Source organism: Paenibacillus sp. GYB006, assembly GCF_036577645.1.
In the GTDB taxonomy this organism is placed as follows: domain Bacteria; phylum Bacillota; class Bacilli; order Paenibacillales; family Paenibacillaceae; genus Paenibacillus.
Genome location: NZ_JARBDA010000011.1, coordinates 1 through 57,671 on the forward strand (window position 1 = coordinate 1; position 57,671 = coordinate 57,671).

The window sequence follows — 57,671 nt, forward strand, 5'->3', positions numbered from 1 at the left end:
CCTTTCACGGAGGTAACAGGGGTTCGAATCCCCTACGGGTCACTTTATATGGAGATTTAGCTCAGCTGGGAGAGCATCTGCCTTACAAGCAGAGGGTCGGGGGTTCGATCCCCTCAATCTCCACCATTCATTCTTTGAATGTGTATATAATGTATGTAAAATACAAATCATATAAGAATGTTGGGGATTAGCCAAGCGGTAAGGCAACGGACTTTGACTCCGTCATGCATAGGTTCAAATCCTATATCCCCAGCCATTTATATGAGCCATTAGCTCAGTTGGTAGAGCACCTGACTTTTAATCAGGGTGTCGAAGGTTCGAGCCCTTCATGGCTCACCATATAATCACATGCGCGTGTGGCGGAATTGGCAGACGCACTAGACTTAGGATCTAGCGTCCTTGACGTGGGGGTTCGAGTCCCTTCACGCGCATTGATTTTTGCGGACGTGGCTCAGCGGTAGAGCATCGCCTTGCCAAGGCGAGGGTCGCGGGTTCGATTCCCGTCGTCCGCTCCATATTTTGCGCCCTTAGCTCAGCTGGATAGAGCGTTTGACTACGAATCAAAAGGCCGGGAGTTCGAATCTCTCAGGGCGCGCCATTTAAATATCGGGATGTAGCTCAGCTTGGTAGAGCACCTGGTTTGGGACCAGGGGGTCGCATGTTCAAATCGTGTCATCCCGATACTTAATATGCGGGTGTAGTTCAATGGTAGAACTTCAGCCTTCCAAGCTGATAGCGTGGGTTCGATTCCCATCACCCGCTCCAATTATTTAACGTAAAGTCTGGTTCAGTAACTGGGCTTTTTTTTGTATATATAGATATAATTAAGGGATCATTAAGTGTATTACTGGATGTATGCTTGTTACTAGATTGTACTTGCTTTTATGCAATTGCAAATAAATATTGGATACATTGATTAACATATTGAAGCAATAAATCAGCTTATCCACTTGTTGAATTAATCAAGGAAATCTCTAGAAATACGACAAGAAAAGCAGTATTTTACATTAAAAGTTACAAAAAACCTGTATTTTCTATCACAAAACTAAAGATTTTCACTGATTTTTATTGTATTATGTTATGAAGGTGTCATTTTTTACGTAGAATTTGTAATTAGCTGGAGATAGGAGGATAAGCATGACAGAAATTATGGTAACCGCGAACAAAAGCAATTCTAACAACTTGTTGCGCCGGGATGTGCGGTTTCTTGGTAATATACTCGGGGAGGTTCTCGTTCATCAAGGAGGTAATGAACTTCTAGACGTGGTAGAAAAAATCCGTGAAACCAGTAAGGCTTTACGGGCGGAATATACGCCAGAGTTGTATCAAGAATTCCTTAGTATGATCAAGCAATTAGATTCTGAGAAGCGCCATCAAGTGATACGAGCTTTTGCAGTTTACTTTCAATTGGTGAACATTGCGGAACAGAACCACCGAATTCGTCGCAAACGTGACTACGAAAGATCTGCAGGAGAGACTGTGCAGCCAGGATCAATCGAAATGGCTGTTAAAACTTTGAAGGAAAAAGGGTTTGAATACAGTGATGTTGAAGAAATCCTAAGTTCTCTTTCACTTGAGCTTGTTATGACTGCGCATCCTACGGAAGCCATGCGTCGTGTTATTCTGGATATACATAAACGTATATCGGAAGATGTCATGCTATTAGATAATCCTATACTAACGCTCCGGGAACGTGAACAGCTGCGGGAGAAATTACTGAACGAAGTCATTACCCTGTGGCAAACGGACGAACTGAGAGATCGTAAACCTACTGTGCTTGATGAAGTAAGAAACGGAATGTACTATTTCCATGAAACACTATTCCATGTACTACCTGATGTTTATGAAGAACTAGAACGTTGCTTGCAAAAATATTACCCAGAAAATCGCTGGCATGTACCTACGTACTTGAGATTTGGCTCCTGGATTGGTGGAGACCGTGATGGAAATCCATCGGTAACTTCTGATGTGACTTGGGAGACACTCCGAGTGCAACGTAAGCTTGCTATACGCGAATATAAACGTATTCTAATTGAACTGATGGGAAATCTAAGTTTTAGCACTAATATCGTAAACGTATCGGAAGAATTAATGGCTTCTATTGAAGAGGATCGAAAACATGTTGTCATTAAGAAAGCAGACATATGGCGTAATGAGAAAGAACCTTACCGTATTAAACTTGCTTATATGATTACTAAACTAAGTAATATTCTGGATGAAAGCACATTGGGTCAGCCGGATCGGTATGACTCCCCAGAAGAATTAATTCGTGATTTGAAAGTGATCGATTGTAGCTTGCGTCATCATTATGCTGACTATGTTGCAGATACGTATATCAAGAAAACGATTCGCCAAGTAGAGCTTTTTGGATTCCACACTGCTACGTTAGATATTCGTCAGCACAGCCAAGAGCATGAAAATGCGATGACAGAAATTCTAGCTCATATGAATATTGTGGAAGATTATTCAGCGCTCAGCGAGGAAGAAAAGATTAATTTACTTGCTGATTTGCTCAATGATCCGCGTCCATTAACATCATCTCACTTTAAATACAGTGAGAATACACATGAATGTTTGGAAGTGTATCGTACCATCTACCGGGCTCAAAAAGAGTACGGAAAGAACTGCATAAATAGTTATCTGATTAGTATGACAAGAGGTGCAAGTGATCTGCTCGAAGTAATGGTCCTTGCTAAAGAAGTTGGGTTATACCGTATTGAACCTGACGGCACTGTTGTATGCTCAATTCAGTCGGTACCTTTATTTGAGACGATTGATGACTTACATGCTGCTCCGCAAATCATGAAACGACTATTTGATTTACCGGTATATCGCAGAAGTGTTCTAGCGAGAAATGACGTACAAGAAATCATGCTTGGATACTCCGACAGTAACAAAGATGGCGGGGTAGTTACAGCGAACTGGGAACTGCTTGTTGCGATGAATGATATTACGGCAATGAGTAAAGATTACGGAGTGAAGTTGAAATTCTTCCATGGACGCGGAGGAGCTCTTGGACGCGGAGGAATGACATTAAATCGTAGTATCCTGGCTCAGCCGTCTCATACCATTGGTGGAGGTATTAAAATTACTGAACAAGGAGAGGTTATCTCTTCTCGTTATTCACTTAAAGGTATTGCTTATCGCAGCCTAGAGCAAGCTACATCTGCACTATTAACATCAGCAACTGCTGCTCGTACAGAGAAAGTCGATGAAAAAGAAGCTGGGTGGAAAGAAATCATTAGAGAGATTTCCGAAGTTTCACTGGAAAAGTACCAAGATCTTATTTTCCGCGACAAAGATTTCTTCGCTTTCTTTAAAGAATCTACTCCTTTACCTGAGATTGGGGAATTAAACATCGGTTCTCGTCCATCTAAGCGTAAGAATAGTGACCGATTTGAGGACCTGCGTGCGATTCCATGGGTGTTTGCATGGACACAGAGCCGTTACCTCTTCCCGGCCTGGTACGCAGCTGGTACGGGCCTACAGAGTTTCTACCAAGGTAAGGAAGAGAATCTGAAGGTTCTACAAGATATGTATAATAACTATCCTTTCTTTAGTACCTTGATAGATACAGTACAAATGGCAGTAGCGAAAGCGGATATGAATATCTCAAAACAGTATACTTATATGGTTAAGGATGAAGAAGTACGTAATCGGATTGTGGGACTTATTAAAGAAGAATATAAGTTAACCAAAGATCTATTGCTTAAAGTAACGGGACAACAAGAAATTTTGGATAACGTACCCGTTATTCAAGAATCAATCCGTTTGCGGAATCCGTATGTTGATCCGTTAAGTTATCTCCAAGTACAACTGCTTGCAGAGCTACGTGAACTGCGTGAGCAAGACGGCGATGATGCGGAGCTGCTTCGTGAAGTGTTGTTAACCATCAATGGTATTGCTGCAGGACTACGAAATACAGGTTGATAAGTCGTTAAATACAAAACGAAATCATGACTATAGGTTTTTCAATTAACGGGGGATCTTGTAAAAGAGACCCCGTTTTTTTGTAATATTTTTAATGGATTCTTCGCTGAAATGGATTGCATTTTAGGTGTACATCGATTACGATTTGAATGATGTAGGTAAGCCAAATAGGGCGGTACGAAAGACCCATCAGCAAGTCTGGGGGAATAGATGGTGGACAATTTAGAAAAAAGGTTGGTCAAACTCATACTAAAGGGAGATCAGCGAGCTTTTGCTGAGCTTGTTGAGTTATACAAAGACAAATTATTTCATTTGGCTTATCGTATGCTCAATAATCGGCACGAAGCGGAAGATATTGTACAGGAAACTTTTTTACGGGTATATCGGAATATGGAGAAATATGATCCAGAACAGAAGTTTTCTACATGGATCTACCGTATTGCTACGAACTTGTGTATCGATAGGTTAAGAAGAAAGAAACCTTCGTATTCACTTGATGCGGAAATTGGTGAGCAGGAAGGCACAGATGGTTATGCCATGCTCCCAAGTGATGATCGGACTCCGGAAAGTGAAGCTCTGTTATCAGAGACACAACGGATTATCCGAGATGCTATTGAAACTTTGCCAGCAAAGTATAAATCCATTATGGTACTGCGCTATTTGCAGGATCTTTCTCTACAGGAGATTAGTGAAGTATTGGACATGCCGGTAACAACGATTAAGACAAGAGTACATAGGGGTCGTGAGTTTTTACGTAAAAAACTTGAATATAAGCTATAGGTTGTTTTGTTATTTTTAAATTTAATGAAACGATCTTGATCGTCACTGCGTATAACATGAAAACGAGTCTTATGTTTAATACGTAGTTACGCAAACAAGTTATGATAAACGTGAGACTTCATAGATCTTGAGGAAAGGATATGCTCATATGGATTGCAATGAAATCACCTCTTTAATGCATGAATATTTAGATGATGAACTTTCGACTTCCCAGAAAAAGGGGCTCGAGAATCATTTGTCGATGTGTCCTGACTGCCGCATGCTTTTTAAAGAGTTAGAACAGACGGATATGCTACTTTATGCTATGAAACATTATTCCCCGTCTGCTTCAGATGAGCTGACTGATCGGATCATGAGTGCTGTACCACAACCGAAGAAGCAGCAACCTTGGCTGAAATGGGTGAAACGACATCCTGCATTTACTGCTGCTGCTGTATTTTTGTTAGTCATGTTGTCCAGTACTCTTAGCTTCTGGGATCAGAGCGATCAGCTGATCGTTAAAGGCAGTGATCTGGATCAAATCGTAATTGAAGGGAATAATGTTATTATTCCAGAAGGTAAGTCTATAAACGGCGATTTAACCGTGGAAAACGGAACAGCTCAGATATACGGCAACGTAGAAGGGAATCTTACGGTTATTGATGGTTCTTACAATATGCAAGCTTCTACAGCACATGTTTCCGGGCAGATCAAGAGCATAGACCAGGCACTTGATTGGATTTGGTATAAGGTAACAAACATCATGTCTGTTGTAGCGTATCGCTAAGAAGGTATTTATTGGTATTCGTTAAGCTATATCTTATAAACATTACCAGGGCACCTCGACTGCGAGGGGCTCTTTTTTTCATAGAACAGGGCATATTTATAATAAATGGGTAATTTGATGGTTGCTCGCTTGCAAGTTGTACTTTAACGTTATAACCTAGATATAAAGAAGAACATACTATAACTACAACTTAAATAGCGCGTAGCGTTTACTCAACAAGGGGATAACGGGGGCAAAAGGATGAACTATTTTGCGGACTTAACATGGCAAGAGTCCATTAAAGACATTATAGATATATTAATTGTAGGCTACATTATATACCAAATCATCCTGCTTGTTCGGGGTACACGTGCTGTGCAATTGCTGAAGGGGATACTCTTACTTGTGGTGATTTGGGTTGTCAGTACCTGGTTTAATCTCTACACATTAAAGTGGCTCATGAACCAATTCTTTACGTTCAGTGTGGTTGGTCTATTCATCATCTTCCAACCTGAGCTCCGCCGTGCGCTTGAGCAGCTAGGACGAGGTAAATGGTTTAATCGGATCAGTGCAGATAATGAGGAATTTAGCAGGTTTACGAACGAATTAATTAAAGCCATCAACTACTGTTCTCGCCGAAAGATCGGAGCTTTAATTGTCTTTGAACGAGAAACGGGGCTCAATGAATACACGGAATCAGGTATTAAGATGAACTCTGTGTTAAGTTCGGAACTGCTCATTAATATATTCATTCCGAATACACCGCTACATGACGGGGCTGTTATTCTACAAGGGAAACAGATTGCGGCGGCAGCCTGTTATTTACCTTTATCAGAGAACCCTTTTATTAGTAAGGAACTTGGTACACGTCACAGGGCAGCCATCGGAGTCAGTGAAGTTGCCGATGCTGTTGCCATTGTCGTATCTGAAGAGACGGGTCAGATTTCACTTGCGATTAATGGTCAGGTGGTAAGAGATATTAAAGAAGAATCACTCATTTCCAAATTACATGAAGAACTTCGTCCATCTTCTACTCTTAAAGAGAAACGTAACCCGTTCTGGAAACGGAAGGGGGGACGTCAGTAATGGATAAATGGTTCAATAATAACAATTTTGCCAAAATATTGGCGCTCGCTGTCAGTCTTTTGTTGTGGGCTATGGTTCATTCGAACGATGTTACACCGACACCAACTACCAATACTTCCATAGAACCTCGTGCGATCGATAATGTCAAAATCGAAGCTTATGGAATTGATTCGTCTAAATATGTACTGACATCCATGAGTGAAACGGAAGTGGAAATGCAGGTTAGAGGTCAACGCTCAGTACTCACTTCTGTATTTACGGATGAATATAAAGTAAGACTGGATTTAAGCAATGTTGGTCCGGGCACTACGACGCTTCCTCTTAGTCATGTGGTTCCAAAAGGTGTGGAATTTGTGTCTATGGAACCTTCGAGTGTAACCGTTACGATTGAGGAATTATCGTCCCAAACTTTTGAAGTGAATGTGGTTACCACAGGAACACCGGCAGAGGGATATGCAGCAGGGACACCGGTTATTACGCCAAATGAACCTGTAAAAGTCACCTTACCGGATAGTCAACTTGCTGCTGTCGGGAAAGTTCAAGGCACGGTTAATATTGATGGGGCAACTGAAAATGTAACTGAGAAAAAAGTGAAGTTAGCAGCTTATGATCTGGAAGGAAAAGAGATAGAAGGAGCGGTTATTGAACCAGCTGCAGTCTCTGTTGATATTCCGATAACTGAGGAGTTTGCTAAAGTTCCTTTAAAAATTCAGTATGAAGGTCAGCTCCCCGAAGGGCTTACTTTAGCCAAAGTGGATTCCAATGTGAGTGAGGTAACGTTGTTTGGAAGCCAAGAAGCGCTAGTAGGGATAGAGTCCTATAGTGGAGTGACTTTGGACCTTAGCACACTAAAAGAGGCCGGTACAGAGACAATTAATGTGGACTTGACGCCGCCCTCTGGTTTTGAGAAAATCGAGCCGAGTTCCGTTGTACTTACGGTAACTGTTGTTGCATCGGAAGAATCGTCTGTTAGCGAAAAATTAATTCGTAACGTTCCCGTTACTCTTCAGGAACCTGGGGGCAGTTTCACTGCGACAATAACTCGTCCCCAGAGTGGAAATAAAGATATAACGGTTTCTGGTCCGAGTGATATGCTGGATAATGTTGATGCTAGTGATATTAAACTTGTTGCGGACGCGAGAAACCTCAAAGAAGGTAGCCATGTAGTTGCGTTACAGGTAGAAGCACCTGAGTACGTGACGGTTAAATCTTCTTCGGCGGATCTTAAAGTTTCCATACAAGTTAAGGATGATTCGAAAGAAACGTCTACAACTCCGGCTGAACCTGAAACGAAGCCGGATGAAGATAGCGGAACGGAAGCACCGGATAATCAAGAATCCGAAGAGAATTCAAATAATGGAACCTCTGACGGGAGCACTGATGAAAATACGGAAAGCGATTCAGAAGAAAACGATAGCTCAGCTGGAGCAAATTTTTCATCACCGTAATAGAAACACTGTATAAGCCATTATAATTTTTTCAAAAAAGTAGATATGAAAACGAATTTTTGATAAAGATGATATAAAAAAAGAGGGGTAAACAAACAATGGGGAAATATTTTGGTACCGATGGAGTTCGTGGAGTTGCCAATAAAGAATTAACAGCTGAAATGGCCTACAGTATTGGCCGCTGTGGAGGTTATGTATTAGCTGGAGGAGTAGAACGTCCAAAAGTTGTGATTGGTATGGATACTCGAATCTCTGGACTCATGCTGGAATCTGCTCTAATCGCTGGACTATTGTCCATTGGAGCAGATGTAATTCGTCTTGGTGTCGTTTCTACACCAGCAGTAGCGTATTTGACGCGAACTCTTAAAGCAGATGCGGGGGTAATGATCTCAGCTTCTCATAATCCGGTACAAGATAACGGCATCAAATTCTTTGGTGGCGATGGTTTTAAACTTTCTGATGAGACAGAGAATCGCATTGAAGAATTGATGGATGCTTATGAAGATGAACTCCCACGTCCAATCGGGGGTAATTTAGGTGCGCTTACCGTTAATGATCATGCGAAATTCGAATATCTTGATTTCTTGAAAACGACAGTTTCATCCCGTTTTGATGGTTTGAAAATTGTTCTAGACTGTGCACATGGTGCAGCTTATGAGCTTGCTCCTAAGCTGTTTGCAGATCTTGGGGCTGAAGTGATTACAATTGGTGCTGAACCAACAGGCCTTAATATCAATGATCACTGTGGATCTACACACCCTGAGAAATTAAAAGAAGAAGTTCTGCGTCATGGTGCAGATCTTGGACTTGCCTTTGATGGTGATGCAGACCGTCTGATTGCCATTGATGAAACTGGTGCAGAAGTAGACGGGGACTTTATTCTGTGTATTTGCGGCGATGCAATGAACCGTGCAGGCAAATTAAAAGACGGAACCATCGTATCCACAGTTATGAGTAATATTGGATTCTATAAGGCAACTGAGAAATTAGGACTTAAAACAGCCAAAACAGCTGTCGGCGACCGTTACGTGATGGAAGAAATGCGCCGCGGGGGATATAACCTGGGCGGAGAACAATCCGGACATGTAATCTTCCTCGATTACAATACGACTGGTGATGGTATGCTGACAGGTATTCAGTTAGTAAATACACTTAAAGAGTCTGGCAAAAAACTCAGTGAGCTTAAATCGATCATGAAACAATATCCTCAGGTTCTTGTGAATGTTCGTGTAGAAGACAAGAGTAAGTTTGAAGGAAATAAAGGCATTGAAGAAGCTATTGTTGCAGTAGAGAACAAGCTCGGCGATAACGGGCGTGTCCTAGTACGTGCATCTGGAACCGAGTCATTAATTCGTGTTATGGCAGAAGGTCCAGACCGTGACGAATTGGAACAATTTGTGGAGCAAATTGCAGTTGTCGTGAAAAAAGAGCTTTCTGTATAAACTAATAAGCTGTAAAAATGAGCCTGCGAGACTAATAATTGTTTCCCAGGCTCTCTTTTCTGGGTATAAATGATGAAAATTGATGTAAGGTATAAAGCGCCATTGCAAAACGCACATGAGATGCATATAATGAGTTGTGTGATTCAGATACAGAAAGTGAGGATCGTGAGGTTACAACGTTTTAAAAGCGCCAGAACTTGTGCCAGCGTACGGAACCAGTTGTTGTCATAACAATTGGACGGATGGGCAAGTTGACGAGGTGGAGGTGTTCGGATTGTTCGGCGGGGACCTCCCGGTATTCCACCATACCGCTAATTCGAGTACGGAAAAGAAACAGGTGACTGTTTTTACAACGAATCGATAGGTGATTAACTAAAATACAAAATTAGAACATGCACGAGGAGAGCATCTTTGCTTAATACTACATGAGGTTGATATGCATTCATCGTGACATGAAACACTATAAAAAATACGGATTAGCTAAAGTAGCTAGGTGCTATGATTTCAGGACATGGTCTTATGAAAAGCTGTGAAATTTACCGTAAAGGGTTTGTCACCCGCATATCAGACAACTATTTCCTCATGCTTATTTTTGCAAAGTATGCATCCATCTCCTTCGCATGATTCAAAATCGGAGGAATTTACCTATGTGTGGAATCGTTGGATATATCGGAACTAAAAATACGCAAAATGTATTAGTAGAAGGTTTGAAGAAATTGGAGTACCGTGGTTATGATTCTGCGGGAATCGCTGTTTTTACTCCAAATGGTCTTCAAATTAAAAAAACAATTGGTCGTCTTGCAAACCTGGAAGCAAAACTGGAAACAGCTCCGCTGCAAGGGAATGCAGGAATTGGACATACACGTTGGGCTACTCATGGTAAGCCTTCGGATGAAAACTCTCATCCGCATACAGATAACAGCATGAAATTCTCTGTAGTTCATAACGGGATTATTGAGAACTACTTGGAACTGAAAGATGAATTGATCAGCGAAGGATGCAACTTTACTTCTGAAACGGATACAGAAGTTATTTCTCACTTGGTTGCACGTGAATATGACGGCGATATCGTAAAAGCAGTACAAAAAGCGATTAAACACCTGCGTGGTGCTTTTGCACTTGGAGTACTTACTGAGTATGAACCAGATAAATTGGTTGCTGTTCGTCAAGCAAGCCCACTGATCATTGGTATTGGTGAAGGCGAGAACTTTATTGGTTCTGACATTCCAGCAATTCTCGAATATACTCGTAATGTGTATATCCTAAATGACGGTGAAATGGCAGTACTGACAAAGGATTCTGTCGAATTGATGACAATCGAAGGGAATTTTATTTCTCGGGAAATGACTCGTGTCGATTGGGACGCTGTTACAGCTGAGAAAAACGGATTCGATCACTTCATGTTGAAAGAAGTTTACGAACAGCCAAAAGCATACCGTGAAACAATGCTTGGCCGTATTTCTGAAGATCATAAAAAGATTGTTCTTCCTGATCTGAATTTGACAGAAGAGCAAATTAAAAATATTAAAAACATTCAAATCATTGCATGCGGAACTGCATACCACGCTGGTCTTGTAGGACGTACAATGATTGAACAACTGGCACGTATTCCGGTAGAAACAGATGTGGCTTCCGAGTATCGTTACCGTTCACCAATCGTGAACTCTGACACACTCGTAATTGTTGTCAGCCAGTCTGGTGAAACTGCAGATACGCTTGCTGCACTCCGTGAAGCTCAAGCAAACGGTGCACACGTACTTGCAATTACCAACGTAGTAGGAAGCTCTATCGCTCGTGATGCGAACGATGTACTTGCTACACTTGCAGGTCCAGAAATTGCGGTTGCTTCAACCAAAGCTTATAGCTCCCAGCTTATTGCATTTGCACTCTTTAGCTTGTATCTTGCACAAGTTCGCGGAACACAAACAGAAGAGACAATTGCAAACATTATTGCAGCAATGCAAGCTCTGCCTGAGCAAGTTGAGCAAATGCTTGAACAAGCAGACACAATCAAAGAATATGCAGAGCAAATCTCCACACACAAGAACCTGTTCTTCATCGGCCGTGGCGTTGACTACGCTGTAGCACAAGAAGGTTCCTTGAAACTGAAAGAGATCTCTTATATTCACTCTGAAGCTTATGCAGCTGGAGAATTGAAACACGGAACACTTGCTTTGATCGAAGAAGGTATTCCTGTTATTGCTCTAGCTACACAAGAAGATGTTCTTGAGAAAACAGTAAGTAACATCAAAGAAGTGAAAGCACGCGGTGCGGATGTTATGGTTATTACCCATGAAGAGAATGTAGCAACTCTTCTTAAATCCGTAGATCAAGCTTATGCAATTCCTAAAACATTGCCAATCTTGACTCCAACACTAGCTGTTGTACCACTTCAATTGCTTGCTTACTACGCATCTCTTGCTCTGGGTCTTGATGTGGATAAACCACGTAACCTTGCGAAGAGTGTAACTGTAGAATAGTCTAGATTAAAGTCAATGTGATGTTTGATGTGAGAAGGAAATAAACTCATATCAGTGATCCCAAACTTGTATTAAAGCAAATAAAGTCATATCAAAGCTGAGCAGATCCAGGATTATTTCCTGGCATTTGCTCGGCTTTTCTTTTGTTTCAGGGGAAAGGGATTAGGGATAGGGCTATTCCCGTACCCTTTAGCCGAATCTTTTCCCTGTCTTTTACCTGACCTTTGATACGACTTTATTTGCTCAAATTGTCAGATAATTTAGGGTGAATAGGTGAAAAGGGGGTAGTGGCGGTTTTTTTTGAAGGTGAGGAGATTGGAGGAGGAGCAATACGACTTTATTTTCGTTACATACGTGTTACGAGCTTCCTACTCCTTTAACGCCTTCGTAAATGCTGTAATATAAAATCATTACCTAAAAAGTAAATGTAATTAAGTAACCTTCATCGTTGTTCATTGCATGAATCTGACGGCTTCAAAGGATGAAGCCGTCAGCATTATATTAAAGCAGCCTCTTCCTATATTCTGAGGGCGTACAGTTTTTTATTTGTTTGAAAATTTTTGAGAATAAAAGTACATCTTTATATCCTACTGACCGAGCAATATCTCCGATTTTAAGTGAAGAATTGGCTAATAAAAAACATGATTTTTCGATTCTTAGATTCAGTAAAAATTGTTGGGGCGATTTATTAAGGTACTGCTTAAATAATCGGTGCAGATAGGAGCGATCAATGGAAATATGTTTAGCCACATCATTTACAGTAATATGGTTTGCATAATTTTGTTCAATGAATTGAAGCGCATCTTCAATATACTTCTGTTGTTTTACTTCACTAGTAATTTCACGATTCGGATAAAGCTCACATAATACATAGAAAAATTCATAGAGCTTTGATGTCAGCAGCAGGTCTTTATTAGAAATCAGTGCCGTCATACTTATAATGCTTTTCATACAATCAGCCAGACTGTGCGTTTGCTCAAACGTGAAGATGGGATTGTCTGTAGATAAACTTGTCCTGTTCAGATATTCTTTTGCTTTTACCCCGCTAAAACCAATCCAAATATATTCCCAAGGGTCATCCGCATCTGCTTCATAATAAATTAAAGTGTTTGGCTCTATTAAGAAGGCTTCTTGTGGACCGAGCTGATAAGTTTTGTCTTGTACTTTAAAAACACCTTTTCCTTTTAACACATAGTGAATCATATACCCGCTGCGAATCGCTGGGCCATATGAATGTTTTCCCTCGCAAGCTTCTCTACCGCATGTGTACAAGTTAAGATCTAGATTACTGTAGGAATGATTAGAAAAATGATTAGAAAAACTCGAGGTCATTCTTGTCCCCTCCATTAATAATGCTAGAAAGTTATCACATAGTTTAATGCTCAATCTACATTATTCCATATTTATTTTCAATGTAAAGTTATAAAATAAAACTATATTAAATCTAGTATAAAAACGATACCCTTGCTTTTATCAAGAGTACGCAATAGTTAAAACGCTTTCTTATCATTTTTATATTTTTCATTAGCTCGTTTTATTCGTTACGAAATAGATTATGAGGAATAACAAATACTACATTATTTACTATTCAGTTCTGCTATCTATTATCTAAGGTATATCAATGACTATTTAACTTGAAGGAGGATTTTATGGCAATTCACATCAATAACGAGCAGCTTTTATTTCATCTGCAAGGGAAAAATACAAGTTATGTAATGCAGGTTGTTCGGGATGGATATTTAGCACATTTATATTGGGGGAAAAGAGTTCACACCTATCGTGGAAGCAACAAAATTATTTATATGGATAGAGGGTTTTCTCCTAATCCTGACGCATCTGATCGAACATTTTCACTCGATACGCTGCCTCAAGAATATCCCGCTTATGGGAATGGGGATTTTAGAATTCCGGCTTATCAAATCCAGCTAAATAATGGCTCAACGATAACGGATCTTCGTTATAAAGAATACAAATTGTATAAAGGAAAGCCTAAATTAGAAGGATTGCCATCTACTTATGTAGAGGATGAGAATGAGGCAGAAACACTGGAGCTTATCATGGAGGATAAGCTGCTGGGATTGACTGTGACGCTAACTTATAGTCTGTACCCGGAATTAGATGTAATCACAAGGTCGGTTCATTTTAAAAATGAAGGGTCACAAAATTTGAAGATGCTTCGGGCGCTGAGTGCAAGCGTTGATTTTCGGGATGATGAGTATGAATTGATTACTCTATATGGTGCTCATAACAATGAAAAAAATATGGAGAGACGCAGAATTGTTCCAGGAGTTCAGTTAGTTGATAGCTGCCGGGGGGCGAGCAGTCCTCAACAAGCACCATTTTTATCATTAGTAAGAAAAGGGACCGATGAAGATCAAGGGGAAGTGTATGCATTTAACCTTGTTTATAGTGGGAATTTCACAGCTCAAGTTCAGGTAGACCCCTATCGAAATACAAGAGTATCTATAGGTATAAATCCTTTTGATTTCTCATGGTTATTAGAACCGGGAGAAACCTTTCAAACTCCTGAAGTTGTAATGGCTTACACAGCAAATGGGCTGGGGGATATGTCTAGAATCTTTCATGAGCTATACAGTAAAAGATTATGCCGCGGAACATTCCGGGATAAGCTAAGGCCTATACTCATTAATAACTGGGAAGCTACGTATTTTGATTTTAATGCGGAAAAAATTGAAGAAATTGCGGTAGAAGCAAAAAAGGCAGGTATAGAGCTGCTTGTATTAGATGATGGTTGGTTTGGAAAAAGAGACGATGATAACAGTTCACTAGGGGATTGGGTCGTCGATCAGCGTAAACTTCCAAACGGATTATTAGATCTTGCCAATCGGATTTGTGAGCTCGGCCTGGAGTTTGGATTATGGTTTGAGCCTGAAATGATTTCAATTGACAGCGACTTATATAGAAAACACCCAGATTGGTGTCTGCATGTAGAAGATCGTCCGCACACACTAGGCCGGAATCAACTTGTTTTGGATTTATCGCGTGAGGAAGTGTGTCAATACGTTATTGAATCTGTATCAGATGTTTTAGCAAGTGCACCGATTACCTATGTGAAATGGGACATGAATCGGCATATGACAGATATAGGATCAGCTGCGCTGCCACCAGAAAGACAACGTGAAACTGCTCACCGTTATATGCTAGGTCTGTACAAGGTAATGGAAGAAATCACATCGAGATTCCCTAATATATTGTTTGAAAGTTGTTCTAGTGGTGGAGGGCGTTTTGACCCAGGAATGCTTTACTATATGCCGCAAACGTGGACAAGTGATAATACAGATGCGATGTGTAGACTTAAGATTCAATATGGTACAAGTCTCGTTTATCCGCCGATTACCATGGGTGCGCATGTATCCACTGTACCTAATCACCAAGTGGGAAGAATAACTCCCCTGGAGACAAGAGGACATGTCGCAATGGCTGGAAACTTTGGTTACGAGCTAGATCTCACCAAATTAACAGATCAAGAAAAAGAGGAAATCAAAAATCAAGTTGCTTTATATAAAGAGATTCGGCCGATTATCCAATTCGGTAAATTTCATCGAATACTCAGTCCATTTGAAGGAAATGAAGCTGCATGGAACTTTGTTTCCGAGGATCAATCAGAAGTAGTAGCTAGTTATTTCAAAGTGCTCTCGCAACCAGGTGCTTCCCTTCGAACCCTCAAATTCAAAGGGCTCAATCCAGACTATATTTATAAAAATGTCGAGACGGGTGAGCTATTTGGTGGAGACGAGCTAATGAATGCAGGGATTACACTGCCAAGGATCAAGCAAGACTTTCTAAGTATGTTCTGGAGATTTACAAAACATCATAATTGAGCAGTCAGGAAAGAGGGAAAAGCGACATGAAAGACAAAAAGAAACAATACAAAACGATATCGGAAGAGATATTAGAGAATATAGGGGGAAAAGAAAATATAGCCGGGGTCGCACATTGTGCGACTCGACTAAGAATCGTATTAGAAGACAATGATAAAGCTGATTTAAAGAAAGTAGAAAATATAGATTTAGTTAAAGGGGTCTTTATAGCTGGAGATCAGCTTCAAATTATTTTTGGTGCAGGCTTAGTAAACGACATTTATGCTGTGTTCTCTAAGCTCACAGAAACAGAAAATATGTCCCTAAGTGATGTGAAGACAAAGTCTTCTCAGAAACAGAATTTTTTCCAGCAAGCAATCAAATCTTTATCTGATGTATTTATTGAGATTATGCCTGGCATCCTTGCCGCTGCACTATTAATGGGGATTACAGGTTTGTTAGGACAACAGGGGTTATTTGGAGAAAAATCAGTTATAGAAATGTACCCGGCTTTAGAAGGGATTAACCGGCTGCTGTCGATTGTATCTTCTGGAATATTCACCATATTACCATTGTTAGTAGCGTATTCTGCAACTAAAAGATATGGCGGTAGACCCATTCTTGGATTAGTTATTGGCGCGATCATGCTGCATCCGAACTTAGCAGATGCTTATGAAGTAGCTAAAGGCAATGTTGATCCTGAGGTTATTAATATTTTTGGGTTAAATATTGAACTTGTTGGATTTCAAGGCGGTATAATTATTGCTTTAATGATGGGATATGTAGTAGCCAAACTAGATCAGTTCTTTATTAAAAAAGTACCTGACATGATCAAGTTGTTTTTAGCACCGATGTTAACTGTACTCGTTTCTTCTATACTATTATTTACAATCATCGGGCCGCTTGGCCGCGAATTAGCTCAATTGGTAACCACTTCATTATTATGGACTACACAAAACTTAGGCATCTTTGGATATATGATCTTTGCAGGAATTCAGCAAATCATCGTAATTACAGGGTTACACCATGTTATAGGTGCGGTAGAAGCACAGCTTCTTATCGATACAGGGCGAAACTTTATAAATCCATTAATGTCGGTAGCTTTGTTTGGACAAGGAGGAGCGGTACTAGGATATGTCCTTTTACATCGTAAAAATACGAAAGTAAAAGAACTTGGGATTTCAGCATTTGGCTCCGTCTTATTTGGTGTTTCAGAGCCAGCTATTTTTGGGGTCACTTTAAAATACAAATTCCCGCTGATCGCTGGATGTATTGGAGGAGCGATTGCAGGTGGTTATGTATATTTAGCTAAGCTTACTTCAATTGGATTTGGAACCACGGCTCTTCCGGGATTAGCTATTGTATCTGCTGAAAATAACGGGCATCTTCATTACATTATCGCTCATTTGATCGCATTAACATGTGGTGCTTTATTCACTATAATATACGGGAACATTAACAAGAAAAAGACAGAACTTAGCTCATAACAGGATAGTACAAATAAATAAAGTCCTTGATGGCGAAGCGGATTTAACAAATCTATAAACAAAGACTTGTTGAAAGCGCTTCGCTATAAGGATGATTCTGGTTTTATTTAAAGGAGTTAATTATATGGATTGGACGAGAGAACAGAGATACCGAAAAATAGAAGAAGTTAGTCCAGAGGAAATAAATAACCTGAAAAATAAAGTTAACCATTGTCCATGGCGGCAAACGTTTCATATTCAACCGGAAACCGGGCTTTTGAATGATCCGAACGGGTTCTCTTATTATAATGGGGAATATCATTTATTTTATCAGTGGTTTCCACTTGGGCCAGTACATGGACTGAAATATTGGTATCATACCAAATCTAAAAATCTTGTTCACTGGGAGAACGTTGGAATAGGAATAACACCTGGAGATGAATTTGACAGTCATGGGGCTTATTCAGGAAGTGCTATCGAGCATAATGATAAATTACATTTAATTTATACAGGGAATACACGGGATGAGCAGTGGATAAGATATCCTTATCAATGTATGGCAATCATGAATCAGCAAGGGGAAATTTCCAAAAAACTTGATAAACCTGTTATTGCTGATGTTCCTGCCGGATATACAGATCATTATCGAGATCCAAAGGTTTGGAAAACAGGCGATACTTTCTATCTTGTTATCGGAGCACAGAGAGTCAATAAAACAGGCTGTGTAGTCTTATACAGTTCGGCGGATCTATTAACTTGGGAGTTTGAAGGGGAAATCAAGACAAAGTTAGATTCCTTCGGTTACATGTGGGAGTGTCCCGATTATTTTGAACTTCAAGATCAAGGAGTACTCATTTTCTCACCACAAGGCTTAGAGCCAGAGGGAGACCAATTCCATAATATTTATCAATCGGGTTATGTCCTTGGTGCGAAGCTCGATTTACAGAGTAGAGTATTACAGCATGGTGACTTCATAGAGCTTGATCGAGGTTTTGATTTTTATGCTCCGCAAACCATGATAGATCCAGAAGAGCGCCGAATCCTTGTTGGATGGATGGGCTTACCGGATATTGAATATCCAACGGACCGGAATGAGTGGGCACATTGCCTCACATTACCGAGACAGCTATTTATTCGGGATGGTAAGTTGGTACAACAGCCGGTTAAGGAGCTTCAGGCTCTTCGCCAACACAAATATGAAGCAGAAGGTACACTTTTTGATGAAACAAAAATGGTTGATGGGTTTAAGGGAACCACTTATGAATTGATTTGTGAATTTGAACAAGCAGATGCAATGACGTTTGGAATTGAATTTCGCGCAAGCAGTGAAGAAAAAACAGTAATTAAATATGACGTTTCTCAGAAAAAAGTAATCCTTGACCGTACTTTATCAGGCGAAGAGGTGGGTGCCGCTTATGGAACAACAAGATCGTGTAATTTGGAGGCAGACAAAATAAAATTCCACTTATTTGTTGATTCCTCTTCGGTAGAAATTTTTGTGAATGACGGTATTGAGGTATTTACAAGTCGGATTTTCCCCGGTCAAGACAGCAAAGATATTCGCTTTTTTGTAACAGAGGGAAGCGTGAATTTCAAAGCCGTTAAGTGGGATTACTAAGAAATTCTAATTTGGAAATCAAGAAATAATAAGCTTCATACTGACAAGTAACTGGACTCAAAAGGAGAAAGATCATGAATCCAGTTGAAATCGAAGTATTCGTAATAGAGTCGAGTAGATCCAGGACTATTTCCTGACATTTGCTCGGCTCTTCTTGTCCTTTAATACGACGGTATTTTTCGCTTTATAACTAAGTTAGAAACTGACAGGAATAGGTGAAGAAGCATACAATTATATTAAAAAAATAAGAACACCACCGAAAAGATCCGGTGGACGTTCTTAATTAGACTTAAACGTATGTAAAATCTTTCTTTTCTCAATTGGATATTTCTTAAGAACATCTTTTTATAGCAGTGCTTTTCGAAAAAATTTAATGTGCTAATTTACAGTTTTTTATATCTTTTTTCCCTTTCCATGAAGTATCTTCAAATCACCATTCTCATAACCGACTGTGTAACTCATCCGGTAATTTTGATATATGGTACCGCTGTCGCGCCATTCTTCCGCTGTAATTTCAATTTCTACTGTAGCTTCATCTGTCTTTTCTTGAAGAGTAACAGGTCCGATATTGATATACCCCGTATTTAGATAACCTGCCCGAAAATCCTCATAGCTTATCCCACTTTGCCAATCACTTCCCAGAAGAGAGTATGCGGTGACATAATCGCCATCGTTCAGGCTTTGGTAAAAGTATGTGACAATATCTCGCTCGTCTCCTATTTGTACATCGCTGTTAGGATCGTAGTCATCATTCGGTAAGTTAGGAAGCTCAGTCATGGGTGTCTTGGACCATTCTGCTGCCTGCTCAAGTATGCTGGGAATAGGGATGCTAAATCCAATGGTAGAATCTTCACCTGCAATTGCTGAATTTATGCCCAGTACTTTTCCCGTATCGCTGCTAATGAGTGGTCCGCCGCTATTACCGTGGGTAATGGGTGCAGAAATCTGGTATAGATTACTGTATGTATATGGAGCGCTATCAAAGCTTCGATCAAGGCCGCTAACAATTCCTGTAGTTACCGTGTTCTCTAATCCGAGGGGGCTGCCAAGCGCAAGTACTTCATCACCAATTTCTGCTTTTCCTTCTTCAGCTAAAGGAAGAGGAGAGAGTTTTTTTAATTCAGGCACACGTACTACAGCGATATCTGTATCTGTGCTGATCCCAATCACGGTCCCTTCGTATTCTTCCTTAGACAAGGTACGTACTGTAACTTGCTTTGAACCATCTACTACATGGGCGTTGGTTAAGAGATCACCTTGTTTGTTATACAGAAACCCGGAACCAAGACTGTTTCCGCTCTCAATGGTAACAACACGTTTCTGGCTGTCTTCTATAATCTCTTTGCGTGTTTTTTGTGTTTTATTCTCTGTAATCGTTGTTGTGTTTTTTGTTGAAGTCTGCAAGGCCAGAAGCGGTTGCCCATTCAGCTGGTTCTCTGTCGATGTGTGAATGAAATACATTCCTCCGCCTCCTAAACCGAGGATGGTTAAGCAGGTCAGTGTGCTGATCCATACTCCTTTACTCATGTTTTATGCCTCCTACTCTAAATACCAAGATACGTTGGTAATCGAAATTTCTGCCTGTTCATATACCCCGTAATTCGAGGTTGAGAATTGCCCCGATTCACCAGGCTCCAGTCTAAAAGGAGAAACGTCAGCATATGCATTGCCGATGTAGGCACCGGAGGAGGTGCTGTAAATAGCAAGATCAATGCTGATTGAATAGATCGGACGAGTCGCCGTATTCGTGACGATTCCGCTGATAGATAGGTCGCCATAATCGTCCAGCATAGCTTTGAGCTCTGTTACTTCAACCGCAGCTGTGCGGTTGTTTAGCTCTTCTTCTTCTGCTTTCTGCTGAGCAAGCTGTATGCGCTCTTCTTCTGCTTCTTCAAACTCTCGCTTTGCTTCTACAATCTGCTTCCGGTACACTGTAAGTTTCTCATTATCTGAATCATAGGAAAGCCCATTATCGATAACATTTAAGGCACCGATAAAATCCTTTTTCCGCTGTTTTTCTTCCGCGGAAGTATAACTAAGACCTACAATTTTATTAATAATTTGCACTTTAACAGCGTTTGCTTCTTTTCCGCTGAGGCCATTAATTTTGTCAAGTTTATCGGATAGCTCATCCACTGTGGTTAGTTTATCCAGCTCACCTTTGACTCGAAGAACCGCCAATTTGTCCTGATCAGCTGCGAGTTCTTTCTGAAGATGTTCAAACAGTGGTTCTTTTCGTTTACCAATGGTGGCTTGAACTTGCTTCAGGAGCTTCTCACCTTCATTTAATTTCAGTGTTTTTAGCTGCGCAGAAGCGTTATCAAGCTTCGTCTGAAGCTGAGCTGCTTTGGTTGCAAGCTCCAGATCACGCGTCAGCGCGGCGAAATTAGGGCGTTTTTGTTCAGCCTGCTCCAGCAGATTAACGGCATTTGAATAATTGCCGTCAAGTGCCTCTTCTTTCGCCTGCAGCTGTAAACCCAAAGTTTCTTGGTTTATAGATTGTTCATACTGATAAAAAATTAGTAAACCCAGACTCACCACTCCAGCGAGAAGAAGAGGAATTAGCCAATGGAAAACACTAATTTTCTCTTTATGTGGCTCTGTTTTCTGATTCTTAGGATCGGTATTAGCTTCCGACTTGCTCAGCCCACTACCCGCTGCTAATTCAATAACAGCTTTTTGTAAATCAGTGGTTAATAATCTTGCCCCGCATTTTTTACACAATTTCTGTTCTGAAGTACATTTTGCCCCACATTGATGACAATACACCTTGCTACCTCCAGCCTGATTTTTTATAACCGGCAGCAAAATAGAACACTGGCACTATGAATGCTTAGGTCATAAGTATTATTAATGATTCTATATACCTAGATCATTGTTTTAATATACCATATTGTGGAATTAAGAGAGAAGGAAAATTTAATAGTTTATCTAAACAATAGTTTTTGTCATTAAGTTAGTAGTGTCAGATGTAAAATGCAGATGAAGAACTGAAGGATAGACCGACAAAAGAAGACATAGGCTGAGGATTTTTATAGGGAGAAACACGTGATCGCATTAGAGATAATATAATCCAAGTGTGTTTGATTTACGCCTTCTAGCAATAGTCCAACCGATGACTAATAAACAATAAATTTAAGAAAAATTTATAATATAATCTACTCTTTATTTAAGATGTTTCTACTATTCTATAATCAAGAACAATGGGGAACGATTGGTGAAGACGTGGGCTTTTTGCTTATCCAAGTGAAGTCTATTAGTTTGAACAATTCTTAAATCCTAATAATGAAAATAACAAGGCGGGAGGAATTCAAGATGCAAAAACAGACGGAACAAAGAAAAAATAAAACATATCTTGTCTGGATAGTATTACTGCTATATATTTGTTTTTTATTTAAAGTCATATTGTTCAAGTTTGGTTCAATTGAAATATGGCCTTTGCTCAGCAAAATTCATCAAACACTGTTAGACCCAGGCTCTCTTGTAGACCGATTGGATACGGCTAATCTAGATCTATTCAGAACACTGAGACGGCAGGCAGCTCACCTTAACTTCCGAAATATAGTTAACATAATAGGAAATTTTGTTATCTTTATTCCGTTTGGTTTTTTAGTTTCGATGGGAATAAAGAAAGCAAGCTCGGGAATTGTTGTATTAATTGGCTCGTTTGGAATGAGCCTATGTCTGGAAAGTCTACAGCTTATACTCTCAATGGGGAACTTTGATGTAGATGACCTCTTGCTAAACACGCTTGGCGGTGTTGCAGGGTATATAGCTTATTATTTATGTGTTGCGATAAAAGAAGTCTTTCATCTTACGATTTCTTTATCAGTACCAGTCAAAGCGGAGAAAGCCTGCCACTAAGTGGCAGGCTTTTAGTATTAAATGTATAAAACAATCACCTTATTAATTAGTGTGGTTAATCCAACGAATTATTAGGCTCATTAACTATTAACCCTATAGACAATAAATGACATGAATGATTAATATCATGAGTTGATATGTAAAAAGAGTCCCGTTGTATATACTTTTTTCTTTTACATACTTACGTTTCCGGCATCAGATATGTTCTTTGTTTTGGCAGCCATACCTCGCCATAGATAGATAGAATACACCAGCATAATTCCAATAATGAGGTAATCTATAGTGGCAGGTTCATTCGCATTACCCATAGCATTACCCATAAATTGAAGGAAGTTATTCAGTCCATGAAAGAGGATAGGAATGATGATGGATTGCCGATGAACAACAAGAAGGGAAAGGACCAGTCCGACCATAAATGCATAAATAATTTGAAAAAGGGTATCAATGAGAGATTGCCCGCCAATCAGCTGAAGAGAGTGGGTAATTGCAAATAGAAAGCTCGTCGTAAAGACGGCAACACGAAAGCCTTTGGAAAGGAGAAGCCTAAGCATAAAGCCACGGAAGAACATTTCTTCTACCAATCCAATGACTAGGATCTGTATAAGGAGCATGATAAAAAGATCAGGTAAAGAGGAGGTGTTCAGCCCGTGATGATTTCCGTAAGCGATGAGGATAAGTACAAGGATCAGCGGCAAGGAGTAAAGTAAAGTCTTCTTAGCCGAAGAGGGGGAGGTAAAGAAATAGTGTTTCCACTTGTTCCCCACAAGCAAATAGATGAGAATACCAAGTGCGAGCGGGATCACCCCAATAAACTGAAGCAGAGGACTTTCAGGAGAAGTAATGGATACAAAGGCTCCATTCGCTGTAAAGAAGACCATTAATAATAATTCGAGCCCAATAATACTGAGAATAATCCTTGTGTTTGTTCGCAAAATGACAGCCCCCGATATGTATAATTTAGTTTAAATCCATTTCATAACTAAAGGTATTATAAAATTGATTTAGTTATTAAAATAAATTGTTAAATAACTATCTATTTCAATTATTTAATTATATTCTAAAATCTCTGTTATAAGAAGTTAAATGTATAAATTTTTACATAAAAAAGCCCATCCTCTCCTAAAAGAGAATGAGCGAGTTATCGGAAAGTTTATAGTGGAGACGGAATTTTATACCGCTAATTCCTGTGTCCCATTTTTCGAGTGTCGTTCGCTCACCACAAGCATAATAGCGGCAGCAATAACGAGTACAAAACAGAGCAAGAATGAATAACGGTACCCTACAATACTGGCTACTCCCCCGCCAACAAGGCTGCCCACCAGTCTGCCAATTGTAGATGAATTGGAGTAGAGTGTTGATGCGTATCCAGGCATGCTTGGAAGCAGATCCTGCATATAGCTGATGCCGATGGCAGAGATAACCGCAACAAAGAAAGCAAGGAGTAACTGTGCAGCAAGCATTTGCCACATCTCACCTGAGATGACGACAACGAGATAATAAGCTCCTCCGAGAATAGCCCCATACAACATCAGGATACGGTTACTATATTTTGAGCCTAGGAGACCAAGCATAATCATAAAAGGAATTTCCAGTGCAGCACAAATACTGCTGACAAGACCGACATCTGTTGTTGTCCCGCCTAGATTGTTAGTAATAAAGAGAGCCGTATTTAGGCTGCTCATCCAGTGAGCTATATAAAGCAGTGTCAGGATAAGAAAAGGGAACAAGATCGTCCGATTTTGATGCAGTCGTATACTTTGTGCCGTACTTCCTGTGCCGCTGGTCTTTAGTTCAACATTTGATTTCAGGAATGTAAAGACGAGAAAAGCGACAAGAAGAAAAATGCCGATCGTCCCTGAGAAAATGCCACTAAAACCAACAACTTCTAGAAGCAGGGTACCGAATAATGGACCTGTAATAAAACCAAGTGAGAAGGCAGAACGTAAGGTAGAATTAGCAAATGAATGATCGGTAGACTGGCTCTTCGTTACTGCTTCTCTAGCAATCGCAAACAATTGGGGCATACCTGGTGCACCAAGGGCTGTGAACACGGTCATATATATGAACAGGATGGTAAAATCTTTAATGAGCAAGTATCCACTAAAAGCCAAGGCATTACAGAGGGTGGAGACGATATAGATATGTTTCCGATTCAAACCGAGGTCAGAACGTTTCCCAATAAGTATGCTGACCCAGATCCCGGCAATTAAAGTGACAGCAAGAAAAACACCAAATACGCCTACAGATACACCGAGTTGCTCTGTAAAATAAATCGATAGAAAGGGTGCACTGAGTGAGATAGCCATTCCCTGCAGCAGCATACACAAAAAGAGCAGGGCATAAGAAGGAATAGAAAATAGTTCAGTGAGTCTTTTTATCATGATAATAAGTTACTCCTCTATGTTGTTTAGAATTAGATAGTCAATCGCGTTATAGTATACTTGAAAAAGACAATAATAATATATACGGTATTTAACTGAAAACCTCAACTATTTGGCTAAAGGGTGGATTTTACGATGGATATAAGATTACATGCTTGTTCTTATTCTTTACATAATCGTCCTTTTAAAACATCTTATAATCCACCGCCATTCTATTTAATTCGGCTTCAGGTGCTGGGCTTTGCAAAAGCTCTAGTTCATGGAGAAATGAAACAAGTTTCACCCGGAGATCTTCTCATGTATCCTCCAGGGGAACCTTATCATTTAAGGGTAGGAAAAGAGGGGGAGGATACGGAAAGTGGAGACTACTTTTTATTGTGTGACGGAAGCTGGATGGACGAATGGTGGAGAAGACATGAGCGCGATACGCTAAAGCGAATTCCATTAGATGATCATCTTTTGTATCTATGGCAGCAGTTGTCCATCGAACAGCACCGTGTAAGTCAGAACAACCAGGAGATCATAGGTCACTTGTTATGTACGTTACTACTAACGATGGATCAGGTAACATGGGTCACTGGTCAGAAGCAAGGGCAGGATTCCGTTCGGAGTAATGAACTGGTTGTCAAGATGAAGCAATATATTAATGATCATGCACTTCGTCCTCTCCGGGTGGAAGAAGTGGCTCATCATGCTGGACTGAGTGTATCGAGAGCTGTGCATCTATTTAAAGAAGTAACCGGTTATACAATCATCGGGTACGCTGGTGAGATCCGTCTGTCTCACGCTATCGAGCGGATTCAGTATACAGAAGCAAGTCTAGAAAGTATTGCATACTCCTGCGGATTTGGTACGTACTCTTATTTTCATAAATGTTTTAAAGAAAAAGTGGGATGTTCACCAAGCGAGTTCCGTAAACGCCCTGCTTTAGTTGGAAGAGACGATCAGCACCATGGTACGATACAGACTTTTTCCGGAATTTCACCGGATGCTTATCGGTTTCTCCGTTCCTAAGCCTATACAGGATTGCTTCTTTCCTTTGTTACCTGCTGCGTTTGGATTCATCAGACCAAGGTTAAATATACTCACAAGGTTAGCTCAGAAACTACGTGATGATAAGGGAAAGTCATATCAGTAAAAAGGATCGGAGTTTATTTATTCCTGTTAGGAGGAGAAACGATGGGACGCTATATACAAGTCGAAGAAAACGTAAAAATTTACGTGGAAGATATAGGGGAAGGGACTCCTGTTATTTTCCTTCATGGATGGCCTGCTAATCATAAAATGTTTGAATATCAATTTTCTCGTTTGCCCGCTAATGGATATCGTTGTATTGGTATTGATTTTCGTGGATTTGGTAAGTCCGATGCCCCATGGGAGAGCTATTCCTACGATCGGCTTGCCGATGATGTAAGGACGGTTATTGATGAGCTCGGAGTTACATGTGCTACATTGTTTGGCTTCTCCATGGGGGGCGCGGTTGCGATAAGATATATGGCCCGGCATAACGGACATGGGATTAAAAGTCTCGTATTGGCAGGAGCAGCAGCACCGGTATTTACGAAACGAGATGATTTTGATTATGGAATGGATCCTGAGGAGTTCACCGAACAGATGATTGTTGCTGCTTTTGAAGATCGGCCGAAGATGCTGACTAAATTAGGACTTCAATTTACAAAAACCAAAACAAAAGCAGGTATGATGATTTGGCTCCAATCTCTTTGTTTACAAGCTTCGCACCATGGAACAGTTAAGGCAGCTTTGTCTTTACGGGAAGAAGATTTGCGTTCGGACTTGTCTAAAATCAAGGTGCCGACCGTTATTTTTCATGGAGCAAAGGACAAAATCTGTGAACCGAATCTGGCTAAACTTACAAGTGAAGCAATTGCTGGTTCCAGACTGATCATGTTTGAAGAAAGCGGTCATGCCATGATGTTTGACGAGCAGGCTAAATTTAATGAAGAACTTCTGCTTTTTCTAAACACGGAGGATTTGCTTCATAGAGGCGAAGATATAGAGCATGTAAATGTCGTATCAAAATAAAAATGGGTCGATTCCTTTCCTGTTTTCTTTGGGAGGATTCGGCTTATTTCTTTTGTGAAAAAAAGAAGGTTGCATTTTAGATAAGAAGGATGTATATTAATAATATCTTAAATTTAAGATAAATTACGAGAGAGGGATGAACGTAATGAATAATGACTCATTATCATTGAAATTGTTCGTTATTCTCTCCAAGGCTTACAGGGTAATTATGGAACAAGCAGTAAGGGATATGAAGAGACATGGATTATCTGAGACTGAATTTGCGATGTTAGAACTTTTGTACCATAAAGGAAAAATTCCTATGCAGCAAATGGGCGAGAAGCTGCTGATTACGAGCGGTGGCATTACCTATACTGCGGATAAGCTTGAGAACAAAGGGCTTCTTAGAAGGATTGCTTGTCCGTCTGACCGCCGGGTAACCTACGCGGAGATTACGGAACAGGGAAATAGAATGTTTCATGAAATCTTTCCAGCACACCAGAAAGTAATCGAATCCACAATGACCGGACTGACTGATGAAGAAAAGGTGGAGGTAATTGATTTGCTAAAGAAACTTGGTTTATCGGCTCAGAACACCTAGCTACTCATACGATTACATAAGAGAATAGCAAAAGCCGGTGTTAAACTTGTAGATCACTGTACTGGTGATTTTGATCAAAGTAACAATCAACAGGAAGAAGAATCTATTTTTTTTACGTAAATATCTTAAATTAAAGATAAATGATTCTAAACTAACCGTTGATGAATATATTTCAAACACATAAACGAACAAAGAAAAGGGGAATTACAAATGGTAGGAACAGGATTGCTAATTATTCGCTTGGTGGTAGGACTTATTTTTGCAGCACATGGAGCACAGAAATTATTTGGCTGGTTTGGCGGTTATGGACCGAAAGGTACAGGGGGATGGATGGAGTCCATTGGAATTAAACCAGGTGTGGCTGCAGCTGTAATGGCAGGACTTGTTGAATTCGTAGGCGGGATTGCTTTTGCAGCAGGACTCTTCACTCCAGTTTTCGCTGTACTGCTTGCACTTACGATGATTGTAGCCATGGTCAAGGTGCATGGACCCAATGGTTTTTGGGCAACAGCAAATGGTGTTGAGCTTAATGTCATTCTCATGGCAGTGCTGATCGGTGTCGCTTTTACAGGGGCAGGAGCTTACTCTATTGATGCTTTGATTCAGTAAAACGAATAAATAGGATTAACTTACTATATTAGAAGAGGTGAACAAGATGAGACAACAAACGGCAGGAATTCATCATATAACAGCTTTCGTATCGGACGCTCAGAAAAACGTAGATTTCTACGCAGGGGTTCTAGGATTACGACTTGTAAAAAAGACAATTAACTTTGATGCTCCGGATGTCTATCATCTTTATTTTGGTAATGAACAAGGGAGCCCGGGCACGGTTATCACTTTCTTCCCGTTCCCTATGGGACGTAAAGGAACAATAGGCGGAGGACAGGTCGGCTGGACAACGTATGCAGTGCCTGTCGGTTCACTTGAGTTCTGGAAGAAACGATTGAATAAATTTGGTATTTCATATACCATGGTAGAACGTTTTTCTGAAAGTTATGTACAGTTTCGAGATGTCGATGGACTACAGCTTGAACTTGTAGAGAGAGAAGAAGGACCTGCAAGCCAGTGGACCTTTGGCGGAGTACCTCCTGAGAAAGCAATTAAAGGATTCGGCGGGGCTTTGCTGTATAGCACAGATCCAGAGAAAACAATGATGACTCTCGAGAATACACTCGGATTGACCAAAGTAGGTGAAGATAAGGGTGCTGTTCGTTTCCGCTCAACAGGAAATTTAGGCAATTTGATTGATGTAAGCAAAACACAGATAGCACCGGGGAGAAACGGTACCGGGATTGTTCATCATATTGCCTGGAGAGCAGCGGATGAAGCAGATCATCTCCGCTGGAGTGCTGCCGTAAAAGCAGACGGATTTGAGCTAACCCCTGTAAAGGATCGGAATTACTTTAAAGCGTTGTATTTCCGGGAACAAGGAGGAATTCTGTTCGAGATTGCTACAGATCCTCCTGGATTTACTGTGGATGAACCTGAGGCAGAGCTGGGTGAGAGTTTAATGCTGCCAGAATGGTATGAGAATAAGCGCCCTGCGCTTGAACAGAATCTTATCCCCATTGTTGTTCGTGTGCTGGAACAGGATCAGATGTAAGTAGAAAAGGAGCTGATTTTCAAATGGGCATGTCTATGCGAACGATTGATCCTCTTACTCAAACAGAAAGAGAAAATTATAAGCTTCTTACAGGAAGTATTATTCCGAGACCGGTTGCTTTTGTGACAACTTTATCGGAAGAGGGAACGATCAATGGAGCTCCTTTTAGCTATTTTAATATCGTAACCGCCGATCCTCCAATGATCTCGATCTCGGTGCAGCGGAAAAATGGACATCCGAAGGACACTGCACGTCATGCAATGTACCAGAAGGCGTTTGTCGTTCATATAACCGACGAGATGAATGTCGATAAGATTAATCAGACTGCGGAGAGTTTACCTCCTTCCGAAAGTGAGATTGAAAAGGCCGGACTAACTGTGGTTCCAAGTGACCTAATACAAGTTCCTGGAGTAAAAGAGGCAAAATTTCGTATGGAGTGTGTACTTGAAGCAGCTTATCCCTTAGGAGGAACAGAGAGTGCTCCTTCCTGCGATTTAATCATCGGCCGGGTTGTTCGTTTTCATGTTGCTGATTCCTTAATCGATCATGGCCGAATTGATGCGAACGAACTTCAGCCGGTTAGCCGCCTTGCAGGGAATCATTACTCGAAGCTGGGTCCGATGTTTTCACTAGAGCGCCCTAAATAAAAAACGAATGAAACGGCTCCCTGTATAGATAGAGGTAAGCCTCCTACCATCATGGTAAGAGGCTTACTTTGGTTGATTTCAGAATGTTACCACACTAGAGAATTCCCAAAAACCAGTCCATTGCTAATCAGTCTGCCGGGGGAAGTAATTGCTTTTCCACTAACATAAAGTCCAGACGAAGCGCCACCGTCCATATTCATGGCCTGATATGCACCAAGCTTAAGCATAATACTTCCCCACTGCTTCATGGTTGCTCCAGATACGGTGGCAAGCATCAGTGAGCCATCTTTCTTAATAGCTATTGCGCTGCGAGCACCGCTGTCAGTTAGAATTTTGGAACTGCTGAATCCTTCACTGGTCGGATTAACGCTAAGTTTACCGTTCGTTACGAGTCTCGGTCCTGCTCCGATGGCTGTATGAACGTCATCCCATTCGATTTTCTTTCCTGCAGCGTTATTGAACGTTATATTGTAGTCAACATAGGAACCTACCTTAAACTTCTCTGCCATTTTCTCTTCTGTGCCGGTAAATACCAGTACATAGCCATCTTTAGGAATAGAGGCATTCGAATTTTTGGCTACTTTCATGACCTTATCATTCCGAACTGTTACAGCTGTTCCGTAGGCAAATCCAACGTTTGTTCCACGTTTTGGCGTATATAATACCGCAGAAGTTTTTCCTTTTGTCGGAGTACGGTTAACAAAATAGACATACCAATTCTGCGAACGTCCCTGGTCCTCTTTTACGGTCCCGCGAAGTCTTACGCGCAGCGTATCCATTGCTGCAGTTCCGTCCCATTTAAACCCAATCGAAGTACCGCTGTTGCCAATATGTTCGATAATTCCGTCACTGATGATCATCCCATACGGGTCAGGTACGCCGCCGTAAGCTTCAAAGTAAGTTCCGTTTATGCCAGCCTGCGCTTGATACTTACTTACTATAGAGGATAAGGACTGTGTAGCACCAACCTTTCCATTAGCTAGTCCAGCAGTGACAGGCATTCCTTTTGGTAAAGTAACCGTCTGTACCGTAAATGTTTTGCCTGCGGCTTTCACTTTCTTGGCAGCATATACCGGTTTTGCAGAGGAGGTGCTTTTCTTAATGGACACAGGTAAAGAGAGTGTTCCTTTATAACCGGGAGTAGTAACCGTCACTTTGATGTTGGTCGTACCCTTAGAGATTGGAATAATGACTCCGTTTGAATTAACCCGGGCAATTTTAGTATTTCCTGAAGAATAGGCAACCCGCACTTCCTCTGATTGTTTTAACTTAGCTGTTAAAGGCAGACGTTTATCCATCGTTAATGTTATGGAAGAGGCGGGATAAGTCAATTGAACTTCCTGAATAGGTGCTGGAGCAGCCTCCGTATGAGAGATCTGAAAAGAAAGTGAGGCAGGAAGTAATAATGACAGGAATAAAGACGTGAATAAAATGAAAATAGAGTTTCTTACATAAGCGTAATATGACGACATAAGAGAGTAAATCCTCCTTCTATAATATGAAATCTAAGTTATTATCGGTCAGTGTGGAGAGTTTACTTACAAAGCAGGATGCATTTTTATTTTATACCATTAATTTACTGTTATTGATTATGGTTAACTATCATTCTATAGCAACTATATTCTCCCATCTGAAACATGAAAGGGATAAGTTGTGTTATCCACGAAGTGAAACTAATGAAAATAGGTTTTTTGTGGATTTATAGAAAGGATATATGATATGATCACCTAAACGAGTTACAATAAGTAAGTAACAATATTTTTGGGAGGGTATAAAATGAAAATCGAAATTTGGTCGGACTATATGTGTCCATTTTGCTATATTGGAAAACGTCGCTTTGAAGAAGCTTTGGAGTCGTTTCCTCATAAAGATCAGGTTGAAGTCGTTTATCGTAGTTATGAACTGAATCCAAACGAATCACGCGATACAGATCAGACAACTTACGACAGTCTTGCGAAAAAGTACGGAATGTCTGCTCAAGAGGCAAAATCAATGACAGAAAATGTCGTAGCGCAAGCGCGTACGGTTGGACTGAACTATAATTTTGACGTTATTAAACCAACCAATTCGTTTGATGCGCACCGTTTAACTCATTATGCTGCAGAGCAGGGGAAAGCGAGTGAAATGACAGAATTACTTTTCTCCGCTTATTTTGAAAAAGGTGAACATATTGGCAGCAGGGAAGTACTCATTCGTCTTGCTGGAGAAGTTGGAATGAATACCAAACAGGTAGAGAAGATTCTGGAAGAATCGACCTTTGCTGAGGAAGTACGCAGAGATGAGAAGCAAGGTGCTGAGCTTGGGATTCAAGGTGTTCCTTTCTTTGTAATTGACCGTAAATATGGTATTTCGGGTGCTCAGCCACCTCAAGTGTTTGCAGATGCATTAACGCAGGCTTGGTCTGAATCTCAGCCACTGAAGGTTATCGGAGGCAGTGATGCTGCTTTATGTACGGATGATTCTTGCAATTTACCTGATAAATAAAAAAATGATCCTCATAACAAATGTCTGGCAGTTTCTGCTGGGCATTTTTTTTATCACAGGAGAGTCATAAAAATTGATAACGCTTACTATATATGAAGAGAAGAAATGAACAAAGAGGAGGTTTACTTAGGTGGAGAAATACAAGAGCTCTAATCCGCTGGGTGTGATTTTGTGTCGGGACTGTTATAGTGAGCTCGGTGTGCAGGAGACAGACCGTGTCCAGATTTTCTACTCATCTTGCGGTTCAGTCCATTGCAAAGAAACAAGACTGAATACGGAGTACGAACAATATATGGACGAATAATGACGTTATATTACTCTTATATACGTAAGATGATGATACAGGATACCAGGCAATAACCCATATAAAAATTAAAAACAGGCTTATACATCCTTATTTACTGTGATGTATAAGCCTGTTTATTTATATTTAATTAACGGTTGTTCTCTAACTTAACTTCCTTTTTATTAGAGAACATGATTTTAAGAAGCGGTGGTGTTACCAGGGTTGTGACAATGACCATAATGATGAGTGAGGTGTAATATTCAGGATCAAGCAGACCTGCTGCAAGACCTGTACCTGCGATGATCAGAGCGACTTCTCCCCGAGAAATCATACCAGCTCCGATGGAAAAAGACGAACGTCCATTAAATCCAGTCAAACGCGCACCTAAGGCTCCGCCTAGCAGTTTCGTCAAAATAGCAACGATACTAATTACGATAATGAATCCAATCTGAGATCCGACGCCTTCAAAGTCGACATTTAGTCCAATACTTACAAAGAATACAGGAACAAACAAACTGTAAGCGATCGGTTCAAGCTTGCTTTCAACCGTGTGCTTAAATTCGGTTTGTGAAATAGCAATCCCTGCGGCAAATGCACCAATAATACCTGCTATACCCATCCATTCAGCAAAATAGGAAAAGGCGAGTGCAATAATGACTCCGCCAGAAATCACAGTTTCTGTTACTTTCAGTTTGGCGAACCATTTCATCACTAGAGGTACTACCCAGATGGACGCGGCAATGATGACTCCAAAGAAGAGCACTTTCTTTCCAATAAGACTACCAATACTTACGCTTTCTCCACTTGTTCCGAGAACACTCATCATTATTGCCAGCAAGATGACAACGAGAATATCATCAACAACAGCGGCTCCCAGAATGGTGGTACCCTCTTTTGAACTTAGTTGGTTCATTTCTTTTAGCGTTTGTACAGAGATACTTACGGAAGTAGCACAGAATAGAAGGCCGAAGAATAGGGCGTGATGATTCTCCATACCGAAGCTCAGTGCTGCTCCATATCCCCCGAAGAAAGGTAAAATAACCCCGCCTACGGCAACAGCTAAAGCAGCCTTCCAGTTCTGACGAAGCTGATCCAAGTCAGTTTCGAGACCAGCAATAAACATAAGAACAAGTACGCCGATTTCTGAGAATTCATGGATAAACGAAGTTTGTTGAACCCAGCCAAGGATCGCCGGTCCCAGAATAACCCCTGCAATTAATTCACCAAGGACGGAAGGCTGTCCTAATTTGACCGATAGATGACCTGCAATTTTGGTGAAAATAAGAATGAGCACGAGGTGTAAAATAAATATAAAATCCATCGTTGTTCCCCTTTCGAAGTAGGTTTATATTGTCCGCCAGTGAGGAAGTTTTTATGTTTACACACAAAAAAAGCCTATTTACGCAAGATCCCCATAAATACGCCTGAAAATAGACAGAAGGGGGCCTTGTGTGCCAGACTCCTCCTGTGAACAATATATGTAATTGTGTTGTGTTTTACGTTACTGTTTTTATTGTACATTTTTTTATATCAAATGGGAAGGGGAATTCGTATCCATTCCTAGAATCAAAACCTTTCGTATAATGAATAGGTTTGTGTTTTAAGTACGGAGAAGAATCCCATCACAAAAATACCCTGAATAAAGTTCAGAGTGTTGTCACTTAACAATTCCCTATTATGAAGTTTATAATTGAAGTAAGGATTTACCTATAGAGGAGGATAACGTTCGTTATGAGCAAAGGTATGAAAGAGAGTGACTACGTCCCGACGACGAAGAAGAATTTTGCGGGAATCATTATTAGTTTTTCATTGATTGCCAATGTTATTATATTGCTGCTCTTTTTTGCGCCAGTAGGTTATAACGGGGAAGTGCATTTTGATTATACAATACTTCCACGGATTAACGCAGTACTCAACAGTTTTACGTTTATCTTTTTGCTAGCAGCACTCATTGCTATTCTAAAGAAAAATGTTAAGATTCATAAACGATTTGTAATTGCAGCATTTGCTTCTACATTGTTATTTCTAGTAACCTATCTTACCTTCCATTACATTTCTCCGGAGACATCAAAGTTTGGGGGAGAAGGATTTATTCGTCCTGTGTACTTTACCATTTTGATCACGCATAGCTTTTTAGCTGCTGTCATTGTGCCGCTTGCTCTTTTCTCACTCGTGTGGGGCTGGACAATGCAGGTAGAAAAACACCGGAAGATTGCGCGATGGACGATGCCTATTTGGCTTTACGTAAGCTTTACAGGTGTAATTGTGTATCTTATGATGGCACCTTATTATTAAGACCGAGTAGTTGTATTCAGTCTCTATAATGTCTAAGAAATATGGATGTATAAAAGGCCGGAATGTCTCTTTTCATAGAGACATTTCGGTTTTTTTTGCAAAAAAAACTTGCATTTTAAGAAAATAAGGGATATGATTGACCCATCAACCATTGATGAGTCAATGATTTGAAGGAGGTCTTTATTATTTCTACATGTCGTACGGAAGACCTATTGTATTTGCTTATGCATCTTAATAAGCACATCGCTACCCGGTTTGAACGCTGTGCGGGTGTAAGTCCTAATCGGCTTGAACTTTTATGTAAACTGACGGGTGGAGAAATCAGCCAATCGGAATTACAGAAGGCAGTATCAATTGATCCTGCTGCAGTGACGCGTCACGTTCAGCAACTGGAAGCGGAAGGGATACTACTCCGCACGAGAAGCGAGAACGATAACCGGATTACGTTAGTTCAGCTGACGGAAGAAGGAAAAAACAAAGTAGCGGCTTTTAAAGCGGAAAAAGATCGATTTATGGAGGAACTGCAATCTGATCTCACGGAAGCAGAGCGCCTTCAGTTTATTGAAACATTACAGAAGCTGAACAACCAGATCCACCAAATGAAAGATCCCAGAAAGACGAATAAATGATATAGATAAAAGGAGCTTATAACCATGACTGTAAATACAGTAATTAAAGATTATAACGAAGTAATTTCCTCCCGCCGTTCAGTGCGAGTGTACGACCCTTCGGTTAAAATCAGCCGTGAAGAAATGACAGAAATTTTGGAGGAAGCAACACTCGCCCCATCTTCCGTTAACCTTCAACCGTGGAGATTCCTAGTTATTGACAGCCCAGAAGGTAAAGCAACACTGGAAGAGCTGGCACCAGGAAACTTGCACCAAGTGAAAACTTCCTCTGCAGTCATTGCTGTATTTGGAGATATGAACGCATTTGACAATGCCGATGATATTATGAGCAGTGCAGTAGAACGTGGGTTTCTTCCCCAAGAGGTGAAAGAACAGATTATGGCGAACTACACAGATCTGTTTGGTCGTATTTCAGCAGGGGCATTCCGCGAAATGATCGTAATCGACTGCGGATTGGTTTCCATGCAGCTCATGCTTTCTGCTCGTGCTCATGGATATGACACAAACCCAATCGGTGGTTACGATAAATCCCGAATTGCAGAAGCATTTGGAATGGATAAAGAACGTTATGTACCTGTAATGCTGATTTCCATCGGTAAAGCAGCTAAAGAAGCACGTAAGACAACTCGTCTGCCAATAGACCGTGTTGCACAGTGGAAGTGAGGAGGATACCTATGATTATTATTCATGCGGAAATGAAAGTGAACCATGCTGTAGAGTCTGAGTTTCTTGAAGCAGTAAATGAATTAGTAGAGTCTTCACGCGCTGAAGAAGGCAATGTTTCATACAAGCTTTTTAAAGATACAGAGCAAGAGAACACCTATCTAATGATCGAGGAATGGAAAGATCAGGATGCTGTAGCTTTTCATAATTCGAGTGCTCATTTCCAGGCTTTTGTAGCCAAAGCTCCTAAATATCTGACAGCTCCACTGAATGTTCAAGCTTATGCAGGTCAACTTATTAATAAGTAAGATATTGGCCTAAGAAGATAGGAAGAAATGGTCTATTCATAATAGGATTCGTTATGACGGCGGAGAAACTAGCTAATCTAGTTTCTCCGCTTTTTTTATCACTCAAATTTTTTGCGTAATAGCATTGACAGATGAGAATGGAATGATACAATGAATCTTGTGTCCAATTGATAATGAATATCATTATCTGAGACAATTAATACCAGAGTTTCCTACATAATGATTCATCCGTTTTTTTCAGATGCAAGTAGTAACCCTATCCTCCTGAATAAACGGAGAAGAGGAAGGAACGGTTATGAAGAAGCGATACTTATTTATTTTACTTATCATCTTATCCCTTCTTTCCGTTTTTATCGGAGTAAAGGATATCCAGCCTTGGCATTTACTGAACTTAGATGAGATTCAGAAGCAGATTTTACTGGAAAGCCGATTACCGAGGCTTGTAAGTCTACTCATTGCTGGGATCAGCATGAGTATATGCGGACTTATTATGCAACAGATTACACGAAACAAATTTGTCTCTCCAACCACAGCGGGAACAGAAGATTCAGCTAAACTTGGCATTTTGGTGTCTATGTTGCTGTTCGCTACTGCTCCTCCGTTAGTGAAGATGCTGGTTGCTTTTGCATTTGCACTGGCAGGGACATTTATATTTACCAAGATTCTAGAGAGAGTTAAATTCAGAGATACGATTTTTATTCCACTCGTGGGAATCATGTTTGGTAATATTGTCGGTTCGATCACTACCTTTTTTGCATACAAACACGATCTGATCCAAAATATTTCCTCTTGGCTGCAAGGAGATTTCTCCATGATCATCTCTGGCCAATATGAGCTCATCTATATCAGTATACCGCTTGTCATTCTCGCTTACTTTTATGCGAACAAGTTTACGGTAGCCGGTATGGGAGAGGAATTCGCTGTCAATCTCGGACTTAACTATAAGTGGATTGTCAATATCGGTCTTATCATCGTTGCGATGGTTACCTCTGTCGTTATTTTGACGGCAGGTATGATCCCTTTTCTTGGTCTGATCATTCCTAACATCGTGAGTATGTATATGGGTGATAACCTTAAGAAAAGTCTCTCTCACACTGCTTTAGTGGGTGCAATTTTCGTATTGATCTGCGACATCCTGGGACGGATCATTATATACCCATATGAGATACCGATCGGTTTAACGGTTGGCGTGCTCGGCAGTATCATCTTTATTTTCTTGCTGATGAGGAGAAAGGCCTATGAATAACAAGACTAAGATTACACTTCTCGCTGCTCTTGCTGTTGCTCTTATTGGAATCTTTGTCTTTGTCGATCTAGGCAGTAGTTGGCGTTATGTTCTTCCTAGAAGAGCCATGAAGATTCTCGCTATTGTGATAACAGGAAGCGCCATCGCGTTCTCATCCATGATATTCCAGACCGTCACGAATAATCGGATTTTAACACCAAGTGTGCTCGGGCTTGATTCACTTTATATGCTTATCCAAACCTTTATTATTTTTATGTACGGATCAGCACAAGTATCTTCCCTTAGCAAGAACATGAATTTTATTATTTCGGTAGGTCTTATGGTGATGTTTGCAGGGGTCTTGTATAAACTGCTGTTCAAACGTGAAGGAAGAAACTTATTCTTCTTGCTTCTCATCGGTTTAGTCATGGGAACGTTATTCCAGAGTATGTCGACCTTTATGCAGGTTATTATGGATCCGAATGAGTTTTTAATTGTGCAGGATCGCATGTTCGCAAGCTTTAATAACGTGAATACAGATCTTGTCATTGTATCGATTATTGCCTTTGCCGCAATTGGTGTTTATTTCACAAGATTCAGTAAGTATATGGATGTTATGTCGCTAGGGCGGGAACATGCCGTTAATCTTGGAGTTCCCTATAATCTGGTTGTGCGCCGGATGCTGATCATTGTCGTGATCCTCGTATCCATCTCTACAGCACTTGTTGGACCTATTACTTTCCTAGGACTTCTTGTCGTCAATGTAACTTATCAAATGTTTAAGACTTATCAGCACAAAGTAATGATTCCAGCAGCGATGCTAATCAGTATTAGTGCGCTCGTAGGCGGTCAGATGATTGTTGAGCGAGTCTTTACTTTTTCAACTACACTGAGTGTCATCATTAATTTTATCGGCGGGGTTTACTTTATTTATCTGCTACTTAAGGAGAATAAATCGTGATAGATGTGAAAGAGGTATCCAAACTATACGGTAACAAGTATGTGGTGGAGAATGTAACTACCAACATCAAAAAAGGGAAAATTACTTCTTTTATCGGGCCTAACGGTGCGGGAAAAAGTACCTTGTTGTCTATGGTAAGTAGGCTCATAAGCAAAGATCACGGTGAAATCTTCATTGATGGAATGGATGTAAGCAACTCTAAAAGTGGAGATCTTGCAAAGAAAATAGCAATTCTCAAGCAATCCAACCACATAAATGTAAGATTAACAATACGTGATTTGGTTAGTTTCGGCCGGTTTCCTTATTCTCAAGGCAAGCTAACCAAAGAAGATTGGGCATTTGTTGATGAGGCAATCGAGTACATGGAACTTCAGGATATGCAGCACAAATTTTTGGATCAGCTGAGCGGAGGCCAGAGCCAAAGAGCCTTTATCGCCATGGTTATCGCCCAAAATACAGATTATATTTTGCTAGATGAGCCGCTGAATAATCTGGATATGAAACATTCAGTTCAGATCATGAAAGTACTGCGGAAGCTTGCAGATGAACTGGGCAAGACGGTTGTCATTGTTATCCATGATATCAATTTTGCATCCTGTTACTCCGATTACATCGTAGCACTAAAGGATGGCCAGATCGTAAAAGAAGGTACGACGGATGAAATTATTGATCCTGTGGTGCTGAAAGAAATCTATGAGATGGATATACCTGTCCAGATCATTGATGGGAACAAAATCTGCGTGTACTTCCGGTAAAGTCATTCGTGCTTAGGAAGAAAAGCAGGGTTTCCTATCCCTTTCGAGTTTTAAAAAGATTTTTTGTTCATTATTAACCAAATAATATAAGAGGTGATTCTAATGAAAAAATTCAAGTTATCTTCTATTTTCACACTGGTTATGGTTATGATGCTTACGGTAGTACTGGCAGCTTGCGGCACTGACTCCAAAGAAGCAGAAGGCGGCGCTGAGACGAACGCAGCGGCTGGCAGTAATGGAACAGCAGAACAAGCACAACAATCGGAAGTAACGATTGCCCATAAACTGGGTGAAACCACACTTGAGACGAATCCTGAAAAAGTAGTCGTATTCGATATGGGGATTCTGGATTCCCTCGATAAATTGGGCATTGAAGTAACAGGGGTTCCACAAGCGAACATTCCTCCATACCTAGAAAAATATAATGATTCCAAATATGCGAATGTAGGAAGCTTGAAAGAACCGGATTTCGAAAAAATCGCGGAAATTAATCCTGACCTGATCATTATCTCTGGACGTCAATCTGATTCTTACGAAGAACTCAGCAAAATCGGAAAAACCATTTATCTTGGAGTAGATACAACTCGCTACATGGATTCTTACAAAGAAAACATGCAAGTTCTTGGACAGATTTTTAACAAAACAGAAGAAGTAAATACAGAGATTGCCAAAGTCGAAGATGAAATTAAGGTGCTAAATGAAAAAGTAACAGCAAGCGGTAAAAATGCCCTGATCATCCTTGCTAATGAAGGTAAAATCAGTGCGTACGGTGCAGGTTCCCGTTTTGGAATTATTCATGATGTGTTTGGTTTTACACCAGTAGATGAAGCGATTGAAGTTTCAACACATGGTCAAAGCGTATCGTTTGAATACATTGTAGAGAAAGATCCAGACTACCTGTTTGTTGTAGACCGCGGTGTTATCACATCTGACGAAAAAGCTTCTTCTGCTCAAGATTTAGTTGAAAACAGCTTGGTGAAGAATACAAAAGCATATAAAGAAGGTCACATTGTTTATCTAGATGCAAACTACTGGTACTTGTCCGGTGGAGGCCTTGCTTCTGTATCTGAAATGGTAAAAGAAGTAAGTGCTGCATTTGAAGAATAATTAAAAAAACTAATAGTTGATGATGGATGCGCATAGGGTACAGGTAAAGGAAGGTTTACCTTCTACCCTCTGCGTATTTTTGTGTTCTTTATTCTTCATGCTACAATACTAATATTGTCATCTTATCTTTATTTCTATAATTGGAAGGAGGTCTCACAAGTGAAAATGAATAGGCTTGGTTCATCTGATTTAATGGTAAGTGAAATTGGACTCGGATGCATGTCACTAGGAATAGATGAGAAGGTAGCGATCCCGCTTATACATGAAGCGATTGCTCATGGTGTTAATTTCCTGGATACGGCTGATATTTACGATGATGGACGTAATGAAGAACTGGTGGGGAAGGCTCTTAAAGGGCGCAGACAAGATGTGATCATCGCTACAAAAGTAGGAAACAGGCGTCTGACCGGTCAAGAGGGACTCCGCTGGGACCCAAGTAAACAGCATATTAAAGAAGCTGTAAAAGATAGTTTACGCAGGCTTCAGACCGACTACATTGATCTTTATCAACTGCATGGCGGTACGATAGAAGATCATATAGAGGAAACAATTGAGGCCTTTGAGGAATTAAAGCAAGCCGGATTCATTCGTTATTATGGAATTTCGTCGATACGTCCGAATGTGATTCGGGAATATACCCAGCATTCTTCGATCGTTAGTGTAATGAACCAATATAGTTTGCTGGATCGTCGCGGAGAGGAAGAGGTGTTTCCTTCTCTTCATGAACATGGGGTAAGTGTCATAGCGAGAGGGCCGGTGGCTGGCGGTGCACTGGCAGACGGTAGAGATGATAAAGCTCTAAAAGGGTATCTTGAATACACACCCGAGCAAATTAAAGAGATTCGCGAGAAATTAGCAGCATTTGTTACGGAAGAACGGAGTATGTCACAGCTAGCAATTCGGTATGCGCTCTCACACCCTGCTGTTGCTACTGTTATTCCTGGAGCTAGCTCCAGGGAACAATTGCTTAGTAATATCGGGGCTTCCATGACAGAGCCGCTAACGGATAAAGAAAAAGATAAGCTTAGAAGATTGACTAGAGCTAATCAATATACCCAGCATTTATAATAAGATCCTATAGGTAAAGAAAAGAGGAAAAGACGTGGAACGAATTCAAAGTGAAGAACAGTATCAAGAGTTAATTAACGGTGACCGTCTGACAGTCATTAAATTTGACACGAACTGGTGCCCAGACTGTAAAAATCTAGACCGCTTTATCGGTGACGTAATAGACAAGCATCAAGATAAGCAATTTTTTGCTCTGGATGCTGAGAAATTCCTGACGATTGCAGAACAAAATCAGGTCCGCGGTATTCCAAGCTTGCTTGTGTTCAAAGACGGGGAGAAAATCGCACATTTGCACAGTAAATGGGCGAAAACACCAACCCAAATCTCTGATTACTTAGAGACTTTGGAATCCAAACAGTAATGCAGGATGATGAACAATGAAAAAGGAGCTTTTCCTTGGGCTGATATCAGCAGCAAAAGGAGAGGCTCCTATTTTTATAAGATGATAAACAAAAGAACAAGGGCAAGGCCAAACCGGTAATAAGCAAAGGTGGAAAGTTTCCATTTTTTTAAAAGGGAAAGGAATGTTTTAATCGCCAGCATACCGACACAGAAAGAAGTCAGAAGCCCGATTGCAAAATAAGGGATATCTTTTACGGACAAAATGTCTGCACTTTTCCATAGATCGAGGGCGGTAGCCCCAAACATAATAGGCACGGAGACAAGAAAAGTGAATTCAGCCGCAGCTGTATGACTGACTCTTGCAAGAAGTCCGCCTGAGATCGTGGAACCGGAACGAGAGAACCCTGGCCAAAGTGCTAAAATTTGAAACAGTCCAATCATAAATGCTTGCTTGTAGGTGATATCATCTACGGTTTGTGCTATCGGTTTCCTGTGCCATTTCTCTGCTGCAATCATAAGCACTCCCCCGGCAATGAGGCTGTAGACTACAGTAGTGGGACCAAATAAATATTGTTTTATTACATCACGAAACAGTACCGCAGTAATAGAAGCAGGCAGCATCGCTAGAAAGATGTGAAGCAGGTTCAGACGAGGCATCACACGATCACCAGGTTTGACGGTGAAAAAACCGACAAAGGTTCTCCAGTAAAGAACGACGACAGCAAGTACAGCTCCGAGCTGGACAACAACTTCGAACGTTTTGACATTTTCTTGATCCGTAGAGAGTCCGAGCAAGTGAGCTGTGATGATCATATGACCCGTCGAGGAAACAGGAAGAAACTCAGTCAGCCCTTCCACAATTCCCATTATAATGGATGAAAAAATATCCATTGCTTGTCCCCCTTCCCCATCGGTAAATTAGCAATCAGAGAAATTCCGTACTCATCAATATATAGTACTCCATAGTTTGTCCTGTAAGAACTAATGAAAACTGTATTTATTTGTCGATAATGACAATCTGAACATTACAATTTATGATAAAATAAGTAGTATAGATGTGTAAGCGCTTATATAGATCAGGGGTGTGTAGATTGCTGTCAAAGATTGTACGGCGTACGAATGATATGAAGCTTAAACATAAGCTTGTTATCAGCTATGTGCTTGTCGTCATGATTCCCGTACTCATCATTGGTGTAGGGGTGACCTACTATTTCAGACAGCAGGCGATGGATCAGGCAATACAGCAGGCAGAAAACAATGTAGAGCGTATCAAAAATCAGACCATGACGCTGCTTCGAGTACCTATGGATATTTCTAATCTGCTTTTGTTTAATAGCGAGATAAAAGAAATTGCGAACACGAAGTTTGAAAATATGCTGGAGCTGACGCGAAGTTATCGCTCTTTTACCTTGTTTAACGACTATATACAGCAATATAGAGAATTATATGGGATTCGTTTTTTCTCTTTTAACTCAACCTTAGTTAATAATTATGAATTTATACCCGTTGATACTCAGATAGAGAATGCTCCTTGGTTTCAGAAAGCAATGGAATCAACGAGTATTGGTTGGTTCTTTATTCCGAATTCAGAAGACTATCCGGCAGATACACTGAGTCTTGTGCGAGGCGTTCAATTTCCTGAATATCAGAGACGAGGCGTGCTCATGGTTCTCATTAACCGTGATGTACTCAATAATATGCTGAGCCAGGAACCTTTTAATACCATGATTGTAGACAGTCAGGGGTATATTGTCGCTGCAAAAGATACGAAACTTGTAGGGTCTACTTTTGAGTTCCTTCATATGGGGGTTGATCTTCGATCTCAAAAGAAAGGGCTTATCGAAGCAAACGTGTATGATGAACCTTCGAATATTATTGTCGATGAAATGACCCCATCTTCGAGTATGAATGGGTTTCAAATCGTTTCTATTTTTTCGAAGGAAAGTATAGTAACCAACGCGAAGCAAATCAGTCTAATTGGGATGTTGTTTATTATTCTTGTGCTTTTTGTCGCGATGGCTCTTGTATACGTTATATCGCTGCTTACGACCAATCGTTTACTGCGTCTCAGCAGGCAGCTTAATCGATTAGCACTAGGAGATTTAAAGGTCGTATCGCAAGTAGATGGTAATGATGAGATTGGTCAATTATCTAGACAGTTTAATCACATGGTATCCAGCATTAATGGGCTTATGGAACAAGTCGTGGAGACAAGTGAGCAGAACAACCGACTTGCGATCGCACAAAAGGAAATTAAGCTTAAAATGATGGCTAGTCAAATCAATCCTCATTTTTTATTTAATGCACTAGAGTCTATTCGAATGAAAGCGCATATTAAAGGCGAAGCAGAGATTGCAAACATTGTGCGTTTACTAGGTAAACTCATCCGTAAAAATCTGGAAATTGGTAGTGGTAAAACAACCATTAAAGCAGAAATGGAAATCGTTCGATCTTATTTGCAAATTCAAAAGTTTCGTTATGAAGACCGTCTTGATTTTGAACTTACCATCCAGGAAGGAATAGAGAAAGAAAAAATACCGCCGCTTATTATTCAGCCGCTTGTAGAAAATGCGATTGTGCACGGTCTCGAAAATCAAGAAGATGGGGTTAGAGTAGAGGTCTCTCTATATGAAGATAATGACCTTGTCCATTTTACAGTGCGAGATAATGGAGCGGGTATTCGCCCAGAACGGCTGAAGGAAGTAGTCACGTCGATAACAGGCTCTGATGAACAAGAGAAAAGTAGAATTGGTCTGCGGAATGTTCATCAGCGTCTAACCTTGTCCTATGGGGAAAAGCATGGTCTGATCATATCCAGTGAGTCCGGTAAAGGTACAAAAGTTCATTTTACGGTTCCTAAAGGAGGCAGCAAATAATGTATAGCGTATTAATAGTTGATGATGAACCTATGATTAGAGAAGGGCTCAAAACGATTATTAACTGGGAAGAAGAGGGCTATACGGTGATCGATACTGCTTCTAACGGAAGAGAAGCTATTGAAAAGCATCATCAGTTGAACCCGGACCTTACGATCCTAGACATCCGGATGCCAGGTCTTACTGGACTTGAAGTTATTGAACACCTCCGCAGTGAAGGGAAAAAGGGTCAATTTCTTATTTTAAGTGGACATGCAGATTTTGATTATGCCAAAAAAGCGATCAGTTTTGGTGTAGGCGGCTACTTATTAAAACCGGTAGATGAAGAAGAAATGGTGGAAGAACTGGAGCGTATTAAAGCACGTCTAGATAAAGAACAAAGTGTAAAGCAGCGCAATACAAATGAAGATTTTTTTTATCGTGAACATGTAATTGAGTCTATACTGCACGGTGGACAGGTGTGGTCAGCGGAAGATCTGAAAAAATATGATTTATACTGGCCTTCCTATCAGGTAGTCCTTATTGAAGTATTTAATGAGTCTTCTACTCACATGAGTGCAGAAATAAAGAAGGAAATGACAGACCTGCTTGCTTCATCGAAGAGTGGGATTGTTTTTACAGCGGGAAAGTACATTGGCTGTTTGCTTAATTCACCTCTGCTTACTAGTGATGAACGGCATCGCTTTTATAATGAAACGATTATGACTCTTAAAAGGTTTTCAAGCCCTGTATATATCGCTGCTGGGACGGGTGTATTACATATGGAAGAAATAAAGACATCGTATGATGAAGCTGTACACCTACTTGAGGAGCGGTTCTTTTTTACCGAACAAACGGTTTTGATGAGAAATGAAGGTTATGGGCTAAGTATGCCTATCAAAGAGAGAGAAGAAGAATTGCAAGGACTAGACGAAAATAAAATCACGGATACACTTTACTATGCTTTAGACATACGAAGTAAAGATTTATTATCGCGTGTCCTGGATCAATTCCAGCAGTGGGTGTTGACGGAGGACTACACGGAACATGAGATTAAGAATATGATTACTAAAATTGCTGCGGTTGCTTTGAACAAACTTTCTCTAGTAAATTCCGAGACGAAACTCATTGCGACGGAACATACAGCTATGTTATCGGCATTATATCAGCAGCCAACGTTCGTTGCGCTTTTGGATACGTTGCAACTTCAATTTTCGGAACTGATTCAGCAGCTTGGTGTAAATAGTAAAGATACCGTAATCAAACAGATGATTGATTTTATTAAAAGGAACCCGGGGGATCACCTCAAGCTGGAGGTTCTTGCTGAAGTTTTTAATTACAATAGCAGCTATTTGGGAAAATTGTTCAAAAATTATACGGGTGAGTCTTTTAATGTGTTCTTAGATAAGGTTCGTATGGAGAAAGCAAAGTCACTTCTTGAAGAAGGGCAAAAAGTTCATCAAGTATCGGATCAAATCGGTTATGCTAACGTAGATTACTTCCATACAAAATTTAAAAAGTATATGGGGATTTCTCCTTCTGCCTATCGAGATCAGCATAAACAGCGTCAAAAGTAGAGCATCGTTTCATACTCCCTCACGAAAACGTTTTTAGTTTTTAGTCATTCTGCACAATGAGAATTAGAAATATATCTAATTTTTATATGATTTTCTCTGAAATTCATTGGGTATTGATCTGCAATATCTTGGAGTATGATTATGTTATCAAACAGAGGAGGGGTTATTTTATGGAAACGCTAACAAAGCCCGCTTCCACGGATTCCGAGGCCTCCGCCGCGAAACAAGTTAAGCGAAAGTGGCCGAACGGTTTATGGAAAACTGTGAAAGATCAGAAGTTTTTATTACTCATGTCCTTACCTTTTGTGATTTGGGTCTTCATATTTAATTACTTACCTCTTTGGGGCTGGACAATGGCCTTCCAGAATTACAAACCTGCCAAGACCTTTACGGAACAAAAATGGGTTGGATTTGAACACTTCATTGAATTGTTTAGTGATGAGCGGTTTTATCTCGTACTCAGAAATACACTGGCAATGAGTTTATTAGGACTTCTAGTAGGATTTATAGCCCCGATCTTCTTTGCAATCTTGTTGAATGAACTACGCGGTACGATCTTCAAAAGAAGCGTGCAAACCGTATCCTATTTGCCTCACTTTGTATCCTGGGTCGTTGTTGCTGGGATTGTAACAAAAATGCTTTCTACCGATGGCGGAATCGTAAATGATATTCTAATCGGATTAAATATTATTAATGAACCTATTCAGTTTATGGCACAAGGGAATTTGTTCTGGTACATTGTAACCGCTTCCGATCTGTGGAAGGAAATGGGTTGGAACGCAATTATCTATTTAGCTGCAATTACGGGGATTTCTCAAGAATTATACGAAGCTTCAAGAGTGGATGGAGCAAGCCGCTGGAGACAAATGTGGCACATTACACTGCCGGGTATTCGATCAACCATTTCCGTATTGTTCATTATGTCCATCGGACACTTGATCAGTATCGGATATGAGAAACAGTTCCTCTTAGGAAACAGTCTGGTAACTGATTATTCAGAAGTACTTGATCTTTATGCGCTTAATTATGGTTTACAAATGGGCAGGTACTCATACGGTACAGCCATCGGCATATTCAATTCGGTTGTCAGCGTAATCTTGTTGTTCGTTGCAAACGGTCTCTTCAAGAAATTCACGAAAGAAAGCATCATGTAGAAAGGAGGAAATAACATGAGTGTTAAAGCTTTTAATGCGACAAAATCGGAAAAGGTATTTGATATTGCTAATTATATACTAATGGCAACGATCCTGACGGTAACCTTGTATCCCTTTTTGAATGTACTAGCCATTTCCTTGAACGATTCAACCGATACGGTTCGAGGGGGCATTTACTTATGGCCTCGAGAATTTACACTGGAAAATTACAAAACAATCTTTCAATATGATGGACTGATTCAGGGAGCCAAGATTTCATTTGCTAGAACGATTATAGGAACGTTTCTAGGACTGCTCAGCTCCTCAATGATTGCCTACACACTAAGTCGTCCTGATTTCAGAATCAAAAAATTTGTATCCACATTCCTTGCACTTACGATGTATTTCTCTGGTGGTTTGATTCCGGGATACATTCTGATGAAAGACTTGCATCTCATCGGTACATTCTGGATCTATATCTTGCCGATGATGGTCAGCGCGTTTAACGTGTTCGTTATCCGATCCTTTATTGACGGTTTGCCATATGCTCTTCAAGAATCAGCGAAACTAGATGGTGCAAATGACCTCACTATTTATTACAAAGTCATCCTGCCATTATGTAAGCCTGTACTTGCTACCATTGCATTGTTCCTCGCAGTAGGTCAATGGAATGCTTGGTTTGATACGTATCTTTACAACGGTTCAAAACCTGAACTTACGACACTTCAGTATGAGCTGATGAAAGTTCTGCAAAGTACACAGCAAGGCGGATCTAATATTAATGCCAATGATTTGGCTCAACAAATGGCGCAAGTATCGCCTGAATCTATACGAATGGCAATTACGATTGTTGTCACTTTACCAATCCTGGTTGTATATCCATTCCTTCAAAAATACTTTGTTGGCGGTATGACACTAGGTGCAGTAAAAGCGTAATCGAAGTTCACTTATAAATTTACAATTGAACGAGTACTTTCTTTGGTATATACAGGGTGACCTGTTATGCATATATAAGTTACTTATATTAAGGGGGATTATGTCAAATGAAACATAAAGCGCCGAAAACAATAGCAATGTTGCTACTTGCCAGTACCATGCTGTTTACTGCTGCTTGTGGAAACACCAAAGGAGAGGAACCAACTACGGCGGATCCAGATTCAAACGCGCCGATTACGTTCAGCTTCTTTGGAGCAGATACAAGTCCATATTGGAATAAAATGCAAGACGCGGTAGGTAAGAAGATTACGGAAGCAACCGGCGTTACGATTAACGCAGAATATGATATTGCTAGTGGTGGCGGGGATGATAAAATTGCATTAATGGCTGCTAGCGGCGATTATCCTGATATGATCTTTCCTAAAGGAAACTTATCTAAACTAGTCGATGCAGGGGCTATGATTGACCTGACAGAACTTATTGAAGAGCATGCACCTAATATTAAAAAAATGTATGGCGAAGAAATGAATCGTTTGAAATATAGTAATGAGGATCAAGCAATCTATACTATTCCTACGAATGGATCTGTAGATCAGCAGACTTTTGATAATACAGGCGGATTTGAACTGCAGCACCGTGTGGTAAAAGAACTCGGTTATCCTGAGATCAAAACAGTGGAGGATTTCGAGAACGCACTGCGTGAATACTACAAAGCGCATCCAACAACAGAAGATGGTCAGCCAACGATTCCACTTACCCTTAGTGCAGATGGATGGAGAAGTATGATCACAGTGACTAACCCTGCTGTTGCTGCTACAGGTGGACCTGATGATGGTGAGTACTACATTAATCCAGAGACTTACGAAGCAATGCTTCATTACAAACGTCCAGAAGAGAAAGAATATTTCCGCTGGTTGAACAAAATGTATAACGAAGGTCTTCTCGACAAAGACACCTTTATTCAAAAAGAAGATCAATATAAAGCGAAAATCGCAAGTGGTCGTGTTCTTGGTTTGATCGATCAGGAGTGGGCTTACAATGATGCAGAAGTAGCATTAAAAAATGCAGGTAAAGATGAAATGACTTATGGTCATTATCCAGTAACGCTTTCCTCCGAATTTAAACGTGCAGACTTCCAACCGGTTGGTTCCGATGGTTATGGTATTGGGATTACGGAAAATTGTGAAGATCCAGTTCGTGCAATTAAATTCTTAGACTGGATGGCTTCGGATGAAGCACAAGTACTTCGTAACTGGGGTGTTGAAGGAGAACACTATAATGTAGAAGACGGCGTTCGTGTGATTCCAGCTGATGTACAGGAACGTAAGAATAATGATAACGCAAACTTCACGAAAGAAAGCGGAATTGGGCTATACTTTGTTTTTGGTCCACACTATGGAGATGGTGTTAAAGATTCAACAGGCAACTACTACACTACGAATTTCCCTGAACAAATTGTAGCCAGTTATTCGGAAGCAGAAAAAGAAGCATTAAAAGGATACGGTATTTCTACTTGGAAAGAGCTGTTCCCAACGGAAGAGGATTTCGAAGTGAAAGAGTGGGGAGCGGCTTACAATATGCCAGTACCTTCTGACGGTAAATACCAAGTTATCTATCAAAAAACTCAAGATATCGTTCAAAAACGTGTTCCCGAAGCGATCGTTTCTACCACAGATAAATTTGATCAAGTCTATGACAACATGTTAGTTGAGCTTGATAAAGCCGGCGCAGTAGAAATGGAGCAACAATATACAGAGTGGATTAAAGAAAGAGTAAGATTGTGGACAGGTAAAGACGTGAAATAAGATTTGTAAAGGAAAAGGGGATTCTGAAAGGTCCCCTTTTCTATAATAAATAACGGATTTTCATTCTCGATCGAAGTATAACGAAAGCGTCCAAGGTATGAGTGGGAGCTACAATACATATAAAAATGATAATTAAAATTACCTTTTTTTTATGTATTTCGAAAACGTTTTAGATATTTTTTGGTCTTTGTGTCAAAAAACGATAGTTACATAGGTTGTTGAACTAAAAAGATGGAGGAGATTATATGACAATTTTTCAATTTCCAAGTGATTTTAAGTGGGGAACAGCGACGGCATCATATCAGATCGAAGGAGCAACGCAAGAGGATGGAAGAGGAACTTCTATCTGGGATACCTTTGCAAAGACGCCTGGGAAAGTTTTTAATGGCGACAACGGGGATGTGGCTTGTGACAGCTACCACAAATATGAAGAAGACATTGCTTTAATGAAGGAACTTGGTATTAAGACTTATCGTTTCTCTATAGCTTGGCCTCGTATTATCCCTGACGGGGACGGAGAAATTAATCAAAAGGGACTCGATTTTTATCATCGCTTTGTAGATAAATTGATTGAAAATGATATTGAACCTTTCTGTACTCTTTATCACTGGGATCTCCCGCAAGCTCTTCAAGATATCGGAGGTTGGGAGAACAGACGGACAATAGATGCCTTTGTAAAATACTCTGAAGTCATGTTCCGTGAATTCGGTGGTAAAATCAAATATTGGCTTACATTTAATGAACCGTGGTGCATTGCTTTTCTATCTAACTTCATTGGCGCTCATGCCCCTGGGAATAGAGATTTACAAGTTTCTTTAAATGTAGGACACGGAATTTTAGTTGCTCATGGTAAGTCCGTACAAAAATTCCGTGAGCTCGGTATAGACGGCAAGATTGGTATCGCGCCCAATATGGAGTGGGCAGTACCTTATAGCAAAAATGAGGCGGATCAGGCTGCAGCTGATCGACATATTGCTTGGTTTGCCGATTGGTTCCTAGATCCTGTATTTAAAGGGTCCTATCCACAGTTTATGCTGGACTGGTTTGAAGCGGCTGGAGCGAAGCCTGACATTCAGCCAGGGGATATGGAGACGATCTGTCAGCCAATCGATCATCTTGGTATCAACTATTACACGATGAGTGTGGATCGATATAATCCAGATGGTGGAATTCTGCAGATGGAGCCGCTTGATATGGGGCTTGTTCGTACCGATATAGGCTGGCCGGTTGAGTCACGCGGATTATATGAGGCGCTGCATCACTTGCAAAAATACGGCAATATAGATATCTACATTACCGAGAATGGTGCGTGCATTAATGATGGTGTGGAAAATGGAGAAGTGAAAGATTTTCGCCGAATTTCTTACTTGCAGCAGCATATAGTTCAAGTCCACCGTGCAATTAGTGACGGTATTAATCTAAAGGGGTATATGGCCTGGTCTCTCATGGACAATTTCGAATGGGCAGAAGGTTACCGGATGAGATTTGGTCTAGTGCATGTAGATTATCGTTCTTTGGTTCGCACCCCAAAAGAAAGCTTCTATTGGTACCAGAATGTAATTCGTAATAATTGGCTGGAAACGAAAGACGTGTTGAAATTGCAATCGTAGAATAACATTAATGATCGGGCCTGCGCTCCATTTAAGAGTGCAATATGTCACCATTCATAGCTTATAAGTTATAGAACCGCCGGAGATTCATTCTCTTAGGCGGTTTTTTTACTGTGGTCTTATAACACGAAAACCTTAAAAACACATTAAATGAAGTAAAGTCAACCACAAAAGTCATGATTAAAGTTGTAAAAATAAGGGTAAAGACCTTAAAGTGTAAAAATAATGAACAAAGTTTGACTAAAATTTGAACAAACAGTGAACAATTTAGTGAAAGTATGATATATTAAATGTAGTAAACAATTACAAATATTAGAAGGAGTTGAAAAATAATGATTTTTAATAAACCGGTACGTGTAAGCGACAACAAGGAGAATGATGCTCGTTTAACTCAGATGGTTTTTATGATGACGGTTATGGCTTGGGTAGCTCTCATCACTGGAGTTGTTATTTGTTTGTTTAACCTTCATGCTTTGACGAATAGTAATACAGGAATCATGGTGGGCATTGGATTCTTGGTAGGAAGCGTCTATATTTATTTTATTGGGAAAGCTATGGGTCTTCTTAATATTAGAAGAAATGAACGGGATACTGATTAAAGAAAATGAGTTCATCTGGGAAGAAGAGAAGAATTGATTCAAAAACATATTCTAAAGGTAAAAAACCTTAGTTAGTTGGCACCCACCGTGTCCAATGGCTAAGGTTTTTCGTGTTTAAAAATCAAGGGAGAAAATCATTTGTGAGAAAAGATTCACAAATGATATGATCAATTTCGACAAATTTGTTAACAAGACGTTTATGCCTGTTAATATCTGATATCTTTAGGTAGAAGATATTATAGTATCGTTTTGTAATAGCGCGTAAGGAGAGGGGATCAAGATGAACAAAAAACCTAGGTCGCTTTCCAAAATCATTATCGCTGTTGTCCTGTCACTTGTCACCATTGGTGTCATGGTATGGGCTATGTTTGCGGATGAAAGAGGAAGATACGTTGTTCTCGATCCGAAAGGACCGATCGGCGATGCACAAAGAGACTTAATCATTATTTCAACCATTTTGTGCGCGATCATTATTGTACCAACCTTAATACTCGTAGGTGTCATTGTATGGAAGTACCGTGATACACCAGACAACAAATCAAAATACACACCTAATTGGTCGCACAATACGACTGCCGAAGTGATCTGGTGGGGGATTCCAATCCTTATCATTATCATTCTTGGTGCGGTTACTGTGCGGTACACCTATGCCACTGAGCCTTCAAAACCACTGGCATCGGACAAAGAGCCTATTACGATTCAGGCAGTCTCACTAGACTGGAAATGGCTGTTTATGTATCCGGATGAGGATATAGCAAGTGTGAATACACTTACGATTCCGGAAGATACACCAATTCGCTTTGAACTTACCTCAGATGCACCGATGAACTCGTTCTGGATACCTGAACTTGGCGGACAGATGTATACGATGTCCGGTATGGCTATGGTACTTCATCTGCAAGCGGATGAGCCTGGTGTTTATAAAGGTTCAGGTGCTAACTTCTCCGGGGAATACTTCCAAGAGATGAGATTTGATGTGAATGCAGTATCGGATGAAGAGTATGAAGCTTGGGTGAAAGAAGTAAAAGTCCAATCCGAGCCTCTTACCGAAGAATCTTATGAAGACCTTGTATTGCCAAGTGTCGAAGATGAACAATATTTCTCTGCAGTTCCAGATGAAATGTTCCAGAATATCGTTACGAAATATGTAGTTGATAAGAATGAAAATGCTTCTGAAGAAGCTGCAAAAGAATAAATGAATAGCTCGAAAGGAGGCCCTCATCCATGCTAAGTGAGTTTTGGGAGTTCCTGACTACTGAATTCCTCGTTACGGGTGACCCCCTCATTCTAGGGGCACAAGTTTCGATTGGTCTTGCATCAATTGCAATCATAGTCGGGCTCACCTACTTTAAAAAGTGGAAATGGCTCTGGAAAAACTGGTTAACTACGGTTGACCATAAGAAAATCGGTATCATGTATATTTTGGCGGCGATCTTAATGATGTTCCGCGGCGGGGTTGACGCCCTGATGATGAGATTCCAATTGGCCTTGCCGAATATGGAATTCCTTCATGCGGACCACTATAATGCCGTATTTACAACGCACGGTACAATCATGATCCTGTTTATGGCCATGCCATTTATGTTCGGATTATTTAATATCGTTACACCGCTGCAAATTGGAGCGCGTGACGTTGCATTCCCTTATTTGAATGCACTGAGTTTTTGGTTATTCTTCTTAGGAGCTATGCTCTTTAACGTTTCATTTGTTATCGGGGGTTCACCAGCTGCAGGTTGGCTGAGTTATCCGCCTCTATCAGGACTACAGTTTAGTCCGGGGGTAGGACAGAACTTCTATATATGGGGTATCCAGATATCAGGTATCGGTTCCCTCGCAACGGGGATTAACTTCTTAGTAACCATTATCAAAATGCGTGCACCAGGTATGACTTGGATGAAAATGCCGATGTTCACTTGGTCCGTTTTTGCAACAAACATTATTATCTTGTTTGCATTCCCGATTTTGACGGTAACCTTGTTCCTTCTGTTTATGGACCGTTTTGCAGGAACTCACTTCTTCACATTGGATCTCGGGGGTAACCCGATGATGTATATCAACTTGATCTGGATGTGGGGTCACCCTGAAGTTTATATCGTAGTCTTACCGGCATTCGGTATCTTCTCCGAGGTTGTTGCTACGTTCTCGAGAAAGAAATTGTTTGGATATAAATCGATGGTATTCGCAATGCTGATTATCAGCGTATTGTCCTTCTTTACTTGGGTCCATCACTTCTTTACCATGGGCTCGGGCGCCGATGTCAACGCGTTCTTTGCGATAACGACAATGCTTATAGCTATCCCTACCGGGGTTAAAGTCTTTAACTGGCTGTTTACGATGTATCGCGGACGGATTCGCTTTACACTTCCAATGATGTGGACGATTGCCTTCTTCCCATGCTTTATTATCGGGGGTATGACAGGGGTAATGCTGTCGGTAGCGCCAGCAGACTTCCAGTTCCACAACAGTTACTTCCTGATCGCTCACTTCCACCAAGTACTTATCGGTGGCGTTGTGTTCGGTTACTTTGCAGGGATGTACTACTGGTGGCCTAAACTGTTCGGCTTTACATTACCGGATCGCTGGGGACACTGGGCATTCTGGACTTGGAACATTGGTTTCTACCTTACATTTATGCCGCAATATGCGCTGGGTCTGATGGGTATGACTCGTCGTCTAAGCACATATGGTTGGGATACAGGATGGATGCCGCTCAACCTCGTTTCTTCCGTCGGGGCATTCTTGATGGGTGCAGGTTTCTTGTTCCAGCTTCTGCAAATTGCAGATGGTATTCGTAAGCATAAAGAAAATAAAGTGGGAGCGGATCCTTGGGATGCACGTACCCTGGAATGGTCTATTCCGTCTCCTGTACCTGAATATAACTTTGCTATCGTACCTAAGGTTGACTCTGTTGACCAATTCTGGGAAGACAAACAGCGTAGAGCTAACCAACAGGCTGAAACACCGCCAGCATATGAACCGATTCATATGCCTAAAAACACAGGAATTCCGATTGTTATGGCAGTATTCTTCTTTATTGCTGGTTTCGGATTTGTGTGGGGCTGGTCTTGGATGTACATTCCGGGTCTCATCGGTGTAGCGGCATGTTTAGTTGCCCGCTCATTCCAGTACGATACGGATTATTACATTCCGGCTGAAGAAGTAAATCGTACCGAAACAGCCTTGAGGGGGTCGGTATAATGGCACATACAGTAACAAATCAACATTCAAATGCACATGATCACGATCATGGACATCATGATCCACAAGAACTGAAAATGCTCGGCTTCTGGTTGTTCTTGATTTCTGACCTTATCCTGTTTGCCGTATTCTTCGCGACATTTATCGTGCTGCGTGACAATACAGCAGGCGGACCAACGGGTGCTGAACTGTTTAAGATGCCAGGTGTTATTGCAGAAACATTTATCCTATTAACAAGTAGTTTTACAAGTGGTCTAGCAGTACTCGCGATGAACCGCGGTGATAAGAAAGGGTTGATATCCTGGCTTATCGTAACTGGGGTACTCGGTCTTGCGTTCTTAGGACTTGAGATTTTCGAGTTTGTTGAAATGGTTCATGAAGGTGCTACGATTACAACAAGTGCTTTCACTGGTGCATTCTTTACCCTGGTAGGAACACACGGGGCTCACGTTACCTTTGGTCTCGTATGGATGTTCGGACTCTTACTTCAACTCAAGAAACGCGGCATTACGTCTGTAACTCGCGGTAAAGTAATGGCACTTAGCCTGTTCTGGCACTTTTTGGACGTGGTATGGATCTTCTTGCTTACCGTCGTCTACTTGATGGGGGTGATGTAAGATGGCAGAGCAACATAACCATACACATGATTCTCATGAGAACCACGGGTCATTCAAATCTTACCTCATTGGATATTTGATTTCGATCGTGCTCACGATCATCCCGCTTGTGGTAGTTTTGAACGATATGTTCGATAAAACAGTAAACATGATCATTATTCTGATTATGGCAATATTGCAGTTTATTGTTCAGCTCTTCTTCTTTATGCATGTTCGTGAAGGAGAACCGGGTAAACCAAAATGGAATGTCATGGCTCTGATTCTTGGACTTTTGTTGGTACTTACAATTGTTGTAGGTTCCATCTGGATCATGATGAACAACGCGGTTGCTCATTAATCAAAATGATTAACCTAAACACCTTGTCTGCTCTTTACCGAGCGGGCAAGGTGTTTTTTTGCTTGGCGAAATGAAATCTGCTTACTAGCTGAATGGAAAGGAGGCAGGTTACACAAACTGTAGTATAAATTCAGGATGACCTTTGCTTTACGAAGATAGTCTTGTTATGATTACAGATGAACTTTTACAGATGTTAACTAACACATCTAGGATTGATATAAGAAGGGACGATTCCAATCATGACACAAACCGCGATTGCTCCATTAATTGACCATACATTACTTAAGGCTGATGCCCGCCGTGAAGATATTATTAAACTTGCAGAAGAGGCAAAAACATATGGATTTGCTTCTGTATGTGTGAATCCAGGATTTGTATCGACTGCTTATGAAGTGTTGAAAGATACACCGCAGGTAAAAGTATGTACAGTAATTGGGTTTCCCCTTGGAGCGACTACGTCAGAGGTCAAAGCCTATGAGACCAAGGATGCAATTGCTAACGGAGCTACCGAAGTAGACATGGTAATTAACATTAGCGCACTAAAAGACGGCAATGATGACTATGTTGCTGCCGATATCAAAGCTGTCGTTGACGCTGCTAAAGGAAAGGCTCTTACGAAAGTAATTATTGAGACTTGTCTGTTAACGGAGGAAGAGAAAGTACGTGCGTGCAAACTTGCAGTGCAGGCAGGAGCAGACTTTGTTAAAACATCAACCGGGTTCTCTACGGGCGGAGCAACCAAAGAAGACATTGCTCTTATGCGTAAGACAGTCGGTCCTAATGTTGGCGTAAAGGCATCCGGAGGAGTCCGGAGCGCTGAAGATGCACTAGTAATGATCGAAGCAGGAGCTTCCCGAATTGGGACAAGCGGCGGCGTAGCTATTGCAAAAGGTGAACGTTCTAACAGCAACTACTAAAACCTCAAATTTAAAAATAAGGAAGAA

49 protein-coding genes and 8 tRNA genes are annotated in these 57,671 nt (G+C 40.6%); 49 read left to right on the plus strand and 8 right to left on the minus strand.

Annotated features, from left to right (window positions below; genetic code table 11):
- Positions 1-50: 50 nt before the first annotated feature.
- The 15 genes from PV403_RS19140 to glmS all read left to right on the plus strand — a co-directional run bounded on the left by PV403_RS19140 (position 51) and on the right by glmS (position 11,911).
- A tRNA-Val gene (locus tag PV403_RS19140) sits at positions 51-126 on the plus strand.
- 55 nt (positions 127-181) lie between these two features.
- Positions 182-256, plus strand: a tRNA-Gln gene (locus tag PV403_RS19145).
- A 7-nt stretch (positions 257-263) separates the two neighbouring features.
- Positions 264-339 (plus strand) — tRNA-Lys (locus tag PV403_RS19150).
- 11 nt (positions 340-350) lie between these two features.
- Positions 351-431, plus strand: a tRNA-Leu gene (locus tag PV403_RS19155).
- 9 nt (positions 432-440) lie between these two features.
- A tRNA-Gly gene (locus PV403_RS19160) sits at positions 441-515 on the plus strand.
- A 6-nt stretch (positions 516-521) separates the two neighbouring features.
- Positions 522-598, plus strand: a tRNA-Arg gene (locus tag PV403_RS19165).
- Positions 599-607: 9 nt separating this feature from the next.
- A tRNA-Pro gene (locus tag PV403_RS19170) sits at positions 608-681 on the plus strand.
- Positions 682-691: 10 nt separating this feature from the next.
- Positions 692-765, plus strand: a tRNA-Gly gene (locus tag PV403_RS19175).
- Positions 766-1,137: 372 nt separating this feature from the next.
- Positions 1,138-3,930 carry a phosphoenolpyruvate carboxylase gene (gene ppc, locus PV403_RS19180; protein WP_213534784.1) on the plus strand — a complete coding sequence of 931 codons (2,793 nt, stop codon included), beginning with the start codon at positions 1,138-1,140 and terminating at the stop codon, positions 3,928-3,930.
- A 213-nt stretch (positions 3,931-4,143) separates the two neighbouring features.
- The gene (gene sigW / locus PV403_RS19185; protein ID WP_191804071.1) at positions 4,144-4,710 is read left to right on the plus strand and encodes an RNA polymerase sigma factor SigW; all 567 of its coding nucleotides are present in this window, start codon (positions 4,144-4,146) and stop codon (positions 4,708-4,710) included.
- Positions 4,711-4,858: 148 nt separating this feature from the next.
- On the plus strand, positions 4,859-5,476 hold the full coding sequence (locus tag PV403_RS19190; protein WP_213534780.1) for a zf-HC2 domain-containing protein: 618 nt from the start codon (positions 4,859-4,861) through the stop codon (positions 5,474-5,476).
- 240 nt (positions 5,477-5,716) lie between these two features.
- On the plus strand, positions 5,717-6,541 hold the full coding sequence (gene cdaA, locus PV403_RS19195) for a diadenylate cyclase CdaA (RefSeq protein ID WP_191803887.1): 825 nt from the start codon (positions 5,717-5,719) through the stop codon (positions 6,539-6,541).
- Positions 6,541-7,989 (plus strand): CdaR family protein, encoded by a 1,449-nt coding sequence (locus tag PV403_RS19200; protein ID WP_332085651.1) that lies wholly within the window; start codon positions 6,541-6,543, stop codon positions 7,987-7,989. The genes cdaA and PV403_RS19200 overlap by 1 nt, the downstream gene beginning before the upstream one ends.
- A gap of 98 nt (positions 7,990-8,087) precedes the next feature.
- Entirely contained in the window at positions 8,088-9,431 is a 1,344-nt protein-coding gene (gene glmM / locus PV403_RS19205; RefSeq protein WP_213534776.1) for a phosphoglucosamine mutase, read from the plus strand.
- A gap of 647 nt (positions 9,432-10,078) precedes the next feature.
- Entirely contained in the window at positions 10,079-11,911 is a 1,833-nt protein-coding gene (gene glmS, locus PV403_RS19210) for a glutamine--fructose-6-phosphate transaminase (isomerizing) (RefSeq protein ID WP_213534774.1), read from the plus strand.
- A 501-nt stretch (positions 11,912-12,412) separates the two neighbouring features.
- On the opposite strand, the gene PV403_RS19215 is transcribed toward glmS, so the two are convergent.
- Entirely contained in the window at positions 12,413-13,243 is an 831-nt protein-coding gene (locus PV403_RS19215) for an AraC family transcriptional regulator (RefSeq protein ID WP_213534773.1), read from the minus strand.
- A 317-nt stretch (positions 13,244-13,560) separates the two neighbouring features.
- On the opposite strand from PV403_RS19215, the gene PV403_RS19220 reads away from it, so the two are divergent.
- From PV403_RS19220 to PV403_RS19230, 3 genes are all read left to right on the plus strand, one after another.
- A complete protein-coding gene (locus tag PV403_RS19220) occupies positions 13,561-15,753 on the plus strand; it encodes an alpha-galactosidase (protein WP_332085652.1) in 2,193 nt (730 codons plus the stop codon).
- Positions 15,754-15,779: 26 nt separating this feature from the next.
- Positions 15,780-17,219 (plus strand): PTS transporter subunit EIIC, encoded by a 1,440-nt coding sequence (locus tag PV403_RS19225; RefSeq protein ID WP_213534769.1) that lies wholly within the window; start codon positions 15,780-15,782, stop codon positions 17,217-17,219.
- A gap of 124 nt (positions 17,220-17,343) precedes the next feature.
- Positions 17,344-18,816: a glycoside hydrolase family 32 protein gene (locus PV403_RS19230; protein ID WP_213534767.1), complete on the plus strand. Its 1,473-nt coding sequence runs from the start codon at positions 17,344-17,346 to the stop codon at positions 18,814-18,816.
- Between the two features lie 393 nt (positions 18,817-19,209).
- Here the strand turns inward: PV403_RS19230 and PV403_RS19235 are convergent, their stop codons facing one another.
- On the minus strand, positions 19,210-20,343 hold the full coding sequence (locus PV403_RS19235; protein ID WP_332085653.1) for a S1C family serine protease: 1,134 nt from the start codon (positions 20,341-20,343) through the stop codon (positions 19,210-19,212).
- A gap of 12 nt (positions 20,344-20,355) precedes the next feature.
- Entirely contained in the window at positions 20,356-21,585 is a 1,230-nt protein-coding gene (locus PV403_RS19240) for an FxLYD domain-containing protein (RefSeq protein WP_332085654.1), read from the minus strand.
- A gap of 546 nt (positions 21,586-22,131) precedes the next feature.
- Between PV403_RS19240 and PV403_RS19245 the strand changes: the two genes are divergently transcribed.
- Positions 22,132-22,680, plus strand: a complete 549-nt coding sequence (locus PV403_RS19245; protein WP_332085655.1) for a VanZ family protein — start codon at positions 22,132-22,134, stop codon at positions 22,678-22,680.
- A gap of 173 nt (positions 22,681-22,853) precedes the next feature.
- Here the strand turns inward: PV403_RS19245 and PV403_RS19250 are convergent, their stop codons facing one another.
- A complete protein-coding gene (locus PV403_RS19250; protein ID WP_332085656.1) occupies positions 22,854-23,612 on the minus strand; it encodes a CPBP family intramembrane glutamic endopeptidase in 759 nt (252 codons plus the stop codon).
- A gap of 237 nt (positions 23,613-23,849) precedes the next feature.
- Positions 23,850-25,061, minus strand: a complete 1,212-nt coding sequence (locus PV403_RS19255; RefSeq protein ID WP_332085657.1) for a sugar efflux transporter — start codon at positions 25,059-25,061, stop codon at positions 23,850-23,852.
- 135 nt (positions 25,062-25,196) lie between these two features.
- Here PV403_RS19255 and PV403_RS19260 point away from each other — a divergent pair, with 135 nt between their 5' ends.
- The 6 genes from PV403_RS19260 (at position 25,197) to PV403_RS19285 (ending at position 29,937) form a co-directional block, all read left to right on the plus strand.
- On the plus strand, positions 25,197-26,075 hold the full coding sequence (locus PV403_RS19260; RefSeq protein ID WP_213534756.1) for a helix-turn-helix transcriptional regulator: 879 nt from the start codon (positions 25,197-25,199) through the stop codon (positions 26,073-26,075).
- Positions 26,076-26,240: 165 nt separating this feature from the next.
- On the plus strand, positions 26,241-27,104 hold the full coding sequence (locus tag PV403_RS19265) for an alpha/beta fold hydrolase (RefSeq protein ID WP_332085658.1): 864 nt from the start codon (positions 26,241-26,243) through the stop codon (positions 27,102-27,104).
- 145 nt (positions 27,105-27,249) lie between these two features.
- On the plus strand, positions 27,250-27,684 hold the full coding sequence (locus PV403_RS19270; protein ID WP_332085659.1) for a MarR family winged helix-turn-helix transcriptional regulator: 435 nt from the start codon (positions 27,250-27,252) through the stop codon (positions 27,682-27,684).
- A gap of 210 nt (positions 27,685-27,894) precedes the next feature.
- Entirely contained in the window at positions 27,895-28,293 is a 399-nt protein-coding gene (locus tag PV403_RS19275) for a DoxX family protein (protein WP_332085660.1), read from the plus strand.
- A gap of 46 nt (positions 28,294-28,339) precedes the next feature.
- A complete protein-coding gene (locus tag PV403_RS19280; protein ID WP_332085661.1) occupies positions 28,340-29,290 on the plus strand; it encodes a ring-cleaving dioxygenase in 951 nt (316 codons plus the stop codon).
- Positions 29,291-29,325: 35 nt separating this feature from the next.
- Entirely contained in the window at positions 29,326-29,937 is a 612-nt protein-coding gene (locus tag PV403_RS19285; protein ID WP_213534795.1) for a flavin reductase family protein, read from the plus strand.
- Between the two features lie 86 nt (positions 29,938-30,023).
- Here the strand turns inward: PV403_RS19285 and PV403_RS19290 are convergent, their stop codons facing one another.
- The gene (locus PV403_RS19290; RefSeq protein WP_332085662.1) at positions 30,024-31,409 is read right to left on the minus strand and encodes a phosphodiester glycosidase family protein; all 1,386 of its coding nucleotides are present in this window, start codon (positions 31,407-31,409) and stop codon (positions 30,024-30,026) included.
- 304 nt (positions 31,410-31,713) lie between these two features.
- Between PV403_RS19290 and PV403_RS19295 the strand changes: the two genes are divergently transcribed.
- Positions 31,714-32,421 carry a DsbA family oxidoreductase gene (locus PV403_RS19295; protein ID WP_332085663.1) on the plus strand — a complete coding sequence of 236 codons (708 nt, stop codon included), beginning with the start codon at positions 31,714-31,716 and terminating at the stop codon, positions 32,419-32,421.
- A gap of 130 nt (positions 32,422-32,551) precedes the next feature.
- Complete coding sequence (locus PV403_RS19300) at positions 32,552-32,725, plus strand: GapA-binding peptide SR1P (protein ID WP_160035697.1); 174 nt, start codon at positions 32,552-32,554, stop codon at positions 32,723-32,725.
- A 130-nt stretch (positions 32,726-32,855) separates the two neighbouring features.
- Here PV403_RS19300 and PV403_RS19305 read toward each other — a convergent pair whose 3' ends face one another.
- The gene (locus PV403_RS19305) at positions 32,856-34,028 is read right to left on the minus strand and encodes a cation:proton antiporter (protein ID WP_332085664.1); all 1,173 of its coding nucleotides are present in this window, start codon (positions 34,026-34,028) and stop codon (positions 32,856-32,858) included.
- 410 nt (positions 34,029-34,438) lie between these two features.
- Between PV403_RS19305 and PV403_RS19310 the strand changes: the two genes are divergently transcribed.
- From PV403_RS19310 to PV403_RS19355, 10 genes are all read left to right on the plus strand, one after another.
- Complete coding sequence (locus tag PV403_RS19310; protein WP_213534744.1) at positions 34,439-35,002, plus strand: DUF420 domain-containing protein; 564 nt, start codon at positions 34,439-34,441, stop codon at positions 35,000-35,002.
- 167 nt (positions 35,003-35,169) lie between these two features.
- Positions 35,170-35,631 carry a MarR family winged helix-turn-helix transcriptional regulator gene (locus PV403_RS19315; RefSeq protein WP_332085665.1) on the plus strand — a complete coding sequence of 154 codons (462 nt, stop codon included), beginning with the start codon at positions 35,170-35,172 and terminating at the stop codon, positions 35,629-35,631.
- Between the two features lie 24 nt (positions 35,632-35,655).
- Positions 35,656-36,294 (plus strand): nitroreductase family protein, encoded by a 639-nt coding sequence (locus PV403_RS19320; protein ID WP_191803931.1) that lies wholly within the window; start codon positions 35,656-35,658, stop codon positions 36,292-36,294.
- A gap of 11 nt (positions 36,295-36,305) precedes the next feature.
- Entirely contained in the window at positions 36,306-36,602 is a 297-nt protein-coding gene (locus tag PV403_RS19325) for a putative quinol monooxygenase (protein ID WP_332085666.1), read from the plus strand.
- A 295-nt stretch (positions 36,603-36,897) separates the two neighbouring features.
- Complete coding sequence (locus PV403_RS19330) at positions 36,898-37,848, plus strand: ABC transporter permease (protein ID WP_213534739.1); 951 nt, start codon at positions 36,898-36,900, stop codon at positions 37,846-37,848.
- Complete coding sequence (locus PV403_RS19335; protein ID WP_213534737.1) at positions 37,841-38,788, plus strand: iron chelate uptake ABC transporter family permease subunit; 948 nt, start codon at positions 37,841-37,843, stop codon at positions 38,786-38,788. The genes PV403_RS19330 and PV403_RS19335 overlap by 8 nt, the downstream gene beginning before the upstream one ends.
- The gene (locus PV403_RS19340; protein WP_213534736.1) at positions 38,785-39,543 is read left to right on the plus strand and encodes an iron ABC transporter ATP-binding protein; all 759 of its coding nucleotides are present in this window, start codon (positions 38,785-38,787) and stop codon (positions 39,541-39,543) included. The genes PV403_RS19335 and PV403_RS19340 overlap by 4 nt, the downstream gene beginning before the upstream one ends.
- 102 nt (positions 39,544-39,645) lie before the next feature.
- Entirely contained in the window at positions 39,646-40,650 is a 1,005-nt protein-coding gene (locus tag PV403_RS19345; protein WP_332085667.1) for a siderophore ABC transporter substrate-binding protein, read from the plus strand.
- Positions 40,651-40,809: 159 nt separating this feature from the next.
- Positions 40,810-41,718, plus strand: coding sequence for an aldo/keto reductase (locus tag PV403_RS19350; RefSeq protein ID WP_213534732.1), 909 nt, complete (start codon positions 40,810-40,812; stop codon positions 41,716-41,718).
- Between the two features lie 34 nt (positions 41,719-41,752).
- Positions 41,753-42,079, plus strand: a complete 327-nt coding sequence (locus PV403_RS19355; RefSeq protein ID WP_213534730.1) for a thioredoxin family protein — start codon at positions 41,753-41,755, stop codon at positions 42,077-42,079.
- A gap of 74 nt (positions 42,080-42,153) precedes the next feature.
- On the opposite strand, the gene PV403_RS19360 is transcribed toward PV403_RS19355, so the two are convergent.
- The gene (locus tag PV403_RS19360; RefSeq protein WP_332085668.1) at positions 42,154-42,951 is read right to left on the minus strand and encodes an undecaprenyl-diphosphate phosphatase; all 798 of its coding nucleotides are present in this window, start codon (positions 42,949-42,951) and stop codon (positions 42,154-42,156) included.
- Positions 42,952-43,142: 191 nt separating this feature from the next.
- Here PV403_RS19360 and PV403_RS19365 point away from each other — a divergent pair, with 191 nt between their 5' ends.
- The 12 genes from PV403_RS19365 to deoC all read left to right on the plus strand — a co-directional run bounded on the left by PV403_RS19365 (position 43,143) and on the right by deoC (position 57,644).
- The gene (locus tag PV403_RS19365) at positions 43,143-44,936 is read left to right on the plus strand and encodes a cache domain-containing sensor histidine kinase (RefSeq protein ID WP_442951779.1); all 1,794 of its coding nucleotides are present in this window, start codon (positions 43,143-43,145) and stop codon (positions 44,934-44,936) included.
- Positions 44,936-46,492, plus strand: coding sequence for a response regulator transcription factor (locus tag PV403_RS19370; protein WP_332085669.1), 1,557 nt, complete (start codon positions 44,936-44,938; stop codon positions 46,490-46,492). Before PV403_RS19365 ends, PV403_RS19370 begins: the two co-directional genes overlap by 1 nt.
- A 170-nt stretch (positions 46,493-46,662) precedes the next feature.
- Positions 46,663-47,646: an ABC transporter permease gene (locus tag PV403_RS19375; RefSeq protein ID WP_213534722.1), complete on the plus strand. Its 984-nt coding sequence runs from the start codon at positions 46,663-46,665 to the stop codon at positions 47,644-47,646.
- 15 nt (positions 47,647-47,661) lie between these two features.
- Entirely contained in the window at positions 47,662-48,561 is a 900-nt protein-coding gene (locus PV403_RS19380) for a carbohydrate ABC transporter permease (RefSeq protein ID WP_213534720.1), read from the plus strand.
- Between the two features lie 107 nt (positions 48,562-48,668).
- Positions 48,669-50,366, plus strand: coding sequence for an ABC transporter substrate-binding protein (locus tag PV403_RS19385; protein ID WP_332085670.1), 1,698 nt, complete (start codon positions 48,669-48,671; stop codon positions 50,364-50,366).
- Positions 50,367-50,611: 245 nt separating this feature from the next.
- On the plus strand, positions 50,612-51,976 hold the full coding sequence (locus PV403_RS19390; protein WP_332085671.1) for a GH1 family beta-glucosidase: 1,365 nt from the start codon (positions 50,612-50,614) through the stop codon (positions 51,974-51,976).
- 332 nt (positions 51,977-52,308) lie between these two features.
- Positions 52,309-52,575, plus strand: coding sequence for a hypothetical protein (locus tag PV403_RS19395; RefSeq protein ID WP_249717620.1), 267 nt, complete (start codon positions 52,309-52,311; stop codon positions 52,573-52,575).
- A gap of 280 nt (positions 52,576-52,855) precedes the next feature.
- Positions 52,856-53,770 (plus strand): cytochrome aa3 quinol oxidase subunit II, encoded by a 915-nt coding sequence (gene qoxA / locus PV403_RS19400; protein ID WP_213534715.1) that lies wholly within the window; start codon positions 52,856-52,858, stop codon positions 53,768-53,770.
- Positions 53,771-53,799: 29 nt separating this feature from the next.
- On the plus strand, positions 53,800-55,773 hold the full coding sequence (locus PV403_RS19405) for a cbb3-type cytochrome c oxidase subunit I (RefSeq protein WP_332085672.1): 1,974 nt from the start codon (positions 53,800-53,802) through the stop codon (positions 55,771-55,773).
- Complete coding sequence (gene cyoC, locus PV403_RS19410; protein ID WP_213534711.1) at positions 55,773-56,390, plus strand: cytochrome o ubiquinol oxidase subunit III; 618 nt, start codon at positions 55,773-55,775, stop codon at positions 56,388-56,390. The genes PV403_RS19405 and cyoC overlap by 1 nt, the downstream gene beginning before the upstream one ends.
- Before the next feature lies 1 nt (position 56,391).
- The gene (cyoD, locus tag PV403_RS19415; RefSeq protein ID WP_191803969.1) at positions 56,392-56,727 is read left to right on the plus strand and encodes a cytochrome o ubiquinol oxidase subunit IV; all 336 of its coding nucleotides are present in this window, start codon (positions 56,392-56,394) and stop codon (positions 56,725-56,727) included.
- A 239-nt stretch (positions 56,728-56,966) separates the two neighbouring features.
- Positions 56,967-57,644 carry a deoxyribose-phosphate aldolase gene (gene deoC / locus PV403_RS19420; RefSeq protein WP_332085673.1) on the plus strand — a complete coding sequence of 226 codons (678 nt, stop codon included), beginning with the start codon at positions 56,967-56,969 and terminating at the stop codon, positions 57,642-57,644.
- Positions 57,645-57,671: the final 27 nt, after the last annotated feature.

Coding starts and splice junctions, on each gene's coding strand:
- PV403_RS19225 (WP_213534769.1), top strand. CDS start 15,780: ATGAAAGACAAAAAGAAACAATACAAAACGATATCGGAAGAGATATTA.
- glmM (WP_213534776.1), top strand. CDS start 8,088: ATGGGGAAATATTTTGGTACCGATGGAGTTCGTGGAGTTGCCAATAAA.
- cyoC (WP_213534711.1), top strand. CDS start 55,773: ATGGCACATACAGTAACAAATCAACATTCAAATGCACATGATCACGAT.
- PV403_RS19220 (WP_332085652.1), top strand. CDS start 13,561: ATGGCAATTCACATCAATAACGAGCAGCTTTTATTTCATCTGCAAGGG.
- PV403_RS19370 (WP_332085669.1), top strand. CDS start 44,936: ATGTATAGCGTATTAATAGTTGATGATGAACCTATGATTAGAGAAGGG.
- PV403_RS19390 (WP_332085671.1), top strand. CDS start 50,612: ATGACAATTTTTCAATTTCCAAGTGATTTTAAGTGGGGAACAGCGACG.
- PV403_RS19280 (WP_332085661.1), top strand. CDS start 28,340: ATGAGACAACAAACGGCAGGAATTCATCATATAACAGCTTTCGTATCG.
- PV403_RS19320 (WP_191803931.1), top strand. CDS start 35,656: ATGACTGTAAATACAGTAATTAAAGATTATAACGAAGTAATTTCCTCC.
- PV403_RS19385 (WP_332085670.1), top strand. CDS start 48,669: ATGAAACATAAAGCGCCGAAAACAATAGCAATGTTGCTACTTGCCAGT.
- PV403_RS19380 (WP_213534720.1), top strand. CDS start 47,662: ATGAGTGTTAAAGCTTTTAATGCGACAAAATCGGAAAAGGTATTTGAT.
- PV403_RS19275 (WP_332085660.1), top strand. CDS start 27,895: ATGGTAGGAACAGGATTGCTAATTATTCGCTTGGTGGTAGGACTTATT.
- PV403_RS19270 (WP_332085659.1), top strand. CDS start 27,250: ATGAATAATGACTCATTATCATTGAAATTGTTCGTTATTCTCTCCAAG.
- cyoD (WP_191803969.1), top strand. CDS start 56,392: ATGGCAGAGCAACATAACCATACACATGATTCTCATGAGAACCACGGG.
- cdaA (WP_191803887.1), top strand. CDS start 5,717: ATGAACTATTTTGCGGACTTAACATGGCAAGAGTCCATTAAAGACATT.
- PV403_RS19215 (WP_213534773.1), bottom strand. CDS start 13,243: ATGACCTCGAGTTTTTCTAATCATTTTTCTAATCATTCCTACAGTAAT.
- PV403_RS19200 (WP_332085651.1), top strand. CDS start 6,541: ATGGATAAATGGTTCAATAATAACAATTTTGCCAAAATATTGGCGCTC.
- PV403_RS19265 (WP_332085658.1), top strand. CDS start 26,241: ATGGGACGCTATATACAAGTCGAAGAAAACGTAAAAATTTACGTGGAA.
- PV403_RS19330 (WP_213534739.1), top strand. CDS start 36,898: ATGAAGAAGCGATACTTATTTATTTTACTTATCATCTTATCCCTTCTT.
- PV403_RS19345 (WP_332085667.1), top strand. CDS start 39,646: ATGAAAAAATTCAAGTTATCTTCTATTTTCACACTGGTTATGGTTATG.
- deoC (WP_332085673.1), top strand. CDS start 56,967: ATGACACAAACCGCGATTGCTCCATTAATTGACCATACATTACTTAAG.
- PV403_RS19190 (WP_213534780.1), top strand. CDS start 4,859: ATGGATTGCAATGAAATCACCTCTTTAATGCATGAATATTTAGATGAT.
- PV403_RS19235 (WP_332085653.1), bottom strand. CDS start 20,343: ATGAGTAAAGGAGTATGGATCAGCACACTGACCTGCTTAACCATCCTC.
- PV403_RS19335 (WP_213534737.1), top strand. CDS start 37,841: ATGAATAACAAGACTAAGATTACACTTCTCGCTGCTCTTGCTGTTGCT.
- PV403_RS19255 (WP_332085657.1), bottom strand. CDS start 25,061: ATGATAAAAAGACTCACTGAACTATTTTCTATTCCTTCTTATGCCCTG.
- glmS (WP_213534774.1), top strand. CDS start 10,079: ATGTGTGGAATCGTTGGATATATCGGAACTAAAAATACGCAAAATGTA.
- PV403_RS19245 (WP_332085655.1), top strand. CDS start 22,132: ATGCAAAAACAGACGGAACAAAGAAAAAATAAAACATATCTTGTCTGG.
- PV403_RS19305 (WP_332085664.1), bottom strand. CDS start 34,028: ATGGATTTTATATTTATTTTACACCTCGTGCTCATTCTTATTTTCACC.
- PV403_RS19290 (WP_332085662.1), bottom strand. CDS start 31,409: ATGTCGTCATATTACGCTTATGTAAGAAACTCTATTTTCATTTTATTC.
- PV403_RS19260 (WP_213534756.1), top strand. CDS start 25,197: ATGGATATAAGATTACATGCTTGTTCTTATTCTTTACATAATCGTCCT.
- qoxA (WP_213534715.1), top strand. CDS start 52,856: ATGAACAAAAAACCTAGGTCGCTTTCCAAAATCATTATCGCTGTTGTC.
- PV403_RS19360 (WP_332085668.1), bottom strand. CDS start 42,951: ATGGATATTTTTTCATCCATTATAATGGGAATTGTGGAAGGGCTGACT.
- PV403_RS19295 (WP_332085663.1), top strand. CDS start 31,714: ATGAAAATCGAAATTTGGTCGGACTATATGTGTCCATTTTGCTATATT.
- PV403_RS19395 (WP_249717620.1), top strand. CDS start 52,309: ATGATTTTTAATAAACCGGTACGTGTAAGCGACAACAAGGAGAATGAT.
- PV403_RS19375 (WP_213534722.1), top strand. CDS start 46,663: ATGGAAACGCTAACAAAGCCCGCTTCCACGGATTCCGAGGCCTCCGCC.
- PV403_RS19405 (WP_332085672.1), top strand. CDS start 53,800: ATGCTAAGTGAGTTTTGGGAGTTCCTGACTACTGAATTCCTCGTTACG.
- ppc (WP_213534784.1), top strand. CDS start 1,138: ATGACAGAAATTATGGTAACCGCGAACAAAAGCAATTCTAACAACTTG.
- PV403_RS19230 (WP_213534767.1), top strand. CDS start 17,344: ATGGATTGGACGAGAGAACAGAGATACCGAAAAATAGAAGAAGTTAGT.
- PV403_RS19325 (WP_332085666.1), top strand. CDS start 36,306: ATGATTATTATTCATGCGGAAATGAAAGTGAACCATGCTGTAGAGTCT.
- PV403_RS19285 (WP_213534795.1), top strand. CDS start 29,326: ATGCGAACGATTGATCCTCTTACTCAAACAGAAAGAGAAAATTATAAG.
- PV403_RS19310 (WP_213534744.1), top strand. CDS start 34,439: ATGAGCAAAGGTATGAAAGAGAGTGACTACGTCCCGACGACGAAGAAG.